Origin of the sequence: Gaoshiqia sediminis, assembly GCF_025907915.1 — a bacterium.
Lineage (GTDB): Bacteria > Bacteroidota > Bacteroidia > Bacteroidales > Prolixibacteraceae > Gaoshiqia > Gaoshiqia sediminis.
Window position 1 is genome coordinate 1 of the sequence record NZ_JAPAAF010000006.1, and the last position, 57,671, is coordinate 57,671.

A 57,671-nucleotide genomic window follows, 5' to 3' on the forward strand; every position below is an offset into this window, starting at 1 on the left:
ATTAATGGCCAAAGAGATTCCTCATTTCCTGCATTTTCTTCTTCACAGAAAACTCGCTGCAAAAAATGAATCCCGAATGTGGTTCAATCCATCTGCACTCGAGACTCCCGCACTTCAGAAAATCAAAAAATACAATACAAACAAGCTTGAAATGGAAATGGCGACCTATTGCCGTGATGTGATGGAGGGATTGCAAAAGGACAAAATGCGCTGTTGCCCGAAGGACCTGCTGGAAGTATTGCGGGAGTCAGGGCTCCGGGCCGACATTACTGTGATCCGGAACATACTCAAAGACAATTGGGAACTGACGTCTGAAAAGAACGGCGAATACAATTTTTATCATATCGGTACCGATGGGGAACTTGTTCCGGTGAAAAGAAAAGGACGTTACATGGAAGTTGCAATCGCCGATCTGAACAAAATCCTGTTGTAATGTTGAGTTTAGCTATTAAACAATTGAAAATAGGACAGATACACACCCCAACAATCACACAACAAATACACAACAAAATCCTGTTTGTTATGGCCGGACTACAACACCGCTTTCATTTGTTGTGCTTTTGTTGAGTCTGTATTAAGTTGAAATAATGCAGGTTAGCCATTATCCACAACACAACAACAAAAATTTGACACTTATGGCACTCACTGAAATAAAACAAATAAGTATCAAGGGTTATCTTCAGAATATGGGGGTTCTTCCCAAAAAAGAGTTCGCTTACTACGGAATGTACTTTAGTCCGTTCCGTGACGACCACAATGCAAGCTTCAAGGTGGATTACCGCCAAAACCTTTGGTATGACTTCGGCACCCAGGAAGGCGGTTCAATCATCGATCTGGTGATGAAACTGGAGAACTGCGCTTTTCATGAGGCTGCAGCCAAACTGGAGAAGGACGTTGTAGGTGTCGCCCTGAATTCTTTTTCTTTTCACCGGGATTCTATACCTGCTAAGCCAAAAAACAGGAAACCGGCAATGACCATTCGAAACATTTGCACCATTTCCCATCCCAAATTAGCAGCCTGGATAAGCACACGAAAAATTGACCTGTCCCTGGCAAACCTGTATTGCAGGGAAGTTCATTACCAGGTAAAGGACAACGTTTATTTCTCGCTTGGCTTCGGAAACGACAAGGGTGGATACGAACTGGCCAGTCCCTCAAATTTTAAAGGCTGCATTCCGCCAAAAGATATTACGACTGTAAAAAATGGTCATGGCAACTGTTTGGTATTTGAAGGCTTTTGGGACTTTCTTTCCTATTTAACACTACAAAAACTCGAAAAGACGCAGTACGATGTTGCAGTGCTCAACTCGGTGGCCAATGTTCAAAAGTCACTGGCTTTTCTGACAGACCACAGAAATATATTTGCTTATCTGGATAATGATGAAAGCGGACGAAAAGCTGTTCAGGTAATCAAAGCATCATGCTTTTCTGTCGATGACAGGTCGGTAAAGTATGCTGCATACAAAGACCTCAATGATTATTTATGCGGCAAAAAACAGGTCCGGCAAATGGAAAAAGGCAGGGGTTTTAGGCTGTAATAAAAGGCTGTTTTTTCAGGGGAAGCAAGTTTATGTTTTGGTAATACCAAAACCCCTTCATCATCCCGCTGGTCTTAACACAAAATTCAGAAAACAGATATGAGATACAAAAATGGCCGACCAGTCAAACGATTGGGTGAAAAAATGGCCTATCACATTAACGTAAAAATGGGAACGATCGACTATTACACGCTCAAGGCAAAAGCCAGGGAAGCTGATGTGAGTTTCAGCGAATGCATCCGTCAGCTCATCAGAAGAGCTTACGTGAAACAGCGGCTCTCGCCTGAGTTACATGATCATATCCGAAAACTGTCCGGAATGGCCAACAACTTAAACCAGATTGCCCGCAAAGCAAACGCTGCGGGATATTCCGATGCCCGGCTTGAATACCTATATCTGGCTGGCAAGATTGACAACCTATTGAATCAAATCCGTCATGATGGCTAAGATTGTAAAAGGACAGGGATTCCGGGGCGTTGTGAACTACGTCCTGGATCAATCCAAAGGCACCGAGATTTTGGACAGCCAGGGAGTGCGCCTTAAAAATGCCGGTTCGATCATTGACAGTTTTGTTTTTCAATCGGAAATGAACACCAGGATAAAAAAACCAGTTGGTCATATATCACTTGATTTCTCAGCGCAGGACCTGGGGGAATTGAGCAACAGCCTGATGGTGAAAATCTCACAGGAGTACATGAACTTGATGGGAATTTCCAATACGCAGTACATTCTTTGCCGTCACTTTGACAAGGAGCATCCACATGTGCACTTGGTTTTTAACCGCGTGGATAATGAGGGCAAAACAATCTCTGATCGAAACGACCGATACCGAAGCGGAAAAATCTGCAAAGAACTGACCGAAAAACATGGTTTATATTTTGCTTTGGGGAAAGAACATGTGAAGGTGCAACGGTTAAAAGAACCGGATAAAACCAGATATGAAATCTATGAATCATTGAAAGCAATCCTTCCAACATGCCATAACTGGGATCAAATTATTGCAGGGCTAAAACAATATGGCATTGGTGTGACCTTTAAGTTCAAAGGGAAAACCAGCGAAATACAGGGAGTTGTTTTCGATAAAAACGGCTATTCATTCAATGGCTCCAAAGTAGATCGACAATTCAGTTTTTCAAAAATTACCTTTCAGCTCAAACAGAATATTTCTGAGCAAGTTTACCAAAAAACGCAAATCCATTACCATATTCCGGATCACCTGGTCGCAGGAAATATTCTCAAAAGCTTATTCTATCAAATGGGGAAACACCCTGCTGTAAACGAAAACCGGACAAAACAAGATGCTGTGCCAAAACTCAAAAGAAGAAGAGGGATAAGGAGGTAAAAATGAGAAAGAATGTAAATGTTGTAGCGGTCCTGTTTGAAGAGATCAACACCCTACTGAAAACCATTGACCGGAAAATCGACAATCAGCACCAAAAGCTGGAAGATGCTGCCACCAAAGCAGACCTTCCAAGCGAAAAGATTGCCATTGAAAAGACTTTCCTGCTAACATCCCGTAATCTATCGGTCTTGGACCAAAAACTTAACCAGCTCTCAGTATCTGTTCAAGAGTCAGAAGATCAAATTCGTTCAGGGTTTGAAAGCGTTCTTTCAACTTTAAGAGACCAGGAAAACGAGCGAATCGCCCGCCACAAGCGCCAGCTTAAACTAAAATCAAGAAATGTGATCATGGCTTTCGTCTTTCTTTTCCTCTTGTTTACCGTCTCGCTGATCGGGAATATTTATCAAAGAAATGAACTAACGCGCATGAGCGATAATGATCTCAAGTACCGGTATATCAAAATGGTTGGTGGGATTAACGCGGAGGAGCTTTCCAAATTGGAAGATATGTTTCACATCAACAAGGACAAAGAGTTGATTAGGGAAATTCGGGCAGAGGTGAAGAAATTTGAAAGGGATAAGCAAGAGCAGATTAAAGATTTGGAACGAAAATAAATGGAATGAAATTGAAGAGATTAACTGCTCGTGGTCAACAAAAATCAAGTTGCGATCCTTAAACCTCTTTGCGTATCACACTTACATCGTTTCAATATTTCATATCATCTTGAGCACAAGAGACAGTGTCGATAAATAAGCAGCGAATTCTAAAATTTTACAAGTCAATGAACTTTGGCGGATTATCAAGAGAACTTCCTCAAGTTCACCAATCTATACCGGACACTTATATCACGTCATACCATCTTCTAAAAAAAAGTAGACTTTTCTTAAAAAAGCACCTGATCATTAATTAATTAAATTAATCTGGTATCGAAATAACAAATTGACCGTTTTGCAGTTGGCAATGGCTGAATCCTTTGTTATCCTTTTTCATCTTCTTAGCTCATCGATGTCGTTATTTTGCTTCAGGCCATTGATGTAAGCGATCACACACTCAAAAAGACCGTAAGCTGGACTACAACAATTTTGCCTGTGAAGTGGGTTTTGGCGCTTTGACGACCAGGATACGCGCAACTACATCCGACTGATTCGACAGGCAATGAACAATACCTTTCGGACTTTCGACCAGGCTGTCTTTTCGCACCGGGATGGTTTCATCTCCCACTCTCACATCCGGTTTGCCTTCTAAAATGTAAAAGAAAACGTCAACTGGAGTGATGTGCGGTTTTAATGATTCGCCAGGCTGCAGTGTAATGTGCATGGCCTGGGCACTTTCACTGTCGTATAGTTGACGTACATCCACTTTGTGCGGAGTTTCAACAATTGGAGTCTTTTGAACTTCTGCTATTTTCATTATTTTAAAATTATAAGTTTAACTGATTGAATTAATTTATTGCCTTCATCTTGCAGGTCAAATGTAAATCCCGAAATTTGCCACTTCTTTACGAATAAACGAAGAGCTCCCATAATGATGACGGCTAAATGAGCCGCATCAATATCGTTACGTAACTCATTGTTGTTTTGGCCTTCATTTAAAATGGTCAGCAGTATTTTGTTATTCTGCTCAATTAGCTCAGAAATTTTTTCGATGAGTACTTTCTCATTGCGAAACATTTCTTCAGAAAACACAACCGAAGCCAGTGAAGGCATTTCTGAGAATGATCTAAAATGTTTTTTAAATAGCTGTTCAATTTTTTGAGCAGCCGATTCTTCTGATTTTAACTCAGATGAAAATATGTCGTTGCTGTTTTGTTTCATCAAATCAAGAATGGAAACCAGGATCTGTATTTTGTTCTCAAAATGTCGATAGATGGCTGGTTCGGTAATCCCTAACTTTTTCGATAGGTTTTTTATTGTCAGGCTCTGAATGCCATTTTCATTGATTAGTCCGAGTGCGGTTTCAATAATTTCCTGTTGTCTTGCTGTCTGCATAGGCCTGTTATTTACTCTTTTTTAAATATCTCTTTCAAAGGTATAAAGTTAGTTAATAAACACTAACTTTCAAATAAAATTAAGGATGAATTTTCTCCAGACAGTTCACCGAAAGATTGCCAAACCCGTCATTCCCGTCTTCGGAATACTCCCAGCCACGATATTTTAAAATTTTTATCAACTCACGATTTACCATTCCATGAGCTACTACCAAGGCCCAACCATTTCTATGCGCAAAAGCTGTTAGTTCATCCGTGAAAGTATTCAGTTCATCGATCCGTTCCCTGTAGCCGGATTTCTCTCCCTTATTTATCCCGGCCATCCAGGCGACACGCGAAATAAAAAGCCACCCTTTTACCGGAAGCTGTATAACTGGCACCTGCACTACCTGGTAATCGAGTTCGGATAATGTGCTGTCAATTTTTAGTACAGCATTTCCACTTAATAGAATTTCTGCCGTTTCTTGTGCCCGTGGTTGCGGGCTACAAAACACAGTGTCCAGTTTTTCGTAATCGGCCACCTTCTGTAATACCCCTTCCGGATTGAATGCTTCCACACCGGCTACATTGTATGCTGCCTTGTACTTGGACGAATTTTTTGATGTTCCCCAACCGGGTTTTTCCAAAGCAACAGTAGCATGACGCACTAAATAAATCCGGGGATTTGTGTGGGCGATTATCCCGTTAAGTAGGATAGATGATATGATGCAAAATTTTAAAAGCATATCAAAACTGATAATTCACAGAAAAATTAAATAACCGGTCATCGGAACTAGTAGCAAAAGAGATGCTTACCACAGCCATGTCGAAGGGTGAAAACCAAAGACCAAGGCCGGTACCATTGTGCCATTTTTTCGAATCTTCACCTTCGAGCCAAACACGGCCGATATCGTTAAATGCCAACACACCCGCTGTTCCGTTGAGTAAGTAGGTTTGAAACTGCTTCATCCGGATACGTATTTCGGCATTTAGATAAAGCGATGCATCGCCATAAAAACGGGTTTGCCGGTATCCCCGCAGATTTTCCGTGCGTCCCAGTTTTGCTGCTTCGTGGAAAGCGTAATCACCAAACAATTTTTCGCCGCCGATCCGCAGGGCATACACTACACGTGGCCTTTGGGAGAAACTCAGATAAGCAACCCAGTCACCCGATACTTTAAAAAAATTCCTGGTATGGTCATTAAGTCCGACAAAGTAGCTAGCACGCGTATTTAGATGCATTCCATGGGTGGGAAACGTATTGCTCCCGACAAATTCTTCTTCTTCTTTTCGCTGTATTTCTGCAAGTGTATTGAATTCATATTTAAAATAACCACCGCCATAAGAGTGGGGCATGAGGTCAATATCAGTCAAACCGTTTCCAATCTGCGCAATATACCGGCCTGAAGTTTCTTCAGCATCGGCATAATTGTAAAGCAAACCAGGTCCTGCTTTATGAATTCTATCGGCATCAAGCCATTTAATAAAGTCTAGCTGTGCATGAAAACTGCTCATTCGTAGGCGGTAAAATTCTTTTTCAGATTTAGGAACTTCCCATTTGGTTTCGTTTCCCATACCGAAATAATTTCCGGCAAATTCTGGGGAATTATAACCTGTGCTAAAGTTGATGTCGACACGGCGCAATGGATAGCTGTTTTGGGCACCAGCGCGGAGGTTGAAGGCATTGGATGCAAAAGCATAATTCCCCAAAACTTCGTATCGTTGCTGTCGATACCTTGAGTATTTTGTAAAAACCGGACCACCTCCCAGAAATGTGCCGTCATCCGGATTGTATCCGGAGAATATTCCGAGGTAAATCACATCATATTGAAAGTGTTCCCTGTCGTATTCTAATGCATCCGGGTCATAGCGGGTTTTCAGCCTGTCGGAAAGTTCCGGTGAAATTTCTGTAGTCTTTTTGTCGTAAACCGATACTTTTTTTTGTTTTAACTTCTCACCTGAAATTATCTCATCTTTATTTTTCCCGCCAATAATCTTTAGATCAATTCTCAGACGATGATTCCCCTTCAGTTCGAACCGGTCTTCCCCTTGCCGTCCATACAAGTGTATTTTTTTAGTTTCTGCGGCATAAAACGTACGATGGTAAAATTGCAGTCCTTTTTGTCCCTTCTTTTTTAGTTCATATCCCGAAATCTGGAGCACCGTATCTGAAGACGCCATGATTTCGAAGAAATCAGACTCCTCCGTACCGGTAACGCTTACCTCTTTTGTCAGAGACAAATACAGTTTGCGTGCCATGGGTTCTAGGTTTTCGATGCGGGCTTTCAAAATGCGGGCTGTTTCCGGAGCACACAACGGGTAAACTTCTTTTGGAAAAGCATGCATAGCAGCATCTATCCGTTGACCCGTCAGTAAAATTTTGAGTGAATCGATTTGCCGGAGCCAGTCTTCCCAATCGGCTTGAACAAGAAAAGAGCGATCGAAGTACCGTGCGTTAAACGATTGCCCCTCCATATTCTCTGTATAGTCGGTATACCCTTGGAGTTTTGGAAGTAGCCATTTACGAGCGGCAATCCACGGTATAACGCCCTCGTTTAGAAAAAAGGCCTGATCGCGGTCGCGCGGAATGGGTTTGTAAATCGTTTGTCCGTTACGTTCAAAACCTGCCCATCTCCACTGGTCTTCGTGCCGGTCCCAGTCGTTTATCACAATATCGAACAGGCGGGCACGCAGCACAGCATCTTCGTCCACAACATGATTGGAAGAAGCGGTAGTTTTTTCTATCACTTTCGCGGTGGAAATAATGTTTCTCGAACGCCCAAAGCCGTCCACATCGCTGCGGTCGTCGTCGGGGCGCTCTTCGAAAAGGAACAACTTTTCCGCCACATCGCGCCGGTAAATCCCAAAGCGAGGGTCGTCCGGTACATAAACTAGCTCCGGATTGGTGTGAAAAACACCTGCATGTTCAGCCAGTGCCGCCACTACCGGGGCCGCGTAAGGATTGGATGCCGAAATCTGATCTTGTACCAAATCTACGGCAAACGTTTTGTGCAACTCTTCCGGCACAGCGCCTTCCACAAATTTGTCGATGGAACGAAGCACATACTGTTTTCCTATGTCATCCTCTAGGCGTAGGGACAAGGTTTGCTGTCCTCCACCTCGCTTTAATATTTTCAAACCTCCTTTCCTTATGCCAATGTCGAACACCTTTACTTTTACAGGGACTTTCCAGATATCCCGATAATTTTTTCCTAAGTATTTGTAGGTCGATTCATCGATGTTGTATCGAAAACTAGCAATCACCTCCGTACTATCAGGTAGTTGCATTAAGACTTTGGATATGGGGTTGTCATCCGAGAAGACTTTTCTGTAGAGTACTTTCCTGAAAACCGTCTCTTGGCTATTGAAAAATGCTATGTCGCATTGTCCCTCAGGAGCAAAGGAGAGTTGAGCAAAGCCTTTTTCTTCTGAGCCGAATTCTGGAGAATCTTTTCGCACGTATTCTCCGTCGTGCCAGGATCCTGAAATAACAAAATGATTATTGTTATACTGAAAATATTGCATGTTTTCCTCGCCGGAAGAAACATACAACACTTCTGGGTATTTTTTTAGAACAGAAAGTAAACCATTCCGAAAATCCTTAAAGTCGGGATGCTGGTTATCGTCCCGATTGCCCGGAAATTTGCGGTAAAAAGTATACGGCAATTGCATCAGCCATTGTTTGGTAGAAAAATAGCCGCTGGTGTTCCCGTAGCTTTTCAGGGAGTGATGACCGGCTACCACCACATGTTTTCCCGCATAATGCCGGCGGATGGCATCTTCGATCTGACTAAGCACGTCCCTCTGGCTTTCAATGTCGCATTTATTGAGACGGCGGTCGTATTTATGCACCCACCACCAGGAGTCAATCAAAATCACCACTAGGTGGTCGGAAAGTATTACCTCGGTTGGCCCGGGACAAGCTTCATTGGGAAAGAGAAAGGGGTTGTTGTATTGCTCTGGCAGATTCTCCGTTAGTTGTTTGATAAAACTTTTTCCTTTGCGGTTGCCGCCAGCCCATTCGGTTTTTCCGGGAGCAATCAGCACCGAATGTTTTTCATTGAGCAACAATTCACCGGGGAATTTTCCGGTTTGCGCATCAACAGCATTACCAGTCAATAAAACGGCAAAATTCTCCTGCATGCCGATCCGGTCTCTCCATTGGTTTAAAAGTGCAGTATCCGATTTCTCCCCGTAAACGTTCCCGCTTGAAAAAATTGTGAATGCAGTTTCTTCCTGAGCGAACATCAAATTCCCTTGGTATAGGAAAAACACAAAAGGCCAATATTTTACAATTTTCAGCATTCGGCTTCTTATATGAACACAAATAAAAATGCACCGACACTAATTACCAGGCCCGCCATAAAAACATTGTAGGCCCAGCGCAGCAACTGGTATTTTTTTGCCAGCACTTTGCCCAAAGAATACTGGTCTTTAGTGAGTGTGGAATAGAGATAAGGATCGTCATTTATCATTTCGGCAACGGCCCATTCATATTCTTCCAGATCCATATTATAAAAGTTTCCAAAAAATATTAGATTTACTTTCTGTTGTTTTATGTCTTCTCGCGTAAATTTGCCAGAAGATATGTTTGGGCGGGTGGACAGAATAGCCAGCACAATCGTAGACAGACTGAACAAGATGAAAATGATGGTGGGCCCAATTATAACTGGTTCCTGCTTGAATTTACTAACCAAGGTAGCCAGCGCCAGCGAAATGATGATGCCGTTCAGAGAAATGAGAATATTTGATTTATTGTCAGCAATGTGACTCAGGTTAATCTGGTTACGGGCAGTCAGTTTAAACATGGAGGCCACTCCGCGCGAGTAACTTTTCGACTTGGCTGCTTTCATTTTCGCTTTCGTGGCCCGTTTGGCAATGCGCTCCTTCAGTATTTCGATGTTTTTTTGTTTTGTCTCATCCAGGTTTTTATTACAAAATACCGTGTGCCAGTTGTGCTCCTCAAACAATTTGAGCGACTCCCTGTCGAATTCGATTCTTTCCAGCCTCCGGACACCTGCATTTTTTTGTTCCTGCCGGAGTTTTTCCGACTGTTCAAAATAATTGTCCTGGCCAAAGTGCATAAAATCGGCATCGCAAAGCACCTTCGCCACAAGGCTTCTGGCATTTTGGGGTAAAGTGGTTGCCATGATGCTCTCCTTTACCTCGGTGCGGATGTTTTCATCCACATCCTGGTGTTCAAGAAATTTGGCAGCCATTGCAGCGCTTTCTTTCTCATGCCCTTTGTAGGTTTTAATGTAACCCACGTCATGAAACCAGGCCGCTACCCTAAGGATGCTCATTTCATCTTCAGACAGATTCTCTTTGGTGCCGATAAAAACGGCATTTTTTACCACATCTATCGTATGATCCAGTGTGTGGTACGAATATTTTTCTGGAGTTTCATTCTTTATGAGACTGGTAACAAACTCTTCAGTCTCTCTGATAATTGTTTCATTGATCCTCATTGTTTCCGAATTTTTGATATTTCGATTTCTTCATTGAAAATATAAAGTAAAACCGGTCGGTTGATTCCCTTAATTTTTGCCGGTTTCTGAGGCACAAACATCGATTTAACATTCGCATCGATTTCATTGAAAACTTCTTGGGAAATGATGAGCTGTGAATGCCATAGCTTATTTAATTGTTCAATGCGCGAAGCAATTATCACCACATTTCCTGTAATGGAATACTGTTTGCGTACCGAAGAGCCAATATTTCCGATAACTGCTTCGCCATAATGCAGGCCAATACCAATTGTTGTTTTGGGAATATTTCCGGCAGTATTTGCCTGCCTTACCCTTTCGATGATTTCCACTGCAGCCAGTACTGCTTTTTTCGGGATATTCCCTTTGGAGACAGGGGCGCCGAATGTGGCCATAAACCCGTCGCCCAGAAATTGATTGATGACGCCATCATACCGTTGTACGCTGTCTATCATAAAAGAAAAAAGATTATTAAGATAGGTTACAACCTCTTCTGGCGTATGTTTCTCTACAAACGGCGTAAAATTTCGGATGTCAAGAAACATGACACAAACGTATTTGCGTGTACCAGTCAACTCATCTTTTTTTTCAAGAATACTATCGGCTATTTGAGGTGAAATCTGTTGTCCGAATAAGTCGATGACCTCATTTTTTTCATTAATACTTGCCAATGAAGTCAGCATTTTCTTTTTGATTAAATCAGCCACAAATCCTGCCGCAATCCCCGAAATCAATAGTATGACACCTTGCCCCAAGTACTGCATTCCGGTTAAATCGGGATGAAAGCGGTCAACTGGAATATCGCTGAAAACAGTAGAATAATAAATGGAAACGGCCACATACTCAACCGCCGCTAATCCACCTGAAAAAGCCGAAAGCCTGAAATTGAGCCGTAAAGTAGAGAGTACTATAAAAAGAAAATAAGTGAGGGGCGCAGGGGATTGGAGAATAACTGTTTGCTCCGAATATTCAACGATAAAAATAAATAAAATGGTAAGGAGCGTTATTTCTGAGAACGAGTTTAAATACCCAAAAGCACTCCGGTGGTGAGAGAACAATGCCATCTCTTTCCCAATGAAGTAATGCACCGATGATTCGTAAAGAATCATTATCAGTGTAAAAATGAGAATAGCATAAATAGCAATGTGCGTATTGAAAAGAGAAATATACTCAGTGCGATAAAAAAAGTAGATAATTATTAGGAGAACAGCCTCAAGTCCAAGTAAACTAATTAGAATAAGCGCTCTAAGTCGCTCACTACCCGCAATTTCAGCGTTAAATAGCATCCCCGTATTTTTTCGCTGTTTGCGAGATGTGTGTTTTCTGTTTGGCATCATTTGTAGCTTATTGTTTATAATTATTTTGGAGAAGTATTCATTCAATCTTTATAGGATCAATGGTTCCTACCAAATGAATTAGCCGAGCTCTCGATACCGATCGGTCGTATTTATTGAAAAATGTCATGACGATCGCTATCGTTTCAAGATGTCAAAATTAAAGGACGGCGTCAGGATACAGCTCTATCGAGATTGCAGACAACAAGTCAAACACCTAATGAGGGAGAAGGATTCCGATTCATTGTCCTATCTTCTGCTCTTCCTTGCATTTTTTTCTTGCGGATGAGCGTTGAGTTTGTTTGCTGGAGTCGTCTTTTTGGTTAATTCAACATTAAGCGTAGTACTGCTTATTGAGTCCAAAGAAATGACAACTTGTTCATGGCCTGGTGCCGAGAAAACCACGGTCCTGGCGGAATCATTGGTCCATAATTTGTAATTTCCATTGACATCTGAAATTGTTCCGATTGTTGTTGTTTCGAACAGAATACTGGCGGCTTCGATTGGTTGCTGAGTTCCCTTCTCAATAATAATTCCCGACAGGTTTATATCCTGTCCAGAAATAGAATTTGCTCCTGCTAAGAGAATTACTAACATTAAAATTTTATATCCGGGGACTTTCATGTCTTTTTCTGATTATAGATTCAATTTCCGTAACCTGTGTATAATTTTTCAACTACAATCTAGAGCATGCTAACCGACTTTTCCTGTTTTAGCAGGCTATGAACGATAAAGCTCGATATCAAATATTTTTGGTTTTCAAGGTTTGAATCAACGTCAGGTTGATTTTGAGAGTCTTGATAATAGAATTGGTTATTGATAATTGAGAATGCGGAAAGCGACAGTATGCTTGTGAAAAGATATTTCGGATCAATCGGATTGATCAATCCCTTATCTTCCGCAAGAATGATTTCTTTTTCAAATTTACTGATAAAAATTTCGCTTAGTTCACTGATGATGCTGGAGACCTGCTGATTCGTGTTTAATCCATTGAGTATGAAAGAAGGCAAATGTGGATGAATGGTAAACACGTTCAGTGTCTGAGAAACGAACTCGTCGATTAAGTCGAAAAGGTTCGTGTTGCCCTGCGATATAGCTTCTACGTTCTCAAAAATGATATCGATTATTTTATCCATTACAGTTTTAAATAAACTTTCCTTTGAGCGGTAATAATAATGTATGGATGACTTACTGACGTTGGCATGTTGTGCAATCTCACTTAGTGTCGCACCGGCAAATCCTTTTTGAAAAAAGATGACTATGGCTGAATCAAGGATTCTTTCATCCTTTTTAACTAATACTCTCATTTTGATTTATTTTTATGAATGATAGTTGTGTGATATGAAGTCATAGGATTTATGAATGCCTATTTGAAATAGATCATCTTAACCTGAATCGTGGTGTCTTCTGTCAACTTGAACGACGCTTTATCAAATGATGGTTTGTTGGTAGGACTAATCGACTGAAAGTTGGAAAATCCCAGTCCTTCTTTGGGCAAAAATAATCCCTTCTCAATTTCACCATCATTATTTTCATCATGGAAAATGCTTACGGCATATTCTCCTGGAACAAGTTGATGAAAGGTTGCAGTCGAGCTTCCTTCGGTAATTGCTCCCCGGTTTTTCTTGAAGTACTTATTTAATTCTTTGTCGGGAAGCGCGTCTTGAGTGTTGTACAAAACAAACATGACATGTCCTTCCGAGTTTCTGAGGCTCTCGACATTTACAGACAATGAATGGTTACCTTTTTTTGAAGGGATCCGAAAGGAGTAGCTAAATCCGATTAGGGTAAATAGTAAGCCGAAGGCGATGTTTCTCATTAACAATGATCTTTTCATAATTCTGAATTTTAATTTGAATTCAAATCTGGTGTTATTTGTCTGAATCCAACGAGTTCTCCATACTTATATTACAGACGTGCTCGTCGGCCTTGTAATTCCTTAGTTTACATCATATATGTAGGTATGTAGATGAATGAACTATATTGTTCGTTTTAATCGTTCCGCGGCTACTAATCTGCGGGTGATTTGTTCTTAATGGCCTGAGCTTCGCTGACCATTTTATTGAGGAGCTGTTCTTGGTTCATAAATAGACGGAAGCCACCCAAGATGTTAACAGCTAATGATTTGGCTGTTCGTTTGGACTTAAACACTTTTTCTTCTTTTCCATGGTTTATTATTTGCAATAAGTAGCGCTTAGCACTAATTTTTATTTTTTGTAATAGATTCTGTATCTCAGGACTTTTATTCAACAATTCAGCGGAGAAGATTATGGTGAGGTAATAAGGTTTGATGTTAAATAAGGAATAAAGGTTTTTAAAGAGATAGTTTAATTCTTTCTCTGGCGGGAATTTTTTTTGTTTGGCCGTAGTTACCAATTGATTCAGTTCACTTTCTAAACTTTCTAACATCGTGAGTAGAATCTCTTCTGTTGTTTCACAATGACAAGGAAGGGTCCGTTGGTCGATATTTAAATCACGGGCTAGTCTTTCCGGAGACAAGGATTCTATTCCGGATTCAATGATTATTTTTCCAACTTTAGCAATAATCTCTTCATCATGTTTTTCCATCGTTTTTATTTTAATAGTTAAAATTAACTAACTTTGTACATATAGCTTACTTTATTGAATACGATCTATATGTAATGTCTATTTAATAGTTGGTTCAGGTTACTAACCCGGCGTCTTTCATTTTGACCATGAGCAACCCAATAAATACTCATAAAGTGATTGGCTCAGTCGTGTCTACCTGCATCAACTATAATTTCAAACATGCGGTGCCCGCAGAAACCCACTTAGTGTTTGAAATAAATCCACTCCTTTAGACCTCAAATCAAAACTGTATCCCGTGTTTTTCCATTGGCGGACTAGAAACCGAACAGATCCAAAAAATACGATGACAAACATTTCGCTGTCAAATTCGGGTGCTATGACTTTTTTGCGTTTCATTTTCATTAATAATCCGAGCAGCAATTGCTCATTTAGACCCTGAATTTCACTTACTTTTGTCATTAATCGTTCTTCGTCCCTGAAGATCTCTTCTGAAAGAACAACCGATGTTAAGGCAGGATTATTAATAAAGTTCTCAAAAATTTGATCGAAATATTCGTGAAACAAATCCATTGGATTTGATGATTTTTGCACGGTCGAATGTTGGTATATTTCGATCTCTTGTCGGAATGTTTCCAATATTGTATACAAGATGTCAGACTTACTTTCAAAATGACGATAGATACCGGGCTCGGAAATACCAATCTCTTTTGATAGGTTCTTTATCGTAAATCCATGGACTCCTTTTGAATCTATCAGCAGAATGGATTCAACGATGATTTGCTTTTGCCTTTCAGATAACATTTTTTCTTTGTTAGTGAATATTTACTAACAAAGAAAGCGTATTTTTTTCTAGTTTCCAACTCTTCGGTAAATTATTTTGAGGATTTTGATTTGATGTTCAGACATTTCAGGAAAAAATCATCAGATGAAATTGCTATAAATACCATGCGCGTCCCATCAGATCATTGTTTTGAAACGTATTTCCCTGACCTCTTCTACCTCTGTACCTAAAAGACTCAATACCCACCACACGCCACGGTCTGTGCTTTAAAATTTTCAAGCTTTTCCACAGCCCACGCAGTAATATAATGACACGTCAACGTGTCATTGATTTTTCGATTGAAAGCGAACCTATTTATTACCTCGAAGTAATGCCAAGTTTTCTTTTTGTAAAACTCATCAATGTTCCAGTATCTCTCTGTTGAACTCATAATCCCCGAAGGGCACTTTGAAGAAAAGACGATAAAGAACGGGGACAAAAAGTAACGTAATGATTGTTGCAAAAAATAGTCCGAAGATAATGGCCAGGGTTAAAGGTTCCCACAGCAGTCCACCGCCGAAAAGAAGAGGTAGCATTCCGAGTGATGTCGTTAATGTTGTTAAAATGACCGGTCTGAAACGATTGTTTGCAGCCCTAAGGATGGCATCTCGCCGGTCTATTTCCGGATTTTCAGCTATTTCCACATCGATCCGGTCAATGAGAATGATGGCATTATTTACCACAATTCCGGCAAGCGCAATTACTCCCAGAATCCCAAAGAAACTCACAAACGAGCCGCCGACAAACCACCCGATGACTACTCCAATCATTCCGAGAGGAATTGCCAGAACAATAATCCCAGATTTCCTTATGGAGTTAAACTGAAGCACCAAAAGCAATAAAATGAGAGAAAACGCCAGAGGTAAATTTGAAAAAATTGCTCCAAGATTCTCATTCGTATCTTCATCTTCGCCACCAAACTCGTAATCGTAGCCAGGATCCCAAGATGCCTTTTGCTCTTTCATCCATGGACCAATAGCTTCAAAAATGTCAGAGGCGTTATACCCTGACTGCAAATAAGCACCTACCGTTCTGGTTTTCTTTAAATCTTTTCGGATCACTTTTGAAAATTCCCAATCCATCCTAACATCGGCTACCTGAGCCAGCGTAACATTTTGACGCATTGTCTCGGAATAAATACTAAAGGCTTTGACGGAACTTATATCGTGCTCCTTATTCTTGTCATTCTTCATGTAGATTGGGATACGTTCGCTGTCTTCCCGAAAGTCGTCTATCTTCATACCTGACAGTCCTGTATTTAAAGCCATGGCAATCTCCATATTGGTCAACCCCACCCGTTTGGCTTTATCAGGATGGATATCAACAATGAGCTTATTAATCTTTGGTCCCCAATCGTCGGTAATGTTTTTTGCCCCTTCTATTGTAACCAGCTTTTCTTTTACCTTTTCCGACAAAACAGCCAGTTGCTCCTGATCTTCTCCGGAAATGCGGATTTCAACCGGCGTTCCGGATGCACCGGCACCTGTCAGCCGGTTTACCCGAATATCGGCGTCGGGAATATGATTGAGGCAAAAACTATCAACTTTGGCAATGATGTAGTCGTTGTCGACATCACCCGTCGTATTTAGCAACATATGTGCGTAATTGGAATTGGCTTCATCTTTAAAATAGCCCAGATCGTAGGGTTCCGGACCTTCACCAATAAACGAGGAAAAATCAATAACTCCAGGCCTTTTTGATGTCCCGGGATCCACGAAAAGAGAACCCAGAATGTAATTCCCAATATCATTCACGGCTTTTTCTGTATACTCAATTTGCGTACCTGAAGGAAATTTAATGTCGACCGTTACCAGGTTCCGATCGCTGTCCGGCACCAGTTTAAAAGGCAATAGTGGTATCATCAGTAACGAGGTGATAAATAATGCCGCAATAAATCCTAAAAATAGAAATGGTTTTTTTAGGACACGAAACAGCAAGCTGTTATACCATAGATTAATTTTTTTCATGTTACGGTCAACTGCATTTTCTTTCTTGGTGTTGGTTGTCGAGTTGCCTTTTATAATAAGCATCGCCAACAAGGGAATAAATGTAAATGCAAGTAGCCACGAACTTAAAAGTGTTAGACTGACCACCCAGAATAAGGGGGACGAAATTTCTCCCATGGGTGTTTGGGCTAAGGCAAACGGCAAGAAGGCTGATGCAGTGGTTAGTGAAGAAATTAACAAAGGGATGATTAACACTTTACAGGAGTAGACACTTGCTTTAAAGGTGCTCATTCCATTTTCCATGTTTACCAGGATGGATTCTGCCATCACAATGCCGTTGTCGACCAATAAACCAAGCGAGATGATTAGCGCTGCCAGCGATACTTTATTTAATCCCAGGTTGAGCAATCCCAGGAATAAAAAAGTTGACAGAATAACCATGGGCAACAGTGCTGCCACCAGCGAGCCCGTTCTAAATCCTAAAAAGAAAAGCATCACTGCAAGAACGATTACCACGCTCTGCAGCAAGTTGATCAAAAAGTCATTAACCTGTCCACTCACCACCTGATCCTGAGACGCTGATCGAACAACCTCTACACCTATGGGCAGGGTACTGTTAATTCGTGTCAGGGCTCTGTCTACATCTTCCCCCAGCCGCACAATATTGGCCCCGTCCTTTAACGAGATGAAAAGGGCAATGGCAGGTTGTCCATTTATTTTCACAATCTTTTCACGTGGAGTTATATAGTCTTGGTAAATATTTGTCGTGATGTCTTCTAAAAATAAGGGAGCTCCATTTGCCGTTGGAATTAGAATTTTTTTCAGATCATCCAGGGTTTCAAAGCTACCCGAAGGTTCAAGAACAATGCGCTTACGCCCCATGTTAATTTCACCACCGGGATATAAAATGTTGGTTGCAGATACAATATTTCGAAGCTTGCTGGCATTTAACCCATAACGAGCCAATTGCTTGTCATCAAATTCAACAAAAACCCGTTCTTCCTGAACACCACCATATTTCACTTTCGCAGCATCGGGAAGATATAACAATTGTTCGCGGACTTCTTTTGCGTAGTCTTCCAATTGATTGTAAGGAACTCCGTCACCCGTTACTCCCAAGATAATTCCGAAAACGGTCCCAATATCTTCATTCTTTACAATTGGACCAAAAATACCTGAAGGAAGAGTGGGTTTTACATCATCGACCTTATTCCGGAGATTTTCCCAAACAGCTTGAAGTTGACCTTTGTTGACCTGCGAAATAAGCTCCACGGTGATCACCGAAAGTCCGTTCCGCGATTCACTTTCAATTGTTTTAACTTCAGCCATTTCGCGAATAGCTTCTTCCAATGGATCCGTCACCAGGGATTCAACTTCCTGCGGAGAGGCTCCCGGAAATTTTGTAACCACTGTCGCCATCCTGATCGTATAAGGCGGCATACTATCCCGCTCCAGTTGAAAATAGTTGGCAACGCCTATAAAGGCCACAATCAGAATGGCGATAATTGTGATCCGGTTATTATTTAAGGTTATTCGGGTAAGGTTCATATCTGCTGTGTCTAGGTTTATTATTTCGCCTGATCGATTAACTTCACTGTTCTTCCCTCGTACAGAAAGCGGATGCCGGCAGTAATAACAATCTCTCCGTCTTTCAATCCGTTTGTGACTTCATAACCCGAAGAAGTTAGATCACCAAGATTGACAACTCTTTTGGTGACAACATACAGGCCAGGTTCATTGCTTTTATCGGCGAGAAAAACAAAATCACCATCCTGATCATGACTAATTGCATCCGGTGCGACAATTATAGTTCCATGAGCCTTGTCTTCATGCAGTGGAATTTGAATGTTGCCAGTCATTCCGGGTAGTAAGCCCGTTGATGGCTCGGATATTTGAATGATTACCGGATACGAAGAAGCACCTTGGGTTCCCGGACTGATCTCATTTACCATTCCTTGGAAAGATTCTCCTGGCAAAGTAATGAAACTGACGGTAACCAACTGGCCTTTTTCAATTTGATTAATCATGTTCTCAGGAATGGAGGTCTTAACCTCAATATTACTGGTTGAAGAGAATACGACGATTGGGCGGCCTGCGCTGGTCATTTCGTTTTCATCAGCTAAAATAGCAGATATTGTTCCATCAAAAGGAGCGACCAGGCGAGTATAGTCTAGTTGGTTTTTGGCAGCTTTCACTTGTGATTGCGCTGTTTTTACCATCGCTTCAGCCGACTCGAACTGTGCTTTTGATTTTTCATAATCTGTTAATGACGCATTATTGCCAGCATAAAGTTTTTCAACTCTTTGAAAGCCTGAATGTGCTGCTGAATATTGCACTTCTGCATTTCGGAGCGAAAGAATTGCTTTGTTGTAGTTGATGAGGTAATCCGAAGTATCTAAACTGGCAATGACTGTGCCTTTTTTTACGACATCGCCTAACTCAACATTCAGCTGATCGATTGTTCCTCCTACCTTGAAACTCAGTTTTGCCTCTTTCGCAGCTTGTGAAACTCCGGAGAATGAGCGATTTTGAGAAGTTGTGGTTTTCTCAACTTTCTGATAAAATACAGGGCGTATAGTTTCATTTGCGTCCTTTTTTCCACTACAGCTCATCAGGAGCAGGGCGATTAAAACAACTTGATACACTTTCATTCTTCTTCGTTTAAATAGTTTAGCAATCGACTCGTATACATATCTCGCTCCATGTCAGCATCTAAAAACGAAAACTTTCCCTGCAGACGTTCGGTATGAATAAAGTCTAGAATATATTGATGGTATGCATTTGTTGCCATGTGCTTGGTTCTTGTCATTACATTTTGGGCATCAATTAATTGAATGACGTTGGCAGCTCCAAGAGAATAGGCATTCTGTATGAGCCTAAAATTATCTTCTGCGGCTTGCGCTGCTTTCTGCGACAAATCTAACTCCTTATAGGAAGCATTCATTAATTGAACATTTGAGCGGATGCCTTTCTCAATTTTGTTGAGCAGGTCCTCTTTCTGCCAGGCAATTTTATCTTGTTCAATTTCCGAACGTTGCAATTCTGTTTTCTTTCTTCCACCCTCGAAAATAGGAATACTCAGTCGTAAGCCCAGGTTCCAGGTAATGTCATCGGGGGGCGGCGGAACCGGCAGTTGTGGATTGGCGATTACACCTTCCCGGACAAATGCCTGGTCGGCATTCCCAATCAATGCGACTTCGGGCAGAAAAAGCTGCCTGATTTGCATGGACTTCTGACGATCAACAATTTTACTTGCAGTCTGAAGTTGCTGCAACTCGGGTGAATACTTATACATTTCGTCGATAAGAAAGTCGGCATACTTTTCAGTCAAGTTCGAGTTATTGAAATACCAGGCTAATACCTTTTGATTGAGTACAATGGTTTCCGTTAGGTCAACCGAGTCAGGTGTGGCAATAGAGCTGCTGATGGGTGCATTAAGCAATTCGTTCAGCTGGTACATCGCTGACTTGTATTTCGATTGCGCATCATTCAAATCAATTTTATTCAGGTTCAGTTCACTTGTCCACCGATTCACATCGGATACACTTCCTTCACCGGTTTCTTCCTTTGATTTTGCCATTTCCAGGTTTTGTAAAGTCGTATAAACATTCTCGTTTTTTATTTGAAGATTGCTTTTTGCAAAAAGTAAGGAAATATAGGCTGTGGAGACATCCAGAACGAGATCAAGTGTGACTTGCTTATTGTACTGCTCTACATTTTCGGCTGCAAGTTTCTTTATGGCAATGTTTGCAAAAGCCGCTTCCGAATAGATCACTTGTTTCAACGAAGCTGATCCGGTGACGGTAAATTCTCCCTTTTGGCCCATGGAGGCTTCAACCAGGTTCTGACTTAGCTGAGCTCCTGTTCCTGATAGCTCGATTTGCGGAAGAATGGTAGACTGGGCAATTCGGACGTCCTTTTGTGCAATCAATAAATCCTGATTGGTGATCTTTCCTTTTAGGTTGTTCTCCAATACTATGGCAATGGCGTGACGAAGGCTTAATTCCTCTCCAGGAATCTTTGCTACGTTCATCAAAATAGCATCTTCCAGCACTTCCCATCTCGGGAACTGATCAATTTTCCTTAGGAATTCCATATTGACAACAGGCGGGCGTATTTCTCTGTTTATGGCAATTGGAATTTGGGCAAGATTAGTCCCTCTTCTGACCTTTCCCACATGTAAGGCAACTTGTCGGGCCATTTGCTGCAAGGAGAACTGTGGAGTAAAGGTCAAGGTGGCACCATGTTCCAGATAACGAATTCCGCTTATGGCCAAAGAAGGGATTTGTTGGTTGTTCAATTCTGCAAAGAAGTCTTCAATTTCCGGTTGTGAATGTCGAATCAATGGAAATACATAGGCAGCATCGATGTTCGATGGCAGCTTTGATGACACTTGCTCTCCACCTTCAACTGGAACAAAGATGACATCAAACGCATCGGACTCCGATTGAAGCAACTGGCTTATCGGAGCAAACTGTTCATATATTGCCTGGGGAAGTATAATAGCCAGATGTTTGAAATTAAACACATTGTGAAAGTCCAACAGATCGCTTTTTAAGCGAATCCATGATTCGATGTAGGAAAAATTATCAATTCCGGATCCTTGATCTGTACCCACAGGCAATTTCTGAAGTTCCTGGTCCAAAATGGTAGACGCGATGACCGGCTTTGGATAAGAAGATAGATTTGCAGCTGCGTGAGAAGACAGGAATCCAAGGGTGACAATGACATCAATGTTTGGATCACTAAAAAAAGTTTGCAAGTGCTGTGTTGCCACTTCGTAATCCCACGCTGAAGTCACTTCTTTAAAAGTCACTCGGTCACCACTCTCGGTTAGTGCTTCTATCTCAAGCTTTAATTGGGTGCTGAGAAGTTCAAATTCATTGATATCTGCATCCTTAAGAATCCCAATATTGAGTGAAGACTGGGCTTGAATAGTTGTTGGTATGATCAGCAGTACGATGACTATTCTTAGAAATATTTTTGTGATACTCATGTGGATTGTAAATTAATTAATTCTGCCTATGTGAAAACAATACAATTTAGGTTAGTTTACATTCACTAACAAAGAAAAGGCAAAATATTTAATTCTGCAACATCTTGCTCGAATATTTTTGCAGACCGTTATTACTCTTGGGAAATTATTCAACGTGCATTTGATTGATTCAAACAGATAAATCAATTGCAGAACCTTAATCGCCGAGTGAAGCATGACAAGACAACAACATCCAGAGCTTAAAGGCAAAAGATATCACCTATCAGTTTAGTGAATAGTTATTTCTGAGATTTTAAGCATATGATTTATGCGAGTACACCCTTTGATCACTAGGATATTTAATACCTCTTGAAGTGCCACACAAAATCAATAATGAAATATCTGTGACAAAGAAATTAATAAATGAAAGGCTAACCACGAGCAAAGCAAATAAGACTATCTAAAAAGAAGGCAGAGTAATAAATATTACACTTCTTGAGTCTTTTTTTCATTAGCTTTAGATTCAAAAAATTGATACTTATGAATATAAAAGGGAATAGCTCCAGAGGCTTACTAGGAACAACACTCGGTTTCTTTTTTGGATTTGCAGCAGTGGCGCTCTATGGTCCAACAGCCATTAAGTTCAAAGAAGCCATGGATTTAAGCCCGGCAATGTTGGGTTTGTTAATTGCCATACCTGCACTGTCGGGCTCTTTACTGAGAATTCCGTTTGGTGCATGGGTTGATACCACAGGTGGTAAAAAACCATTTTTCATTTTAATGCTGTTAAGTCTGATCGGACTTGGCGGAGTGACCTTACTGCTGGTCACATCCTATCCCGATGGCATGAAAGGAATGTACGGACTCGTATTGTTTTTTGGATTTTTAAGTGGAAGTGGTATCGCCACTTTTTCTGTGGGGATTGGCCAAACATCGTATTGGTTTCCTCGAAAACAGCAGGGTTTTGCACTCGGTACTTTTGGCGGACTAGGTAACCTTGCACCCGGCCTGTTCTCCATTATCCTTCCAGTGTTTCTAACTTATTATGGCTTCATTTCCGCCTATTTTGCCTGGTTTTTGTTTTTGCTTCTTGGCACTATCCTTTATGGTATTATTGGGGTAAATGCTTATTATTTCCAATACCGTAAAGCCGGTCTTTCAGATCAGGAAGCCAAAGCAAAAGCCTCACAAAACGGACAAGAAATTTTTCCAACAGGCGGAGTAAAAGACAGCTTGGTCAATTCAGCAAAAATTAAAAATACATGGGCATTGGTCGTGCTGTATTTTACAACATTCGGTGGATTCATTGCACTTACAGCTTGGTTTCCCACTTATTGGAGCGAATTTCAGCAATTCGCCCCAATTAAAGCAGGATTATTTACTGCAATCTTTTCCATTCTCGCCTCACTCATGCGGGTATACGGAGGAAAATTGGCAGATACATTTGGTGGCGAAAAAGTAGCCTTACTTTCCATGTTTACGATTCTGTCTACTGCTGCTATCCTATCGTTTTCTTCTAATATCTTACTGAGCATATTGATTGTTGTTCTGCTTGCCGTGGGAATGGGTATTGCAAATGCTGCCATCTTTAAGCTGGTACCAGTATATGTTCCAAAAGCTGTTGGGGGTGCTGCAGGCTGGGTTGGTGGCTTGGGAGCTTTCGGTGGTTTTGCGTTACCTCCGATTATGGGAGCCATTGCCGGAAAACTCGGAACGGTTGGCTATGCCCGGGGCTTTATTGTTTTTGTAATACTTTCGCTTGTTAATCTTGCAATAATTTATGTGCTAATTAATAAAAAAAGAAATCAGCCAACAATCACTAATTAGAATTTTGTACTTTGTAGAAAAACCAAAAAACGGCAATCATGAGGCTTTTGAATAAATTCATTTACTTCAGTAAAAATGTAACAAAAAGTCAGGATAAACATTCTGTGCTTACCGATGAAAACCGCGACTGGGAACATTTTTACCGCAATCGCTGGCAGTTCGACAAGGTGGTACGTTCCACCCATGGCGTTAATTGTACAGGTTCCTGTTCATGGAAAATCTATGTAAAAAACGGACTAGTAACCTGGGAAATTCAGCAAACCGATTATCCTGAAACCCGTCCTGGGTTGCCCAATCATGAACCACGGGGTTGTCCACGTGGTGCCAGTTATTCTTGGTATCTTTATAGTGCCAACCGGGTAAAGTATCCCATGATTCGCGCTTCACTGGTAAAAGCATATCGTAATGCCAAAGCTCAACTGAACGATCCTGTTGAGGCCTGGGAAAGCCTCATGAACGATGCCGGAATTTCAAAAAAATACAAAGCCGAACGCGGATTAGGCGGCATGGTCCGCACCGATTGGAGTGAAGTAAACGAAATAATTGCTGCTGCAAATATTTATACTATTAAAAAATACGGGCCCGACCGTCTGGTTGGATTTACACCCATCCCGGCTATGTCAATGGTTTCATACGCTTCCGGCGCCAGGTACCTGAGCATGATTGGTGGAACCATGCTTAGCTTTTATGATTTTTACTGTGATCTGCCACCAGCATCGCCGCAAACCTGGGGAGAACAAACCGATGTTCCTGAAAGTGCCGACTGGTACAACTCTTCCTTTCTGATGCTCTGGGGATCTAATGTTCCCCTTACCCGAACACCCGATTCTCCGTTTTATACACAGGTAAGATACAAGGGCACCAAAACCATCAACATTTCGCCCGATTATAACGATGCGGCTAAATTTGCCGACCTTTGGATTAAACCCAAACAGGGCACCGATGCAGCCCTGGGAATGGCCATGGGACATGTAATCCTGAAAGAATTCTACCTTGAAAAGCAGGTACCCTATTTTGAGGAATATGCCGGCCAATACACCGACTTGCCTTTTCTGGTGAAAATTGAAAAGGAAAACGGACGTTATGTGGCCGGCAGGGTGCTTCGTGCCAGTGATTTGAAAAACAAACTTTCGGAAGAGAAATGTGCCGACTGGAAACCGGTACTCCTTGATGAAAAATCAGACACCTTTGTCATTCCAAACGGAACCATTGGTTCACGCTGGGATCAAAGTCAAAAATGGAATCTGGAACTAAAAGATGTAGTTAGCGGAGAAAAAATTCAGCCCCGCTTGTCGGTAATCGAACAGCACGACGAGGTATTCGATGTTTCATTTCCTTTCTTTGGAGGAAACACATACAAACACGAACATTTTAATGCCAGTGAACATGCTGATATTATTACCCGCAAAGTTCCGGTTAAAAAATCGACCGATGGCGCGTTTCACTATTGCACTGTTTTCGATCTGATGGTAGCTAACTATGGTATTTCACGTGGTTTCGACGATGAGAATTCAGCAGCCAGCTATGAGCAAAATTTACCATACACACCTGCCTGGCAAGAGCAAATTACCGGAGTACCTGCATCACAAATTATTTCAACTGCACGTCAGTTTGCCGAAAATGCGGCGAAAACCAAAGGTAAATCAATGATTATTATTGGTGCAGGTGTCAACCACTGGTTCCATACCGATATGATTTACCGTAGCGCCATCAACATGCTCATGTTTTGCGGTTGTGTGGGACAATCGGGTGGTGGCTGGGCACACTATGTGGGTCAGGAAAAACTTCGGCCACAAACAGGTTGGCTGCCGTTGGCTTTTGGCCTCGACTGGAACCGCCCGCCCCGGCAAATGAATACAACTTCGTTTTTTTATATGCACACCGACCAATGGCGCTACGAAAAAGTAGGCTTGTCGGAGTTGATTTCACCTTTGGCCAACAAGGAGGAATGGAAGACCAAATCGATGATTGACTGTAATGTAAAAGCCGAACGGATGGGCTGGCTTCCTTCGAGTCCTCAATTGAGCGAGAATCCTCTTGATCTGGCACGACAGGCGGAAAGAGAAGGTAAAGATGCTGAAACATTTATAACTGAAAAACTCAAGAGTGGTAATCTAAATATTGCATCTGAAGACCCGGATAATCCAAAGAATTTCCCACGCAACCTGTTTGTTTGGCGATCGAATTTATTAGGATCCAGTGCAAAGGGAATGGAGTATTTCATGAAGCATTTACTGGGAACACAAAACAGTGTTTTTGGTGATGATCTGAAAACCAACGGACAACAAGTTCCTCAGGAAGTGAAATGGCACGACCAGGCCCCCGAAGGAAAGCTCGACCTGTTGGTGACCATCGATTACCGCATGTCAACCACAACCCTGCATTCCGATATTATTCTGCCTGCTGCCACCTGGTACGAAAAGAACGACCTGAGCACTTCCGACATGCATCCTTTTATTCATCCCTTTTCAAAAGCGGTTGATCCGGTATGGGAAGCCCGTTCCGACTGGGAAATTTTCAAAAATCTGGCCAAAAGGTTCTCCGAATTAACCGTAAATCACCTGGGTAAAGAAAAAGACATTGTGTTGCTTCCATTACAGCACGATTCGCCCATGGAACTTTCGGAAACTACTCATGGTGAAGACTGGAAAGAAACGGGGGGAGAACTGAAACCGGGAAAAAATATGTCGAAAATCATCGAAGTGATTCGCGATTATCCCGAAACCTACCACCGTTTTACAACCCTGGGACCACTCATGTCGAAGTTAGGAAACGGGGCAAAAGGAATTAACTGGAACACTGACAAAGAAGTAGATTTTCTTAAACTTCTCAATAAAACATCCGAAAACGAAGGCGAAACAAAGGGCCTGGCTCGTATCGAAACCGACATACAGGCAGCAGAAACTATCCTTTCTTTGGCTCCTGAAACCAACGGCGAGGTAGCAGTAAAAGCCTGGGAAGCCTTGTCAAAAGCCACCGGCCGAAATCACCGGCATCTGGCCGAAACGCGCGAAGAAGAAAAAATAAGGTACAAGGATTTGCTCTCGCAGCCTCGTAAGATCATTACCTCCCCCATCTGGAGTGGAATCGATTCGGAGGAAGTCTCTTACAATGCAGGTTACACCAATGTACATGAACTCATACCGTGGCGTACACTCACCGGACGACAAACAACATACCAGGATCATCCGTGGATGATTGCCTTTGGTGAGAACATGGTTTGTTACAAACCACCTATTAACACCAAATCGGTGCAAGAGGTGTTAAGAAAACTCGATAAATCAGACGAGTACCTGGTTATTAATATGATGACACCACACAACAAATGGACCATCCACTCCTCGTGGTCAGACAACTTATTGATGCTTACCTTGGGACGGGGAGGACCTGTTGTTTGGATGAGCGAAAAGGACGCTGCCAAAATCAATCTGAAAGACAACAATTGGGTAGAAGTCTTTAATAGCAACGGTGCTTCTGTTGCACGTCTAGTCGTTTCACAACGAGTGCCTGAAAATGCCTTGATTATGTACCACAATCAGGAACGTACGGTGAACATGCCCGTAAACCAGGTCAATGGCAACCGGGGTGGAGTGCATAATTCCGTGGAACGCATCAGTATCAAACCCACCCACATGATTGGCGGTTATGCCCAGTTAAGTTACGGATTTAACTACTATGGAACCATCGGTTCGAACCGCGATGAATTTGTGATTATTCGTAAATTAAGCAAAGTAGAATGGAAGGACGAAGCGTCCGATGAAAACTAAAAAAACAGAATTATGCAAATACGTGCGCAAATAGCCATGGTACTTAATCTGGACAAATGTATCGGTTGCCATACCTGTTCGGTAACCTGTAAAAATGTCTGGACTTCACGCAAAGGGGTAGAATATGCCTGGTTTAATAATGTAGAAACCAAACCCGGCATCGGATACCCCGATGATTGGGAAAACCAGGAAAAATGGAAAGGTGGCTGGAAACTGGATAAAGAGAAACTGAAACCCCGCATGGGCAATAAAACCGGTATAATGAAACACATTTTTGCCAATCCCAACATGCCTTTTATTGATGATTACTACGAGCCTTTTACTTTTAATTATTCAATTTTGCACAAAGGCTCTAAATTCAAAACGCCACCATCGGCCAGACCCTATTCCATTCTTACCGGGAAGCCCATGGAAAAAATCGAAAAGTCAGCCAACTGGGAAGACAACCTGGGAGGAAGCTTTGAAAAACGAAGTCGTGAAAAAAATTTCGATGAAGTACAAAAGGAAATTTATGGCGAATTTGAAAATTCCTTCATGATGTACCTGCCGCGCCTTTGTGAACATTGCCTGAATCCCACCTGTGTGGCTGCCTGCCCCTCGGGTGCCATTTACAAGCGCGAAGAAGACGGAATTGTACTCATCGACCAAAGTCGTTGCCGGGGTTGGAGGATGTGTGTAAGCGCCTGCCCATACAAGAAAATATACTTTAACTGGGAAACACAGAAATCGGAAAAATGCACATTTTGCTATCCGAAAATAGAAGTGGGCGAACCCACCATTTGTAGCGAATCGTGTGTAGGCCGGATACGTTACATTGGAGTGCTCCTGTACGATGCAGATAAAATTCTGGAAGCTGCCTCCAGTAAAAATGAAACCGATCTTTATAACGAACATCTGAAGCTGTTTTTAGACCCCAACGACCCCGAAATAATTAAAGAAGCTGAAAAACAGGGCATTGCACATAACGTACTTGAAGCAGCTAAAAATTCACCCGTGTATAAAATGGCCATCGATTGGAAAGTGGCTTTCCCGCTTCACCCAGAGTACCGCACCTTACCAATGGTATGGTACGTTCCACCGTTATCTCCGGTGGTGAATGCAGCCGAAAGCGGTAAAATTGGCATAAACGGGATTCTGCCCGATGTTGATGATTTGCGCATTCCAAACAAGTACCTGGCCAACATGTTTACTGCAGGCGATGAGGCTCCTGTGAAAGATGCGCTGAAACGTATGCTGGCCATGCGGGCATACATGCGCAGTAAAACTGTTGATAAGGAAGTCAATACTTCTGTTTTGGAAAATACCGGACTCACACCCGAAGAAACTGAGAAAATGTATGAACTGATGGCCATTGCCAACTACAACGATCGTTATGTTATACCAACGTCACATCGCGAGTATGCCAAAGATGCATTCGGGTACAAAGCTTCCTGCGGGTTTTCCGACAATGGTGGATGTGGTAACGATAAATTAAAAAACCTGTTTGGAGGATTGTAACATGTTAAAAACCTACAAAATACTCTCTTTGCTGCTTTCGTATCCTGATGCTCAGTTACAGAACTTTCTTCGAGAATGCGAAATTGAGCTTAAAGATGAAGCCTTGCTGTCGTCAGAGAAAATTGATGGTATAAATCACTTTGTAAACCATTTTACTAAAATGGATTTAACCGACTGGCAGGCAGAATATGTTCAGCTTTTTGACTATTCCCGCAGTGCATCGCTTCACCTGTTTGAACACATCAAAGGTGACTCCAAAGACCGGGGGCAAGCCATGGTCGACATGCTCGAATTTTATCATGAAAACGAAATGCAGCTATCAAGCAACGAGTTGCCCGACTATATCCCGGCATTTCTGGAATTTTTATCAACCCAGCAGACCGAAAAAGCTTCTGAGTTTCTGTCTGAACCTGTTCATATCATCCAACGGATTTTTATGGCACTGAAAGAAAAGAACCATCCATATCAATACATTTTAGCTGCCATTGTTTCGCTATCAGCGCATCAGCCCGACGCGAAAATCACCGAATCGCTTATCAAAAATGAGAAGCCACTTGATTTGGATGCAGAATATGAGGAAGAACCTGTCGAATTCGGAGGAGACAATTCATGTTTAAACTGTAAAAAGGAAGGCTATGGAAAACTATATCAATAACCTGTTATTTACTTACTTTCCCCACATTGCGTTCGCTGTGTTTTGGTTTGGGCTTATTACCCGTTTTATCGTTGCCAATAAAAGTATCCAGGCAAAATCAACCCAGATTTTGGCTAAAGATGGCGTTCGCAAAGGCAACAACCTTTTTCATTACGGAATTATCATTGTTTTTTTTGGACATTTTACATTGTTTTTACCTGAGGAAGTTTACCACATTGTAATGTCTACTGAAACTAAACGGATGATAGCTCTCATTTTTGGAACTAGCTTCGGGATTGTCACCTTCATCGGGATGCTGATGTTGTTCAGACGAAGACTATCCAACGAGCGAGTCCGGTTTGCCAGTAGCTTTCACGATTATTTCATTTTAATTTTGCTCATTGTAGAAGCCGGACTCGGTTTGGCTTCAGTAGTAACAACCGCAAATGGAACCGTCAGCGAATACGCTGCTTTGGGAGAGTGGGCACAGAAAATTATCACGTTTCAACCTAACGCAGGTGATGTAATTGAAGGGCATAGTATTCTGTACAAGATTCATTTTACCATAGGACTTGTCATTTTTATGATTTTTCCCTACACCAAACTTATGCATATCCTTGTTTTACCAATTGCTTATTTCTTGCGGTCCAGTTATCAGTTAATACGCCGGAGAGTATAGTCTTTAGGAGTTTTTTAACTCATTCGATGTCGCTCATCCGAAGAGGCGAATTAATATGTTCAAATCAACAAAATAGGATGCATTAACCGAGTCTATTTGTCTGAATAATCACGTTAAGAAATGATGTTTTTTGCACCCAAGAAGACAAAAAGGTCTATTTGTGTTCTATATTTGTATGGGAATTTCAGGTTTTTGTGGCAAGGAATATGCCGCCGTTCGTTCGGCTTTTAGCCGAAAATGGAACAAATCAAAACGAATTATACTGACATGAGCATTAAAAAATGAAGACAATTGGAATATTAGGTGGATTAGGGCCAGAGGCAACGATTGATTACTACAAGGAGATCATTGATGAGTTCAACCAAGGTAGTACAAATCTGAATTATCCTGAAATCCTGATTTATAGCGTTAATATGGCTAAATTTATCGGTATGCTCGAACAAGCCGATTACCACGGAGCAAGTCGGTATTTGGCGGGTTGCATCAACAAACTGGCCGAAGCCGGTGCCGATTTTGCAGCCATGAGTGCCAATACCCCGCATTTGCTGTTTTCTGAGATACAAGACCAAACCACCATCCCACTTATCAGCATTGTGGAAACATGCAAAAACAGGGCAAAAGAATTGGGATTGAAGCGATGTGGCCTGTTCGGTACTAAATTTACCATGAAGTCATCGTTTTTTTCCGAGAGTTTTGCCCACGAGCACATTGAGATTTTCACGCCCGAACCAAGGATGATTGAACGAATACACCTGTTGTTGTTTTCGGAACTCGAACTGGGGATATTTAAAGAAGAAACCAGGGCGGAATTGCTCAGTATCGTTTGTAAAATGATAAATGACTTCGAAATTGACTCTCTGATACTCGGTTGTACTGAGTTTCCCATCATGTTTCCCGAGGAATATTATTTAAACATTCCTTTCCTGAATACTACCAGGATCCATGTACGCGAAATAGTAAAACAATCTTTTGACAATTAATTTACATGGAGAATACAGAACTTATCATTGTACCCAAAGTATCTGGCGGTGTTTACGGAGTAAGTTGTATCCTACACACACTGCAGGATGTTATCGATTACGAAGAAAAACGTAGGGTTCCCGAACAAGGCTATCCGCGCTTCATTCCGCACCCTTTTGTTGCAAAAATCCAACAACAACATAAGCGACCGGGCTTTGATGCGTTTGCTGTACAAAACCAACATGCTGCAAATCATGTGGTGAATCATTTTGTTTCTCCAGCTCTAGCCAGTACTTGCCAAATTGAGGCCTTCAAAAGAAAAGGTAACTCGTATGCCATTCTTCATGTGCCCGTTAGGTATGCGCAGCAACTTTCGGAGGATATCACAAACTCAGGTATTGTTCTGAATGCCCGTAAAGCACACCGAATTTTGAGCCAAGTGCCAGTGCCGGAGCCCTCAGGTTTGTTGGAAACTTCTCTATCCCAGCTCGAGAAAGGTTCGAACCCAGCGAAGACCTGGTGCTTCAACAGCGGGATGGCAGCGATCTACTGCACTGTTTTATCGCTGCTTAAGCCTGGCAAACGGGCAGTCGTAATAGGTAGTTGTTATACCGACAGCCACAAAATTTTCCGTAAACTTTCCGAACGTCATGCTTACGAACAAACACTGTTCCTGGAACATTTTCGAAATGATGCTTTCCCCGTAGACACTGGGCTGGTGTTCCTCGAAATTCCAACCAATCCATTACTTCAGGTAGAAGATTTAAGACAGATTGTTACGCGTGCTCATGCTGTTGGTGCAGAAGTGCTCGTTGACAGCACCATTGCCAGTCCCTGGCATTATTCACCGTTCGAGTTTGGTGCCGATTGGATTGTTCACAGCAGTACAAAATCACTCAGCGGAAAGAACAACCATTTGGGCGGAGTTTTGTTCGCCAATCCCGGAAGTCCAAATGCTGAGCAAAAAATCCAGGCTGAAGCCTTTGCAATGAATCCGGAAGAAAGTTCGGTGTTGGAACATAACCTCAACGACTTTCCCGAGCGGATTGCGCGTATGGCTGAAAATGCGGCTGTCGTAACCCAGTTTCTGCAAAACCACCCTCAAATTGCCCGTGTTTTTTCTCCTCAAGGCTTGAAAAACGGGAACGGACATGTTGTTAGTTTCAGATTGAAGAACGAATCAGAGCAACGGGCAACTGCCTTTTACGACCATTGTACTATCACAATCAAAGGACCAAGTATGGGCTTCGAAAAAAGCATGTTGATGCCTTATGCCCTCATTACCCGCTATTTCGACAGTGACAGCACGCTAGAATCTTTGGGACTATCTCGGTACCTGATGAGACTTTCGGTAGGAGCAGAAAATGTGAAAAATACTCTTGCTCATCTGGTGGATGGCCTAAACAAACTATAATACAACACAATTAATATTAGAAAGCCATGGAAATCAATAATTTCATTGAAGAGTTCCGAAATGACCACGTCTTTATGCGGAACCTCCTTTTGCAAATGACAGAGGCCTGCCTTAAAAAAGACAAGAAGAAAGCAACTGCAAGTTTGAACCAGTTGAATGCATTCGCGGGTCCACATTACCGATTCGAGGAAGAAGTCCTCTTCAAGGAATTGTTACCAGTGTTAGGCTCGGAATACATTCATAAGCTTTTTACCGACCATGATTTTGTTATCGCCCGAATCCATCGGTTAATAGAGATATTTACTTCTGATTATTTGGCAGAACCCGATTTTGAAGAAGGCATCGTACTACTTCAATCTCTTCAATTGCAATTAATCGAATGCGAAAGCATTTGTCCTAAAATGAAAAGCTTCGGCATGAAAAAAAGTCTTCGTTTATTGGAAGTCATGAATGAAATACGCATGAAAAGTAAAGATCTGACCTCATGGGCCGAAAGCGAGAGAAACAGAGAAAAATTAAAAATCTAAAAATTATAAATAAATGGAAAACATTACGAACGAACTGTCAAAAGAGCATCAATACATTCTGAAAGTCATTGATGCAGTAATGCTTGAATGCGATCGTCTTGTACAAGGTAAAGATGTGGATGAAAATTTCTTTCAAAGGGTTATTTCTTTCATTCAGAATTATGCCGATGGGTATCACCATGTAAAAGAAGAAGATATTCTGTTTAAAGCTATGCTCCGAAATATGGTAAACACGCACTGTAATCCCATTCCCGTGATGCTTCACGAACACGATGCCGGAAGGGAGTTTGTTACTGGAATGAAAAGTGCCCTAGTTCTGTATGACAAGGAGGCGCTTATTGAGAATGCGCGCAGGTATGGCAATCTGCTTCGCGATCATATATTCAAAGAAGATAATGTATTGTACGAGATGGCAGAAGAGGCTTTGAACGATTCGGAGAAAAAGACGGTAAACGAAGCTTATGCAGCTGTTAAATTGGAGAACTTCATAAAACAGGATTTGGACGAGTTTGTAAAAAGTCTGTCTGTAACGATTTGATGAGTGCCTTGAATTGCTTTTGATTCATTTGTCGTTTGATACGAAATAAACAAACTGGGGCAGGACAGACTTACAGGTGTTTGCCCCGGTCTTTTATTCGAAGGATGTTTGATTTGCCTACTTAACATCTACGATGAATAATTGCGAAAACATAAGAGTAACAGAAAGACCCCATCGGCAGCGCAGAGCTTTGTTTTAGAAAAAATCTAGATCAAAATTGGTTGGTCACAATCTCTTCTCCCGAAAAATATCCAGAACGGATTCAGCTTGTTTCAGTGCTTCTGGTGTATTGATACTGAGAAATGACATATTTTGAAACGAAGGATGCCATTCCATAAACTGGATAACTCGGGGATGCGTCTCCCGGATGGCCGTGATAATCTTGAGTTCATTACGAGATAAGGCTTCATATAAGGCCGGTAAGACATCTTTTCGGTAGACAGCACATAACGGTTGCCAATAACCGTACTTATCGACAGGCAATGTAATGGGTGCCGGATGCCTGCGTGCCTCCTCTGCAAGGAAAGAAAGAAACGACGATGAAACAAGAGGCATATCACAGGATAAGACTAAGTTCAAATTGGTCTTGGATGATTTTAAAGCTGAGCAAATTCCGCCCAAAGGGCCAAACCCAGGATGAAGATCGGGTACTACCTGTAAGTTTTTATACTCGAAAAACTCTGAACCGGTACTCAGTATCAACGACTGTGTAATCTTTCTCAAATTATCCACAACAAATTCAATCAAAGGCTTCCCGTCAAGCATAGCCAACGCTTTGTTGAAGCCCATACGGTGGCTTTGCCCTCCGGCAAGAATAATACCGGTAATATCTGAATCATTCTGCGTCATGGAGTACAAATATCACGATAAATATGCATAGTTCGTTGCGTTTTGAGACAGTTCAATTCGTTTTATCCAATTGCCTTTAACCCGTGTCAGCCACTCGTTGATAAGCATCTTATAGAATTGTTATTCTAAAAACTAACGTTTGGGACGGATTGTGTAATGAACTTTCAATTACGGCAATTAATATATTTCATATGCTCTACGAATAGTTTTTATAGCTGTGAATCAGCATGCAGTTCTGAAAAATATTAACTAATATTGACAAAAGGACAAAATCATCCTTTTGTATGAGAAGCGAATCATTAAATTGAAAGATATGAAACATGGAAGGATATTGGGATTACTTGTTATCCTGGTTTTTGGGGGAATGAAAACCCAGGGACAATCTTCCGGAGAGAACTTGTTTCAATCCACTTGTGCTGCCTGTCATACCATCAACAAAGGAAAATTGGTCGGCCCTGATCTTAGCCGGATTTATGACAAGCGTGATCAAACTTGGTTGGTCGATTTTATCCGCTCCTCGCAAAAGATGATTGCAAATGGTGATTCTTTGGCGGTAGCACTTTTCCAGGAGTACAACCAGATTCCAATGCCCGATAACCAATTGACTGATTCCGACATATTGGCAATTATCAGTTATATCCGCACTGTTGACTCATCTGAGCCTGCAATAGTTCAGCCCCAAGAAACGGATGCCGGTTTGGCCAGCGCAGTACCTCCTCCTGACTATCAGCAGCAATTGGTGGAACGGGGTCGCAGGCTTTTTTACGGATACGAAGCATTTGGCAATGGCGCCTCGTCGTGTATGTCCTGCCATTTTTTACAAGATGCTTCTTTGATTGGCGGAGGGAAACTGAGTCTCGACCTGACCAGTTCTTACGGAAGATTGGGTGAAGCCGGTGTACGGGCCATCTTGGCCAATCCACCATTTCCGGCGATGAATGTGGCCTTGCGCAACAAAAATTTAACAGAAGACGAGTTGGAAGCTATTACTGCAATGCTGTGGCAGATAAATGAAGAGAACACCGGAAAGCCCAAACAATCAGGAGATGGATTTATATTTTTAGTATTGAGTCTGATTCTCGCAATGTTTTTCATGATTCATCTGTATCTGTTTTACGATCACCGTAAGCTTCCCGCTTGAAAATGTTAGGCTTTAAATAGATTTTTCCGCTATAAAAAACAATTGCTATGAGCTGGATTAAAGATATGATTTCTCCCAAAGCTAGGCAATGGGAAGAGTTTTACCGCAACCGCTGGCAACATGACAAAACCGTACGCAGCACCCACGGAGTGAATTGTACCGGTGGTTGTAGCTGGAACATCCATGTAAAAGACGGGATTGTGGTTTGGGAGTCGCAGGCGCTCGATTATCCTTTACTGGAAAGCAGTTTACCCCATTACGAACCGCGGGGTTGCCAACGGGGTATTTCTTTTTCGTGGTATTTGTACAGCCCTGTGCGCGTGAAATATCCCATGATTCGCGGCGCGTTAATCGACCTGTTCAGGGCTGAAAAAGAGAAAACTGGCGATGCACTGCTTGCCTGGCAAAACATTCAGCAAGACCCTGAAAAGCGCAAACGTTACCAAAAAGCCCGGGGTAAAGGCGGATTGCGCCGGATTTCCTGGGATGAGGCTTTAGAGATTATCAGTGCAGCCAATATTTACACGGCTAAAAAATACGGTCCAGACCGCGTAGTTGGTTTCTCTCCAATCCCAGCTATGTCGATGATGAGTTTTGCAGCAGGATCGCGGTTTTTGCAGTTGTTTGGTGGGGTGAACCTCAGCTTTTACGACTGGTACTGCGATTTACCCAACTCGTTTCCTGAAATATGGGGAGAACAAACCGATGTGGGAGAAAGCGCTGACTGGTACAATTCCAAGTTTGTAGCCGTAATGGGCGCTAACCTGGGAATGACCCGAACTCCCGATGTGCATTTCTTTTCCGAATCGCGGCACAACGGAACAAAAACAGTTGTATTCTCGCCCGATTTCAGCATGGTAGCCAAGTACGCCGACCAGTGGGTACCGGTTCATGCAGGGCAGGATGGCGCTTTCTGGATGGCGGTAACCCACGTTATTTTGAAAGAAGCACACGCAGAACAGCAAGTTCCTTATTTTATCGATTATACAAAAAAATACACTGATTCACCTTTTTTGGTGCAGCTCGATAAAGAAGGTGACAGGTATGTTCCGGGAAGGTTGCTGAGGGCGAATCTTCTGAAAAAGTACAAAGACATTGAAAACAGCGACTGGAAGTTCCTTAACATCGATGAAAACAGCGGTGAATTTGTTTGTCCCCGGGGTAGTTCCGGACACCGCTGGCAGGAAAAGAAAGGAAACTGGAACTTGCAATACAAAGATGGTGAAACTGGCGAAAAGTACAGTCCGCTGCTCAGTCTTCTCAGTAAAAATGATGAAGTTTTACAGGTTGAATTTAACCGTTTTGATAAGAAACAAACCATCAATCGCGGAGTTCCGGTGCGTTACCTTCAAACCGAAAACGGCAAAATAGCTTATACCACTGTTTACGATTTAATGATGGCGCAGTACGGCATCGACCGCGGACTGGACGGTGATTTTCCAAACGGATTTAACGATGCTGATGGCGTTTATACCCCTGCCTGGCAGGAAATTTACACCGGTATCAGTGCCGACACGGTCGTCCGGTTTGCCCGCGAATGGTACAATACAGCCAAAGCTACTAACGGAAAGTGCATGGTCATTATTGGTGCCGGAATAAATCACTGGTACCACAGCAACCTGATTTACCGCGCAGCTACTATGTCGCTAATGCTTACTGGCTGTATCGGTGTAAACGGAGGAGGTATGAACCATTATGTGGGTCAGGAAAAACTGGCCCCGCAGGATTCCTGGGGAACCATCATGTCGGGCAAAGACTGGAAAATCCCACCGCGTTTTCAGCAAACACCCATCTGGCATTACATTCATTCCGACCAGTGGCGCTACGACGGAAACCAAGCCGATTACAACACTGTACCTAAAAACGACTTTTCTTCGCAACACTCTGCCGACCTGATAGCCAAATCGGTGCGAAATGGCTGGATGCCGTTTTTTCCACAATACAATAAAAATTCATTCGAAATTGCAGAAGAAGCCAAAAAAGCAGGTGCAATCGAAACAAAAGAAATTCAGGATTACATTATCAGTCAGTTAAAATCAGGAGAATTAAAATATTCGGTGAATCAACCTGATGAGGAAGAAAATTTTCCGCGAGTCTGGTACATCTGGCGGGGCAATGCATTGATGGCGAGCGCCAAAGGGCACGAATATTTTCTGAAGCATTATCTGGGAACGCATCACAATGAAATTTCCGATGAGGTGGCAAAAGAATTTGTGAAGGAAATTGAATGGAAGGAAAATGCACCGCAGGGGAAAATGGATCTAGTGGTGGACCTCAATTTCAGGATGGACACTTCAGCTTTGTATTCCGACATTGTTCTGCCGGCTGCTTCGTGGTATGAAAAGGCTGATTTGAACAGCACCGACATGCATTCTTTTATTCATCCACTGTCGGCTGCCATTCCACCAGTTTGGGAATCGAAAACCGACTGGGAAATTTTCCGTGAAATTGCCCGCGTAACCAGTGAAGTGGCTAAAGTACACTTACCTGGCCCGCAATCTGATATTGTAAATGTTCCCATCGCACACGACTCAAAAGGGGAAATTTCTCAAACGGAAATCAACGACTGGTTTGCCGGCGAATGTGAACCTATTCCGGGGAAAACCATGCACAATATTGTTCCGGTGGAACGGAATTACACACAACTGTACAACCATTTTATCAGCCTGGGCGATAACGTGAAAAACGGTGTGGGAGCACATGGTACCTCGTATCAGGTTGATGATTACTACGAAAAATTACTGAATAGTGAGAAACGGGTAAATACCATCGAAGGCAAAACCTATCCATCCATTAAAGAGGATGTGGAAGCCATCGATGCAGTGCTCCTGCTTTCATCATTAACCAACGGAAGGCTGAGTGAACGGGCTTACCAGGCTGCCGAAAAAAATACGGGACTCGATTTAAGTAAACTTCGACCAACGAACAATGACACTTCCTATACTTATAAAGATTTGCAGGCACAACCAAATCGTTTGCTCAATTCGCCCATCTGGTCGGGATTAACAGAAAACGGCAGGGCCTATTCAGCTTTTTCATATAACATAGAATACCTGGTCCCCTGGCGAACGCTTACCGGACGGCAACATTTTTACCTCGACCACCAGGGATATATTCTTTTTGGTGAGAACCTACCGACCTACAAACCATCTCCGCGACCTGAGCTTTACGGCGAATTGCGCAAAACTGTAAACGATGGATCGGCTAAATTGCTGAATGTGCTGACACCCCACGGGAAATGGCATATCCATTCCACATACGGTGATACATTGAGGATGCTTACCCTTTCGCGGGGAATGGAACCTTGCTGGCTGAGCGAAAAAGATGCGGAAGACATGGGAGTAAAAGACAACGACTGGGTGGAAGTGCTGAACGACAACGGGGTATATTGCACACGCGCCTGTGTGAGTTCCCGTATTCCCAAGGGAATTTGTTTTGTTTACCACTCACCCGAACGTACTTACTCTGTTCCCAAATCGCCCAGCCGCGGAAACCGCAGGGCCGGTGGGCACAACAGCCTTACCCGTGTGCACCTGAAGCCCAATCTTTTGGTTGGCGGTTATGGTCAGTTTACCTATCACATCAACTACTGGGGGCCGGTAGGTGTAAACCGCGATACTTTTGTGTATGTAAAAAAGATGGAACAGGTGAATTTTTAATCAGCAAAAAAAGGAGTTATGAATATACGATCACAAGTTTCAATGGTTTTCCACCTCGATAAGTGCATTGGCTGCCATACATGTTCCATTGCCTGTAAAAACACATGGACCGACCGGAAAGGTGCGGAATACATGTGGTGGAACAACGTGGAAACCAAACCGGGCACCGGGTATCCCAAAAAATGGGAAGACCAGGAAATGTATAGAGGCGGCTGGGAGAAAAACAGCCAATCCATTGAACTGAAAGGCGTAGGGAAAACCAAAGGGTTGAAAAAGCTTTTCCACAATACCCACATGCCAACCATGGATGATTATTACGAACCGTGGAATTACCAGTACGAAAAACTGCTCGATTCGCCCGAAGGCGATGACCAGCCCACTGCCGAACCGGTTTCTATGATTACCGGTGAAAAAATGACACCGAAGTCGGGCCCCAACTGGGACGACGATTTGGGAGGCTCGCCCGAGTATGCCCGGAACGACGTAAACATGAAAGATTTATCGCCTGCAGAACGGGAAGCCATGTTTCAGTTGGAACAAATGGTGATGTTTTACCTTCCACGTATTTGCAACCACTGCCTCAATGCAGCCTGTGTGGCGGCCTGTCCATCGGGTGCTATATATAAACGTGGCGAAGACGGAATTGTGCTAGTGAACCAGGACCGCTGCCGGGCGTGGAGAATGTGTATCACAGCCTGCCCGTACAAAAAAGTGTATTACAACTGGCATACCGGCAAATCGGAAAAGTGTATTCTTTGTTACCCGAGGCTCGAAACCGGCCAGGCTCCTGCATGTTAGCACTCATGCGTGGGCCGGATTCGCTACCTGGGTGTCATGTTGTACGATGCCGACCGTATTCACGAGGTGGCTTCCTGCGATGAAAAAGATTTGATAAACAGGCAGCTCGATATGTACCTCGACCCGAATGACCCGGAAGTAATTGCGGAGGCAAAAAAATGTGGTATTCCCGATTCTACCATCCAGGCGGCCCAAAAATCGCCGGTATGGAAATATGTAAAAGAATGGGGACTGGCGCTGCCGCTTCATCCGGAGTTCAGGACACTACCCAGCCTGTTTTATGTAATGCCGCTGCTACCGGCCATGGCACAAATGAACGACGACAATAAATACAATTCCGTGGGCGCTTCACTTTGGGATGATATGGGTAACCCGAGGCTTCCGATGAAATACCTGGCCAGTATGTTCAGTGCCGGAAATACAAATGTTATCGCCAATATTCTGAAAAAGCTGATGAGCGTGCGTACGCACAGACGCCAGGTGACCGTTGGAGACATTAGCCGCGAGGAGGTAGAAAAAGCATTTCTGGAAACAGGTTTAACAGCCGAAATGGCCAATGATATTTACCGGCTTACTTCACTGGCCAAACTGGAAGACCGGTTTGTCATTCCACCGGCACACCGCGAAGAAGCCATTGAAATGATGGAGGAAACCCACGTACACAAAGGAAGCACAGGCTTCGGATTTATGAAAAAACCAAAACGTGGATTGTAAAATGACAGATTTAACACATTACAGCGCACTGGGCGAAATTTTCAGGTATCCCTCTCCTGAAAGGGAAAACTTTTCAGGGGAATGGCGGAAAATTGTCTGGAACCGTTTGCCCGAACTGGGGCATAAACTGGAATTGTTTGTTGCGCATGTGCAGGAAAAAACGCTTGCCGAACAGCAGGAATACTACATCGGCACATTCGATGTGCAGGCGCTCTGTTTTTTGGATATTGGCTACGTGTTGTACGGCGAAGATTACAACCGGGGAGTGTTTCTGGCCAATATGAAAACGGAACAGGAACATGCAAACAACAACTGTGGCAGCGAACTTCCGGACCACCTGCCCAATATGCTTGCGCTTTTACCCAAAATGAAGGACAAATCACTGGCCGAAGAGCTGATTGTGTCCATGATGATACCTGCGCTGGAAAAAATGATTGAGGCCTTTCGTCAGGATGAAAACGTGTATAAAGGGTTGCTCGAAATTCTGCTGAGAATCATGCAAAGTGATTTTCCTGAATCTGAATTCGAAAAATTCAGTTTCAGTGCGCAGGAAAAAGCAAAAACGTTTGAATGTTTTTCCCTGTGTCAAAAAATTAAATAATAACCGGAATAAAAAGGAATGATATGAATGGAATGTTTTTGTTTGTGGTTTTACCCTATCTGGCTCTTTTGACACTGTTGCTCGGAAGCATTTACCGGTATCGCTATTCCGGGTTTCAGGTTTCGTCCCTTTCCAGCCAGTTTCTCGAAAGCAAACAGTTGTATTTTGGGAACAGGCCGTTTCACTGGGGATTGATTTTCCTGTTTTTCGGACATCTCACCGCTTTTCTGGTGCCGCGTTCAATGCTCGCATGGAACCAGGTGCCGATACGCCTGCAAATACTTGAATTTACTGCTCTTGCTTTCGGCTTTATTGTTCTTACTGGTTTAATTCTGCTTATTATCCGACGCATAAAAACGAAGAGGCTGCATGTGGTTACAACCCGGATGGATATTTTCGTTTACCTTTTGCTTTTGGTACAGGTCGTTTCTGGTTTGTGGACCGCCTACTTCTTCCGTTGGGGTTCTTCGTGGTTCGCTATGGTTTTAACGCCTTATTTATATTCTATTTTAAAATTTAACCCCGATGTGGCGGCAGTTACCCAGCTTCCTTTTATGGTCCGGGTACATATTGTTTCAGCTTTTATACTGGTGGGTATGATTCCGTTTACCCGGTTTATGCATTTTCTGGTATATCCGTTTGCATATCTTTGGAGGCCATATCAACTGGTGGTTTGGAATTATAAAAAAACATAACGATTAAATAAAAAAATGCCCCATGCTAATTGACCGTTTTGGCAGAATTCATGACTACTTACGCATATCAATAACTGATAACTGCAATTTCAGATGCAGCTACTGTATGCCCAATGGCAAAGTATCTTGTTTGCCAAATGAGAGGGTAATGCAGGTTAATGAAATAGAGGAGATTTCAAAAGTCTTTGTTGGGCTTGGAGTAAAAAAAATCAGATTGACCGGAGGAGAACCGCTGGTACGAGAAGGTGTGGAAGACATTATCAGGCGCCTTTCAGCTTTGCCCGTGGAACTGACACTTACAACCAACGGCGCCAGATTGCGAAAGTTTATCGGGTTGTTTAAAGAATCGGGAATTCAATCTGTAAATGTGAGCCTTGATTCTCTGAATCCTGAAGTTTTCAGTTCCATCACACAACGAGATACTTTCAGACAGGTGTGGGAGAATATTCTGCTCCTGGTTGAAAACAATATCCGGGTAAAACTGAATACAGTTGCCATTGCAGGTATTATTGAGAATGAATTGTATGATTTTATAGAATTAACCCGGATACTTCCGTTGCACGTGAGATTTATCGAATTTATGCCTTTCCCTGGGAACCACTGGCAAAACAGCAAAGTAATAACCGCAATGCAGATGCTTAATATGGCTGCAAGCCGCTACGACATGGTAAAACTTAAGGACGAACCTCATGCTACCGCTAAAAAATATAAGGTTATTGGCCATGAAGGTACTATTGCTTTTATTACCACTATGAGCGACCATTTTTGCGGGGAATGTAACCGCATCAGGCTGACAGCCGACGGCAAAATAAAAAATTGTATTTTTGGAAAAGGCGAAGTCGATATCCTGGGCGCATACAGGAAAGGGGAATCGGTTGAAACGTTAATCAAAAAATCGATTGCCGGTAAACAGGAAGTAATGGGGGGCCAGTTTGTAAACGGATACAGAAAAACAGACCCCCAAAAGATTGAAAACAGAAGTATGATTCAAATTGGAGGATAAAACAATTATGATTTCGGTAAATGAAGCACGAAAAATATTGGCGGAGAATTTAACAAGAGGGGGAAGCGTTGAAATTCAGGTTTCCGAAGCAGCAGGTTATGTAGTTTACAGAGATATTGTTTCTCCTGCTGATGTGCCGGCTTTTGATAATTCTGCCATGGACGGCTATGCACTTGCCTGGGGTAAAAATCGAGAAAGCTGGACTGTTGTTGTGGAAATTCCTGCCGGTTCAGCTAAAAATTTTCGTCTCAGTGAAGGGGAAGCCGCCCGCATTTTCACCGGCTCGCCTATGCCGGAAGGTGCCGACACCGTAATCCCGCAGGAACAAATTGAGCGAACCGGAAATATCATTCAATACACGCTTCCCGGATTTGGAACGGGTGCGAATGTACGGTACAAAGGAACACAGATTAGAACCGGTGAGTTGATGATGCAACGGGGAACGCTTCTCTCTGCGGGAGGTGTTGGGCTTCTTGCATCTGTTGGTTTTGCAACTGTTGAAGTATTTGCGCCGCCGGTGCTATCGGTTATTGTTACGGGTAGTGAACTGCGCACGCCGGGTGAACCACTAACTCATGGAGCGATTTTCGACAGCAACAGCCCGATGCTGAAAGCAGCGCTCAACCGGTTAGGTGTCCGTAAAATATATACCAGCCGTGTAGCCGACAATGAACCCGAACTTCGAAAAAATATTGAAAAGGAACTGAATAAAAGCGATGTGGTTATTATTAGCGGTGGAATATCTGTTGGCGACTACGATTTTGTAAAAACAAGTTTGGCCGGTTTGGGAGTAAAAGAGTTGTTTTATAAAGTGAAGCAGCGTCCGGGAAAACCTATCTTTGCGGGCAAACTGGAAAATAAATGGGTGTTTGCATTACCGGGAAATCCTGCTTCGGTGCTGAGCTGTTTCAGCCACTATGTAAAACCATGCATTCGTTATTTCATGGGGCACAACAACGTATGGAATCCCGATATAACACTCCCTTTGGCGGAGGATAGTATTAAAAAGAAAGGATTGACTTTTTTTATGAAAGCTTATACTGAAAACGGAAAAGTACACCTTGCAGAGGGACAACAGTCGTTTAACCTCATTGCTTTTTCCAAAGCCGATTGTTTTGCCGAACTCCCGGAAGATGTGGATTTTGTAGAAGCCGGCACATCTGTTAACATTTATTTTCTTTAAGAATGGTACTGAACGACTCAGCCTGGATGTTGCTTTTTTTGTTGTTGCCCATTGCTGCTTTTTTTTATGCATCAGTCGGGCATGGCGGAGCAAGCAGTTATCTGATGCTGCTGGCTCTTTTTCAGGTGGACCCGTTGCAGATTCGACCAACCGCACTCCTTCTTAATATGTTTGTTTCAGGATTTGCCTTTTTATCTTACCGTAAAACCTGCCGGTTTCAGCACCGGTTATTCTGGCCGCTGGTACTCTTTTCCGTTCCGGCAGCATTTATTGGAGGCTCCTTAGTTGTTGATGCTGACCTGTATCGGAAGATATTGGGAGTATTATTGCTTTTCCCCATTGCACGATTTTTAAATCTTTTTCCTGAAAACAAAGAATTTAAAACAGACAGAAAGTTCTGGATGGCCCCCCTGATTGGACTTCTTATTGGGTTTGTATCGGGACTGATTGGTATTGGCGGAGGAATTCTTCTTTCGCCGGTTTTACTGTTAACCGGCTGGGCTTCCATGCGGGAAACCGCCGCCATGAGCGCCCTGTTTATTTTTTTGAACTCAGCTTCGGGATTTTTGGGGGCTGGCGCTTTTCATCCGGCTATCACCACTGAATTGTGGCTTCTGATGCCCGGAACTGTAGCAGCGGGGATGTTAGGCGCATGGTATGGGGCTTTCCGGTTCAATCTGAAAACGCTAAAGTACCTTTTAACTTCAGTATTGCTGTTTGCATCTGTTAAACTGTTGCTCACATAAAAATGATGAGAAATAAATTACTTAAAATAAAAATGTTCGGGATTGTTGCCGAAAAAACCGGAACAGGGAATTTAACTATTCCTTTTGTGGACGACACGGATAAACTTTATTTATTGTTGCTGGAGAAACACCCCCAATTGGACGGTATAAAATTCGCAATTGCTGTAAACAGGCAAATTGTGCATCAAAACACATCGCTTGCCCAAAATGATGAAATAGCTTTATTACCACCTTTTTCCGGGGGATAAATTAATAAAAATGGAACGTTTTGAACGCCAGATAATATTGCCTGAACTGGGACGCGAAGGTCAGCAGAAACTGAAGATGGCAAAAGTGTTGGTTGCCGGCGCCGGTGGCTTGGGGTGCCCGGCCATCCTTTACCTGGCTGCAGCTGGTGTGGGAACCATCGGTATTGCCGACGGCGACCAGGTTGAAGCGTCAAACCTGAACAGGCAGGTATTGTTTGGGTTTAATAATATTGGTAGCTCCAAGGCAGCAGCTGCTGCTAAGTTTATTTCAGAAAGGTATCCTGATACTCAGGTAAATGTATATGACCGGTTTCTTACGGTCGAAAATATTCCGAAGATTCTGCCTTTTTATGATATTGTAATCGATGGAACCGACAGTTTTGCCACCCGGTACATGCTGAACGATGCGTCTGTTTTATTTGGCAAGCCGTTGGTTTACGGTGCAATATACCGCTACGAGGGACAGATTGCTCTTTTTAACACCGGTAAAGGTAGTGCCAATTACCGCGACTTGTTTCCCAAAATACCGGATTCCGGAGAAATTGCCAATTGCTCAGAGGCCGGAGTGCTGGGTGTCTTGCCGGGCATTTTCGGAACTTTGCAGGCAACCGAAGCCATCAAGTGGATTACCGGAATCGGAGAGTTGCTTATCAATAAAGTGCTTTTCTGCAATTTGAAAAACCATTCTTTTTATGAAATTGATTTGGTGCCCAGTAACGAAGCACAAAAAAACCGGCCGGCCACGCTTGAAGTTTTTCTGAAAACTGATTATTCGGTGAATTGCCAGACTGTTTCAGACATCGGATGGAATGAAGCTCTTGAAAGTTCAAACCCAAAATCGTCAGTTTTTATTGACATTCGTGAACCCGATGAAATTCCACGCTGGTCAAATTCCCAATGCCTTGAAATACCTTATGGGGAATTGGAAGAAAAGGCTGAATTATTTTCAGAGGAAACATCAATATTCCTGTTTTGTCAGCATGGAATCCGCAGTAGGCCGGCGGCAGTGGAGTTGAGAAAAACCTTAAAAAGAAACAATATTTATTCGGTTACAGGCGGAGTGGAACATCCTGATTCACCTGTTAAACAATTGATTTAAAATGAATAGAGAACCTAAAAATATTTTCATCAGGGGTGCAATTCCGGCAGCCAAAATAAGCGAGTCGGTTCAAAAACATGCCACTCAGACCGAAATTGGCGCTCATGCCATTTTTTTGGGACAGGTGAGGGCCGATGAGAAAAAAGAAGGAACAGTTACTGCCATTGAATACAGTGCTTACGAAGATATGGCCATTGAAAAGGCACATGAAATCAGGGAAGCAGCTTTTGCAAAGTATCCGGTCACCTGCATGCATATTTACCACAGCCTTGGTCAGGTGAATGTAGGCGAAATTTGCTTTTTTGTGTTTACCTCGGCTCCACACCGCAGGGAAGCCATAGATGCCTGTAACGAAATTGTTGAACGCATAAAGGCCGAACTGCCAGTGTGGGGATGCGAATTACTTGGAAAAGATAAACACGTGTGGAAAAAAAATACCTGAACGATGAAGATTATTACGCTTTTAACAGGAAAAATTGAACAATTGGGGCAGGAAGGCGTGTCAAGCGGTATTAAAAAAATGGCGACGCTTGAAAGAGAAAAGGTGTTGGAAACGGGTTTGGTTAATGATAATCAGGCCGATAAAAAACACCACGGTGGCCCAGATAAAGCCATTCATCATTATGCTTTTGAGCATTATGAATATTGGAAAAATGAGCCAGGTGTCTTAAACCCAGAAGTATTTTGCGAAGGAGGATTTGGAGAAAACATATCCACTGTGGGCATGGACGAATCATCGGTTTGTATCGGTGATAAATACCGCGTTGGTTCGGTTGTTTTGGAAGTTAGTCAGGCCAGACAACCCTGTTGGAAGCTCAATATCAGGTTCGGTCACCCCGGTATGTCACGAATGGTACAGGATAGCTTTCGGACCGGATGGTATTATCGGGTATTGCATGAAGGCGAAATACAGGCCAACGATCATTTTGAGCTATTGGAACGCCCCCTGGCTCAATGGCCGCTAAGAAAATTACTTGATGTCCTCTACCGTGATGTACTGAACTACGCTCTACTTGAAGAAATGACAACACTCGTCCCTCTGGCCGAAAGCTGGAAAAGAACTGCTCAAAACCGCCTTCAAACAGGTGCAGTTGAAGACTGGAACAAAAGATTATATAACCGATAAATACAAAATCATGATTAATATTACTCCCAAAAACAGCACCCTGCGAACAGCCATCGCTCAAGCCGTAGTTCATGTTAGTCTCAAGGAAACCATCCGTGCCCTTAAAGAAAAACGCGTACCCAAAGGTGATGTCTTGGAAGTGGCCCGTACGGCAGGTCTTTTTGCAGCCAAACGTACCAGCGATATGATTCCCGATTGTCATCCCCTCCCGGTTGAGTTTACAGAAATCAGGTTTCATCTGGAGGAGTTGAGCATTCACATTGAAGCAGAAATCCACACTATTTATAAAACAGGGGTTGAAGTGGAAGCCATGCACACAGCCTCGGTGGTGGCCCTCACCATTTACGATATGCTCAAACCTATCGACTCGCATATTAGTATTGAGAAAATTAGTCTAGCAGAAAAAGAGGGAGGGAAAAGTCAACTGGGAAAAACCAAAGAAAAAACCGAATTCCGGGCAGCTGTCGTGGTATGTTCCGATACCATCAGCGCAGGCGAAAAGGAAGACCGCTCGGGGAAAGCCATTGTCCAAAAATTGGAAAATTGTGACGTGACAGTGAAGGATTATGTTATCATATCCGATGAAGTAGATCTAATCCGACAACAGGTACTTGGCTATTCGGAAGAAGGATTACACCTTGTTATTATTACCGGAGGCACAGGTCTTTCTCCACGCGATGTGACCCCGGAAGCCCTGGAGCCAATCATCGAACGGCGCATACCTGGCATAGAGGAAACGATTAGGGCTTATGGCCAGTTACGTACGCCGTTCTCCATGTTGTCACGGTCCATGGCAGGTCTTATTGGAAATACCCTTGTGCTGGCGCTGCCTGGTTCAACCCGTGGCGCCGAAGAATCAATGGATGCCATCTTCCCGGCTGTTTTACACCTGTTTAAAATGATGCAGGGAGGGAACCATCATTAATTGCTTACAGTCAATTATTGTACACTGAACCTATTCAAAAGAAACAGTACTACTGAATAGCTAGGGAGTATGACTTAAAAACTGTAGCATCTTACTTTTGATAGTGTTTTTTGGGTGTCTCCGGTCCGCCTGCATCGCGAAACAGAAGGCGCTCCTTACACCGGATTAAAACCAGCAGGGACTACCAAGCAATTATTTAAATGACAGATAAAGCTCTTGAAGATGGAGATATATTTGATTTTTGGTAAAACTAAATCGCCATATCAATAAGGTAGTTCAAGGAAAATATGAAAAAGTAGCTGAATTCGATAAAGTAAAGGGTGATTCACAAGAGCCAGACAGGGCATTTGTGAAAGCTATATTGACTATACCATACGGTTGAAGCGCATCATGACATTTTGGAATACGGGGATGAACATTCTGGGCTATAAGTATGTTAATATAAGAAAAAGGATATCATGAAAAACGAAAATTTATATCCACAGGTAACCATGGAACTGGCTGATAAAAGGGAAGCTTTAGCTCCCGAAATTATGGAGATTTGGAACAATTTCAGCAAAACAGTTTTTAAAGAGGGGGCGTTACCCGAAAAAACCAAACAGTTAATAGCAGTGGCTGTGGCACACGTAACGCAGTGTCCATATTGCATCCGTTCACATACAAAACAGGCCATACGTAAAGGAGCAAGCAAAGAAGAAATCATGGAAGCGATATGTGTAGCTGCCGAAATGCGCGCCGGTGGCGCATATGCCCATGCAAACATTGCATTGGATGAGATGGAAAAATAGCGGTACTACGATAACGAAATGATGGGAGAATTTAAAATTAAACGGATTTATGAGAACCCCTCAGAAGACGATGGCTACCGTGTTTTGGTGGATCGGCTTTGGCCGCGCGGTGTTTTTAAAAAAGCAGCAAACCTTGATGAATGGAACAAAGAGGTTGCGCCATCTCCTGAACTAAGAAAATGGTTTAACCACAAAGAGGAGCGATTTAAGGAGTTTGAATCGAAGTATAGGGAAGAATTAAAAGATTAAAAGGAGGAATTAGATAAATTGAGAGGAGCAGCAAAAAACGGAGCGGTTAGTTTGTTGTACGCCGCAAAAAGTCCAGAGATAAATCATGTTATTGTGCTAATGGATTTGTTGTTAAAGGGTGATTGAGAGGTGCATCCTTCAAAAGAAGAGAAAAATAGATGATAGCAAAACAAAAAATAATAATTGTTGGTGGCGGTTTTGCAGGGATTAAACTAGCCATGAAGTTAGACAAAAAATTATTTGATGTATTGCTAATAGACAAAATTAATCATCACCAGTTTCAACCTCTATTTTATCAGGTGGCCACTTCTCAAATTGAACCTGCAAATATTTCCTTTCCTTTCCGTTATGTTTTCAGAAAAAGGAGCAACATACTCATCAGATTGGCTGAAGTAACCCGGGTACATCCGGACCAAAACAAAATTAGCACAACAATAGGCGTTTTCGAGTACGATTTTCTGGTAATTGCCATTGGATGTAAAACTAATTTTTTTGGTAAAACCAAAATTTGTGAACATTCCTTTACTTTAAAAACAACGTACGATGCTATAAAAATACGCAACCATATATTGCAAACTTTCGAAAATATAATTTCAGCTAAAGAATATGAGAAAGAAGCCCTGCGGAATTTGGTAATAGTTGGCGCTGGCCCAACAGGCGTGGAATTGGCGGGTGCTTTTGCAGAAATCAAAAAGAATATTCTGCCCAAAGATTATCCCCGGATTGATTTTAAAAAATTTAAGATTACACTGGTTGAAGGAGCAAAGAATACACTGAATAATATGAGTCACAACGCCCGTTTGGCATCGCGGAAGTACTTGGAGAATATGGGGGTCCAACTGCTTACAGAAACCTTTGTTACAGATTATGATGGCCATACCCTTACGTTAAATAACGGTAAACAAATAAAGACAAAAACGGTGATTTGGGCTGCCGGGGTAACTGCAAACCAAATCGATGGTTTTCCATCCAATTGTATTACAAATGGAAACCGTATTCTGGTGGATCGCCAAAATAAAGTAGCCGGGAGTGATAATATTTATGCAATTGGCGATATTGCTTCCATGAAAACAAACAAATATTCCCAGGGGCATCCTCAGGTCGCCAATGTGGCTATTAACCAGGCAAAATGTTTAGCCAGAAATTTAAAACGGATTATTGATGGGAAACCTCTGCTGGAGTACGAATACAAAGACTTTGGCTCAATGGCTACTATTGGCCGGCATAAAGCAGTAGTTGACTTTCCGTTTATTCAGTTTAGGGGATATATTGCATGGATTATTTGGATGTTTCTGCACCTGATGCTGATTTTGAGTGTTCGCAATAAATTAATCATTTTCATCAACTGGACTTGGGTTTATTTCACAAAAGATTCCTCGCTTCGTTTAATACTCAATCAGTCAAACGAAAACTGTTTTTCTGAGGAAAAATAAAATGCTATTACCTGTTATATCTTGCTTAGGGTAAGTTCCATTCTTTCTCTATAAAAGATACAGAGGTCTTTTTATTGAATTTATTTTATATATTTGCGACAAGATAAAAGTTAAATTTTAAAATTTTTTAATTATCGAAAAATTAGATGGAACGAATATTGAACCGAGATACAAACATTCCACTATTTTTGAGAAATATGAAAATCTTGCTATTGATGAATCTTTTATTCTTCATAACGACCGCGTGCAAAACCACATTATTATCAGGTTACAGCGGAGAAAGATGAAGAATTTGGTTAGAAATTTTTGCAGGAAGCTCCGATGTACGGGAAGTAGAAATCAGTAAACTGGAAGTAAAATGAAAGAGAGCGTAGGGTAGAGTAGAGGGGTGGGATGAGCAGGTTATCCATATTTCCAAATTACAGGTTTATTGTAAGAATTTAAAAAGCATGCTAGCATAATATTGTCAGGCCGAATGGAATGCAAACAGGTTCCCGGCTGGGATCGATTTTTACCAGATACGGGCAGGATGTTTTAAAAAGCAGGAAAATCTGATTTGCACGAATAGAATTCATTAAATAAAATTGTATCATTTTGAAAGAAAACTGGAATAAAATAAGTTTGGCATTCTTATTTATCGTTGCAATTATCGGAACACTTCTTCGCTCTCCGTATGTTTCGACTCTTCCCTTGGAATATACAAACCTCGTTCATGCGCATTCACACACCGCGTTTCAGGGGTGGATATATACCATTATATTCCTCATTTTAACAAGCACTTTCATTGGTAAAGATAAAATCGAAAAAGGGCACTATCGTCTTCAATTTAAACTGACCGTACTGATCGTGCTGGGAGTGCTGATTTCATTTACTCTTCAGGGTTATGGTTTGTATTCTATTGTCTTTTCAACGCTGTTCCAGGTGTTAAATTATTGGTTCATTTACCGTTTTTTAAAAGACTCCTGTACAGCTAAACCCAATTCAGCAAACTACATCGTTTTACGTTTTATAAAAGCCGGTCTATGGCTGGGCGTATTGTCAACCATCATGCCCTTTGGTATTGGTTTTCTTTCTGCCAACGGGCAAAGTGGCACTGAACTCTATCATGCGTTTGTTTATACGTTCATGCATCTTCAATACAACGGCTGGTTTCTGTTTGTAGCGTTGGGACTTTTCTATAAACTTCTCGAAAGAAACAATATCGATTTCAGTAGTATTCAAGCCAACCGGTTTTTCTGGTTTTTTACTGTTAGCATTATTCCGGCCATCACGCTTTCATTACTTGGTATGAGTTTTTCGAAGTATTTGATGCTACCAGCATACTTTTCCGTCTTTCTACAGCTTTTGGGCTTGTTTTTTTTCCTGCTATCGTTACCCCGAAAAACTGCAAGTTTATTGAGATACAAATCCGAATGGCTGAGACTTTATCTCCTTGTTTTTCTTGCTTCAATTTTCTTAAAGAACATCCTGCAAATCCTGTCTGTCTTCACAACCTTTCAGGCCTATGCTTTTAACAACAAGCTAATTATACTTGCTTATTTGCATTTAACGCTTATCGGCGTCATTTCATTTTTGTTCTTTGCCTTGATGATTGACATGAAGTGGATTGTTGTAGACGCATTTGTCAAGCTTGGAAACTCCCTTCTGTTTTTGGGATTTGCTACCACCGAGCTGATCTTGACATTAGGCGGCTTGGGACTTTATTACAGCCATCAGATTTTACTGACTGGAAGTATTTCAATGACTTTGGGGATTTTAATACTGGTAATTAGCAGAAAAAATAGAATAGCTCATAATTCATACATACAACTATAATATGAAAAATAGAATAGAACACCCTGTACTGAACCCTTGGCATCATAGTCAGAGAAAGAAAGTACGAGAATTTGCAGAGCAAGTAATTAAACCGATCGCTGCAGAACTGGATTTAAAAGCACAATTCTCTAAATCCCTTTTTAAAAAAATGGGGGAGTTTGGCCTGTTAGGGATGACTCTTCCCAAGGAATATGGTGGAAACGATCTTGACTTTTTATCCTATATCATTTCGATTGAAGAATTAGCACGGATCGACAGTAGTCAGGCCGCAACATTGGCTGCACACAATTCACTGGGAATAGAACCTATTTATAAGTGGGGAACAACAGAACAAAAAAACACCCATTTACCTCGACTTACATCAGGTGATCATTTGTGGGCATTTGGTCTTACTGAACCTAATGCTGGTTCTGATGCGATGGGGGTGGGAACCTATGCTGTATTAAAAAATGAGTTCTGGCTTTTGAATGGTGTTAAGCAGTTTATAACCAATGCCACTTCCGAAATATCTTTAGGTGTAACCGTTCTGGCAGTTACTGATGAGATTAATGGTAAAAAGAAGTTCTCTACTTTTATTGTTGATCGTGCAGAAAGCCAATACAGAACCGAAGAACTCAAAAATAAATTGGTATGGCATGCGGTCGATAATGGGAAATTATATTTTGAAGATACGAAGGTTTCTGTCAGAAATATGCTGGGAAATCAAAACGAAGGAGCCAAGATTACACTCAAAACATTGGATAGTGGTCGATTATCTATTGCCGCAGTTGGTTTAGGGCTTGCTCAAGGTGCTTTTGAAATGGCATCAGATTATGCCCGAAAAAGAGTTCAATTTGGTCAACCTATTATAAAGAACCAGGCCATTGCATTTAAATTGGCTGACATGGCTACAAAGATAGATCTTGCACGCAATATGCTTTACAACGTCTGCTGGCAAAAGCAAAATAATTTGACTTATACAAAGGAAGCAGCAATGATCAAGCTATATTGTTCTGAGGTCGCCAAAGAAGTAGCAGATGAGGCTGTCCAAATACATGGTGCTTACGGCTTGTATCATGAATATGGCGTGGAGCGTTTCTACCGCGATCAGCGGATTTTACAAATTGGTGAAGGTACTTCAGAAATCTTACGCTTATTGATATCAAAAAAACTTTAGCCCAAAATAATTCAGAATTTGATGAATTTTCTCTCCTGCTGGGAAGTAGTATAGGTATAAGAACACTCAAGCTATAACTTGGGTCAAATCAACAAATCAATAGTTTCTTAAAAGGAAATGCCGAGTTTACTGGATGCATTGCAGAGTCCTGACATAAACCACATCGCTGCTCTCAAAAATGTGTCATCAAAGGGAGCGAGGAACATAGCAAAAAACGGTATTAAAGGTTATGCCAATAATTAAAATCTATAAAAAGATATAGACATCTTTTTATAGATTTATTTTGCTATATTTGCAGCACAGCAAAAGTTCAACAATTTAAATTTAAAAATTATGGAAGTATTAGATGCAACGAAAATCGAACCAAGATTTAAACACCCAACGATATTTCAAAAATACGAAAATCTGGCTGTTGGTGAATCTTTCATTCTTCAAAACGATCATGACCCTAAGCCTCTTTACTACCAGTTCACGGCTGAAAAAGGAAAAGAATTTGGATGGGAGTATCTTCAGGAAGGCCCAGATGTGTGGGAGGTAAAAATCAGTAAATTGAAAGTGGCCTAAAAAGGGGGAGATGGGATGAGCAAGCTAACCGCCAATTTAAATATTTGAAGGGAAGCTGCTCTTCTCATTAGTTTTGCTAGATAATTCGATAATCCCCACGAAAGAGGCTTAAATAACTGACACAATGAAAATTACCTATAAAACGAAAATATCAGCGTTAATCAATGAAAATCCGGAAACCATTGAAGTACTAATTTCTGTAAATCCTCATTTCAGTAAATTGAAAAATCCGGTGCTTCGTGGGATTTTAGCCTCGAGGACCAGCCTGTCAGACGCGGCACACATAGCAAAATGCGATATTGAATCACTATTTAATTCGCTTGCAAAAATTGGCTTTGAGCCTGAATACGAATCCTCTATAATGAAAGAAGCCATAATCAAAAGCCGTACAAATCCCAAGATTTCAGAGGCCATTCACCAGTCAAAAATAAACGCGTTGGACGTAAGGCCAACATTGGAACGAGGAGAAGATCCGTTTAGTGAGATAATGGGAGAACTGGCAAAACTTCAGGATGGATATGTATTGGAGGTAATTAACTCGTTCGAACCCACACCGTTGATTAAAATTGCCCAAACGAAAGGGTTCGATAGTTTGGTTGAAGTAAAAAGTGATACCGTTTACACTTATTTCATGAAAGCTGGCGAGCCCAAAAAAGAACAACGTTCCGATGATTTGGTGTTTAAAATTTCGGTAGCCGAACATGAAATGCGCAGGGCCAGTTGCAATAGGGAAATTCAGGAAATTGACGTTCGTGAATTGGAAATGCCACTACCGATGGTTACCATTTTAGGGGAGTTGGAAAAATTACAAGAAAATGGCGCACTCTATGTTCACCATAAAAAAGTGCCCCAATATCTGCTGCCCGAATTGGCCGAACGGAATTTTAAAACCTGGATTGCAGAGGTGGATGATCAAAATGTAGAACTTCTTATCCACAAATAAATGAACCAGATTGCCAGCCAAAATGCACCATCGCCAAAGGTTGTTGTTCCGCATTTTATTTTCGGGGCGCTGACCTGGCTCATGGTCACAATTTTGATCATTTTTCATCCTGAAGCTTTTACGCAACATTATTTCAATGCAGAATTGCTTGCCATCACCCACCTGTTGGTGCTGGGTTGGATTACGATGATCATTTTCGGGGCTTTATATCAGCTGCTACCGGTCATAATGGAAGTGAAACTCTACAGCGAGACACTTGCTAAAATTTCATTTCTACTAATGGCAATTGGTACAATTCTGCTTTCCTTAGCATTTTGGCATTTTTCCTTTGGTCCATTGATGTTTATAGCCGGCATTTCTATTGTGATTTCTGTCAGCTTGTTTGTAGCCAATGCCTTGCTTACAGCACATTCCTCCAACAAAAATGTGATAGAACGTACTTTCATTGTCAGTTCGGTGATATGGCTGTTGTTCACGGTACTGGCCGGTTTGACCCTGGCAATTAACCTGTCGCATCCCTTTCTGAAAGTTTCGCATGTCGAACTTCTGAAATTGCACGCACATGCAGGCCTTGTGGGGTGGTTTGTTCAACTAATAATAGGCGTCAGCAGTAAACTATTGCCCATGTTCATGGTTTCTCACCATGTGAATACCAAAAAGCTAAACTTCTCCTTTTATACAATCAATATTGGCTTGCCAATAGGTATTATTGCTTTGTACCTGCAATACAAAATCGGGGTCGTTTTCAGCGCAATAATGGTTGTGGCGGGAATTGTTGGTTACTTATCATTTCTCCTGGCAAGCTATAAAAAGCGGGTGAAAAAGCAACTGGATATTGGAATGAAACAATCCGCCCTTTCGTTTGTATTCCTGGTGATCCCCTTATTCCTGATTTTTACACTCCTGCTTAATATCGACTTTCTCAATAGGCTCACCCTACCTTTGTCGGTGGCTTATGGAAGTGCAATTGTCATCGGGTTTATCACTTCGCTTGTAATGGGACAAACCTACAAGACTTTGCCTTTTATTGTCTGGCTGAAAGTATATCAAGGAAAGGTTGGCAAAGTGATACTGCCACTGCCCAAAGACCTTTATTCCGAAAAACTAGCCATTGCACAAGTCTGGCTTTTTGCCATTGGTTTTGGCTTTCTTTTGATCGGAATTTCCACAACAAACACGACTTTAGTGATGGTAAGTGGGATTTTGCTCTTGCTATCGGTTGCATTTTACAACCTCAATATTTTAAAAATAGTTCTACATAAACCAACAAATAAATAATTGCGTGATGGATACTGAAGAAATGAAAATACTTGAAATGCTAAAAAAGGTTATCGATCCTGAGTTGATGGTGAATATTATTGATCTGGGTTTGGTATATGGTGCGACTTTTGATGCAGCGGGCAGACAGATTGATGTTGCGCTGACGCTCACTTCTCCCGGGTGTCCCATGGGCGGCATCATAATTGAAGATGCGCAACAGACACTCGAAAGCAATTACCCTGGCTTCAATGTCAATATCAATCTTGTTTGGGAGCCTGCCTGGTCAATAGAAAGGCTCTCAGCGAAAGGGAAAGCAGAGTTGGGTTTCTCCTAAAAGAAGAATAGTTTGCTCAATTGTTCTCCCTTTTTTATTTGGCGATAGCAAAAAAAAGCAAATGCCAGGGTGACACAAATTCTGAAAACCATCGCTCCGATGGTTTTGGTTTCATGCAAACCGCCTCGGCTAATATGGACAAGCAGGCCGGCAAAGGCGATGAATAAAACCGCGACGGCAACAATTAAGATTTGATACGGCCATTTTTTCAGGCTAACAAGGCCATACGCTGCTGCCAGATAAAGCAGACTACTGATGAAGTTTGCCCAAACTACAAACAATACATAATTTCCCTCCTTAGCCCTGATGCCAAACAAATCAAAAATGACTGAACCACTCAGAAAAAGTGTCAACAGCGCAAATGCTACAAGTAGGGCGGCCAATATACGTGGGGCAGCTTTTCTCATTATTCACCGTTTATTTGATTGAAAGAATATAGTCAACCATCGCCTCTAACTCTTCTGCAGGCAATGCTTTCGTAATAGCTATTTGTGGTTGCATCAAGCTAGCCTGAGACGGATCAACGATGGCCTTACTTTCTC

53 protein-coding genes and 2 pseudogenes (1 of these 55 running past the window's edge) are annotated in these 57,671 nt (G+C 42.1%); 38 read left to right on the forward strand and 17 right to left on the reverse strand.

Going from position 1 to position 57,671, the window contains the following annotated elements; translation table 11 throughout:
* The 5 genes from N2K84_RS05980 to N2K84_RS06000 all read left to right on the forward strand — a co-directional run.
* Positions 1 to 433 (forward strand): hypothetical protein (locus N2K84_RS05980; RefSeq protein WP_428221981.1); only part of this gene is annotated, 433 nt, incomplete at its 5' end.
* Positions 434 to 635: 202 nt separating this feature from the next.
* Entirely contained in the window at positions 636 to 1,538 is a 903-nt protein-coding gene (locus tag N2K84_RS05985; RefSeq protein ID WP_282590880.1) for a toprim domain-containing protein, read from the forward strand.
* A gap of 99 nt (positions 1,539 to 1,637) precedes the next feature.
* On the forward strand, positions 1,638 to 1,985 hold the full coding sequence (locus tag N2K84_RS05990) for a MobC family plasmid mobilization relaxosome protein (RefSeq protein ID WP_282590881.1): 348 nt from the start codon (positions 1,638 to 1,640) through the stop codon (positions 1,983 to 1,985).
* Positions 1,975 to 2,880, forward strand: coding sequence for a relaxase/mobilization nuclease domain-containing protein (locus N2K84_RS05995; RefSeq protein WP_282590882.1), 906 nt, complete (start codon positions 1,975 to 1,977; stop codon positions 2,878 to 2,880). The genes N2K84_RS05990 and N2K84_RS05995 overlap by 11 nt, the downstream gene beginning before the upstream one ends.
* Before the next feature lie 2 nt (positions 2,881 to 2,882).
* Complete coding sequence (locus N2K84_RS06000) at positions 2,883 to 3,494, forward strand: hypothetical protein (protein WP_282590883.1); 612 nt, start codon at positions 2,883 to 2,885, stop codon at positions 3,492 to 3,494.
* A gap of 457 nt (positions 3,495 to 3,951) precedes the next feature.
* Here the strand turns inward: N2K84_RS06000 and N2K84_RS06005 are convergent, their stop codons facing one another.
* The 14 genes from N2K84_RS06005 to N2K84_RS06070 all read right to left on the reverse strand — a co-directional run bounded on the left by N2K84_RS06005 (position 3,952) and on the right by N2K84_RS06070 (position 21,978).
* Complete coding sequence (locus N2K84_RS06005; RefSeq protein ID WP_282590884.1) at positions 3,952 to 4,290, reverse strand: cupin domain-containing protein; 339 nt, start codon at positions 4,288 to 4,290, stop codon at positions 3,952 to 3,954.
* Positions 4,290 to 4,868, reverse strand: coding sequence for a TetR/AcrR family transcriptional regulator (locus tag N2K84_RS06010; RefSeq protein WP_282590885.1), 579 nt, complete (start codon positions 4,866 to 4,868; stop codon positions 4,290 to 4,292). Before N2K84_RS06010 ends, N2K84_RS06005 begins: the two co-directional genes overlap by 1 nt.
* Before the next feature lie 79 nt (positions 4,869 to 4,947).
* On the reverse strand, positions 4,948 to 5,592 hold the full coding sequence (locus tag N2K84_RS06015) for a histidine phosphatase family protein (RefSeq protein WP_282590886.1): 645 nt from the start codon (positions 5,590 to 5,592) through the stop codon (positions 4,948 to 4,950).
* A 1-nt stretch (position 5,593) separates the two neighbouring features.
* Complete coding sequence (locus N2K84_RS06020) at positions 5,594 to 9,151, reverse strand: BamA/TamA family outer membrane protein (protein WP_282590887.1); 3,558 nt, start codon at positions 9,149 to 9,151, stop codon at positions 5,594 to 5,596.
* Between the two features lie 8 nt (positions 9,152 to 9,159).
* A complete protein-coding gene (locus N2K84_RS06025) occupies positions 9,160 to 10,314 on the reverse strand; it encodes a Pycsar system effector family protein (protein ID WP_282590888.1) in 1,155 nt (384 codons plus the stop codon).
* The gene (locus N2K84_RS06030) at positions 10,311 to 11,669 is read right to left on the reverse strand and encodes an adenylate/guanylate cyclase domain-containing protein (RefSeq protein WP_282590889.1); all 1,359 of its coding nucleotides are present in this window, start codon (positions 11,667 to 11,669) and stop codon (positions 10,311 to 10,313) included. Before N2K84_RS06030 ends, N2K84_RS06025 begins: the two co-directional genes overlap by 4 nt.
* A 246-nt stretch (positions 11,670 to 11,915) precedes the next feature.
* Positions 11,916 to 12,290 carry a carboxypeptidase-like regulatory domain-containing protein gene (locus N2K84_RS06035; protein WP_282590890.1) on the reverse strand — a complete coding sequence of 125 codons (375 nt, stop codon included), beginning with the start codon at positions 12,288 to 12,290 and terminating at the stop codon, positions 11,916 to 11,918.
* Positions 12,291 to 12,349: 59 nt separating this feature from the next.
* On the reverse strand, positions 12,350 to 12,973 hold the full coding sequence (locus N2K84_RS06040) for a TetR/AcrR family transcriptional regulator (RefSeq protein WP_282590891.1): 624 nt from the start codon (positions 12,971 to 12,973) through the stop codon (positions 12,350 to 12,352).
* 59 nt (positions 12,974 to 13,032) lie between these two features.
* Positions 13,033 to 13,503 (reverse strand): DUF2141 domain-containing protein, encoded by a 471-nt coding sequence (locus N2K84_RS06045; protein ID WP_282590892.1) that lies wholly within the window; start codon positions 13,501 to 13,503, stop codon positions 13,033 to 13,035.
* Between the two features lie 173 nt (positions 13,504 to 13,676).
* On the reverse strand, positions 13,677 to 14,234 hold the full coding sequence (locus tag N2K84_RS06050) for a hypothetical protein (RefSeq protein WP_282590893.1): 558 nt from the start codon (positions 14,232 to 14,234) through the stop codon (positions 13,677 to 13,679).
* A gap of 195 nt (positions 14,235 to 14,429) precedes the next feature.
* Positions 14,430 to 15,017, reverse strand: coding sequence for a TetR/AcrR family transcriptional regulator (locus N2K84_RS06055; RefSeq protein WP_282590894.1), 588 nt, complete (start codon positions 15,015 to 15,017; stop codon positions 14,430 to 14,432).
* 378 nt (positions 15,018 to 15,395) lie between these two features.
* Entirely contained in the window at positions 15,396 to 18,530 is a 3,135-nt protein-coding gene (locus N2K84_RS06060; RefSeq protein WP_282590895.1) for an efflux RND transporter permease subunit, read from the reverse strand.
* 20 nt (positions 18,531 to 18,550) lie between these two features.
* A complete protein-coding gene (locus N2K84_RS06065; RefSeq protein WP_282590896.1) occupies positions 18,551 to 19,633 on the reverse strand; it encodes an efflux RND transporter periplasmic adaptor subunit in 1,083 nt (360 codons plus the stop codon).
* Complete coding sequence (locus N2K84_RS06070; RefSeq protein ID WP_282590897.1) at positions 19,630 to 21,978, reverse strand: TolC family protein; 2,349 nt, start codon at positions 21,976 to 21,978, stop codon at positions 19,630 to 19,632. Before N2K84_RS06070 ends, N2K84_RS06065 begins: the two co-directional genes overlap by 4 nt.
* A 519-nt stretch (positions 21,979 to 22,497) precedes the next feature.
* Between N2K84_RS06070 and N2K84_RS06075 the strand changes: the two genes are divergently transcribed.
* The 9 genes from N2K84_RS06075 (at position 22,498) to N2K84_RS06115 (ending at position 33,800) form a co-directional block, all read left to right on the forward strand.
* Complete coding sequence (locus N2K84_RS06075) at positions 22,498 to 23,784, forward strand: MFS transporter (protein ID WP_282590898.1); 1,287 nt, start codon at positions 22,498 to 22,500, stop codon at positions 23,782 to 23,784.
* A 38-nt stretch (positions 23,785 to 23,822) separates the two neighbouring features.
* Complete coding sequence (locus N2K84_RS06080) at positions 23,823 to 27,551, forward strand: nitrate reductase subunit alpha (protein WP_282590899.1); 3,729 nt, start codon at positions 23,823 to 23,825, stop codon at positions 27,549 to 27,551.
* A gap of 12 nt (positions 27,552 to 27,563) precedes the next feature.
* Complete coding sequence (gene narH / locus N2K84_RS06085; RefSeq protein WP_282590900.1) at positions 27,564 to 29,048, forward strand: nitrate reductase subunit beta; 1,485 nt, start codon at positions 27,564 to 27,566, stop codon at positions 29,046 to 29,048.
* 1 nt (position 29,049) lies between these two features.
* Positions 29,050 to 29,703, forward strand: a complete 654-nt coding sequence (gene narJ / locus N2K84_RS06090; protein WP_282590901.1) for a nitrate reductase molybdenum cofactor assembly chaperone — start codon at positions 29,050 to 29,052, stop codon at positions 29,701 to 29,703.
* On the forward strand, positions 29,684 to 30,361 hold the full coding sequence (gene narI / locus N2K84_RS06095; RefSeq protein ID WP_282590902.1) for a respiratory nitrate reductase subunit gamma: 678 nt from the start codon (positions 29,684 to 29,686) through the stop codon (positions 30,359 to 30,361). Before narJ ends, narI (N2K84_RS06095) begins: the two co-directional genes overlap by 20 nt.
* A gap of 281 nt (positions 30,362 to 30,642) precedes the next feature.
* A complete protein-coding gene (locus tag N2K84_RS06100) occupies positions 30,643 to 31,341 on the forward strand; it encodes an aspartate/glutamate racemase family protein (RefSeq protein ID WP_282590903.1) in 699 nt (232 codons plus the stop codon).
* A 5-nt stretch (positions 31,342 to 31,346) separates the two neighbouring features.
* On the forward strand, positions 31,347 to 32,735 hold the full coding sequence (locus N2K84_RS06105; RefSeq protein WP_282590904.1) for a PLP-dependent transferase: 1,389 nt from the start codon (positions 31,347 to 31,349) through the stop codon (positions 32,733 to 32,735).
* A 26-nt stretch (positions 32,736 to 32,761) separates the two neighbouring features.
* Entirely contained in the window at positions 32,762 to 33,262 is a 501-nt protein-coding gene (locus tag N2K84_RS06110) for a hemerythrin domain-containing protein (protein WP_282590905.1), read from the forward strand.
* Positions 33,263 to 33,275: 13 nt separating this feature from the next.
* Positions 33,276 to 33,800, forward strand: coding sequence for a hemerythrin domain-containing protein (locus N2K84_RS06115; protein ID WP_282590906.1), 525 nt, complete (start codon positions 33,276 to 33,278; stop codon positions 33,798 to 33,800).
* 225 nt (positions 33,801 to 34,025) lie between these two features.
* Here N2K84_RS06115 and mobA read toward each other — a convergent pair whose 3' ends face one another.
* Positions 34,026 to 34,649 carry a molybdenum cofactor guanylyltransferase gene (mobA, locus tag N2K84_RS06120; protein ID WP_282590907.1) on the reverse strand — a complete coding sequence of 208 codons (624 nt, stop codon included), beginning with the start codon at positions 34,647 to 34,649 and terminating at the stop codon, positions 34,026 to 34,028.
* Positions 34,650 to 34,962: 313 nt separating this feature from the next.
* Here mobA and N2K84_RS06125 point away from each other — a divergent pair, with 313 nt between their 5' ends.
* The 24 genes and pseudogenes from N2K84_RS06125 to N2K84_RS06235 all read left to right on the forward strand — a co-directional run bounded on the left by N2K84_RS06125 (position 34,963) and on the right by N2K84_RS06235 (position 57,129).
* Positions 34,963 to 35,790, forward strand: a complete 828-nt coding sequence (locus N2K84_RS06125) for a cytochrome c (RefSeq protein WP_282591055.1) — start codon at positions 34,963 to 34,965, stop codon at positions 35,788 to 35,790.
* A gap of 47 nt (positions 35,791 to 35,837) precedes the next feature.
* Positions 35,838 to 39,449, forward strand: a complete 3,612-nt coding sequence (locus N2K84_RS06130; RefSeq protein WP_282590908.1) for a nitrate reductase subunit alpha — start codon at positions 35,838 to 35,840, stop codon at positions 39,447 to 39,449.
* Positions 39,450 to 39,467: 18 nt separating this feature from the next.
* The gene (locus tag N2K84_RS06135) at positions 39,468 to 40,247 is read left to right on the forward strand and encodes a 4Fe-4S dicluster domain-containing protein (protein ID WP_282590909.1); all 780 of its coding nucleotides are present in this window, start codon (positions 39,468 to 39,470) and stop codon (positions 40,245 to 40,247) included.
* A gap of 9 nt (positions 40,248 to 40,256) precedes the next feature.
* The gene (locus tag N2K84_RS06140; protein ID WP_282590910.1) at positions 40,257 to 40,961 is read left to right on the forward strand and encodes a nitrate reductase subunit beta; all 705 of its coding nucleotides are present in this window, start codon (positions 40,257 to 40,259) and stop codon (positions 40,959 to 40,961) included.
* A 1-nt stretch (position 40,962) separates the two neighbouring features.
* A complete protein-coding gene (locus N2K84_RS06145; RefSeq protein ID WP_282590911.1) occupies positions 40,963 to 41,562 on the forward strand; it encodes a hypothetical protein in 600 nt (199 codons plus the stop codon).
* 23 nt (positions 41,563 to 41,585) lie between these two features.
* Complete coding sequence (gene narI, locus N2K84_RS06150) at positions 41,586 to 42,257, forward strand: respiratory nitrate reductase subunit gamma (RefSeq protein WP_282590912.1); 672 nt, start codon at positions 41,586 to 41,588, stop codon at positions 42,255 to 42,257.
* 22 nt (positions 42,258 to 42,279) lie between these two features.
* Complete coding sequence (gene moaA, locus N2K84_RS06155) at positions 42,280 to 43,260, forward strand: GTP 3',8-cyclase MoaA (protein ID WP_282590913.1); 981 nt, start codon at positions 42,280 to 42,282, stop codon at positions 43,258 to 43,260.
* 7 nt (positions 43,261 to 43,267) lie between these two features.
* Positions 43,268 to 44,443, forward strand: coding sequence for a molybdopterin molybdotransferase MoeA (locus N2K84_RS06160; protein ID WP_282590914.1), 1,176 nt, complete (start codon positions 43,268 to 43,270; stop codon positions 44,441 to 44,443).
* Positions 44,444 to 44,445: 2 nt separating this feature from the next.
* Positions 44,446 to 45,189 carry a sulfite exporter TauE/SafE family protein gene (locus tag N2K84_RS06165; protein WP_282590915.1) on the forward strand — a complete coding sequence of 248 codons (744 nt, stop codon included), beginning with the start codon at positions 44,446 to 44,448 and terminating at the stop codon, positions 45,187 to 45,189.
* A gap of 2 nt (positions 45,190 to 45,191) precedes the next feature.
* Entirely contained in the window at positions 45,192 to 45,437 is a 246-nt protein-coding gene (locus N2K84_RS06170) for a MoaD/ThiS family protein (protein ID WP_282590916.1), read from the forward strand.
* A gap of 10 nt (positions 45,438 to 45,447) precedes the next feature.
* The gene (locus N2K84_RS06175) at positions 45,448 to 46,536 is read left to right on the forward strand and encodes a HesA/MoeB/ThiF family protein (RefSeq protein ID WP_282590917.1); all 1,089 of its coding nucleotides are present in this window, start codon (positions 45,448 to 45,450) and stop codon (positions 46,534 to 46,536) included.
* Between the two features lies 1 nt (position 46,537).
* A complete protein-coding gene (locus N2K84_RS06180; protein WP_282590918.1) occupies positions 46,538 to 46,978 on the forward strand; it encodes a molybdenum cofactor biosynthesis protein MoaE in 441 nt (146 codons plus the stop codon).
* 3 nt (positions 46,979 to 46,981) lie between these two features.
* Positions 46,982 to 47,662: an MOSC domain-containing protein gene (locus tag N2K84_RS06185; RefSeq protein ID WP_282590919.1), complete on the forward strand. Its 681-nt coding sequence runs from the start codon at positions 46,982 to 46,984 to the stop codon at positions 47,660 to 47,662.
* Between the two features lie 10 nt (positions 47,663 to 47,672).
* Positions 47,673 to 48,587, forward strand: coding sequence for a bifunctional molybdenum cofactor biosynthesis protein MoaC/MoaB (gene moaCB / locus N2K84_RS06190; protein WP_282590920.1), 915 nt, complete (start codon positions 47,673 to 47,675; stop codon positions 48,585 to 48,587).
* 111 nt (positions 48,588 to 48,698) lie between these two features.
* Positions 48,699 to 48,791, forward strand: a pseudogene (locus N2K84_RS20515) (DUF6448 family protein); the annotation flags it as partial.
* Between the two features lie 254 nt (positions 48,792 to 49,045).
* Positions 49,046 to 49,375 carry a carboxymuconolactone decarboxylase family protein gene (locus tag N2K84_RS06195; RefSeq protein ID WP_282590921.1) on the forward strand — a complete coding sequence of 110 codons (330 nt, stop codon included), beginning with the start codon at positions 49,046 to 49,048 and terminating at the stop codon, positions 49,373 to 49,375.
* Positions 49,376 to 49,396: 21 nt separating this feature from the next.
* Positions 49,397 to 49,750, forward strand: a pseudogene (locus tag N2K84_RS06200) (DUF488 domain-containing protein).
* Positions 49,751 to 49,782: 32 nt separating this feature from the next.
* Positions 49,783 to 51,057: an NAD(P)/FAD-dependent oxidoreductase gene (locus N2K84_RS06205; protein ID WP_282590922.1), complete on the forward strand. Its 1,275-nt coding sequence runs from the start codon at positions 49,783 to 49,785 to the stop codon at positions 51,055 to 51,057.
* Between the two features lie 594 nt (positions 51,058 to 51,651).
* On the forward strand, positions 51,652 to 52,872 hold the full coding sequence (locus N2K84_RS06210) for a hypothetical protein (RefSeq protein ID WP_282590923.1): 1,221 nt from the start codon (positions 51,652 to 51,654) through the stop codon (positions 52,870 to 52,872).
* A 1-nt stretch (position 52,873) separates the two neighbouring features.
* A complete protein-coding gene (locus N2K84_RS06215) occupies positions 52,874 to 54,028 on the forward strand; it encodes an acyl-CoA dehydrogenase family protein (RefSeq protein WP_282590924.1) in 1,155 nt (384 codons plus the stop codon).
* Between the two features lie 333 nt (positions 54,029 to 54,361).
* Entirely contained in the window at positions 54,362 to 54,592 is a 231-nt protein-coding gene (locus N2K84_RS06220; RefSeq protein WP_282590925.1) for a DUF2249 domain-containing protein, read from the forward strand.
* A 124-nt stretch (positions 54,593 to 54,716) separates the two neighbouring features.
* Positions 54,717 to 55,535, forward strand: coding sequence for a DUF2249 domain-containing protein (locus N2K84_RS06225; protein ID WP_282590926.1), 819 nt, complete (start codon positions 54,717 to 54,719; stop codon positions 55,533 to 55,535).
* A gap of 228 nt (positions 55,536 to 55,763) precedes the next feature.
* Complete coding sequence (locus N2K84_RS06230; RefSeq protein WP_282590927.1) at positions 55,764 to 56,813, forward strand: hypothetical protein; 1,050 nt, start codon at positions 55,764 to 55,766, stop codon at positions 56,811 to 56,813.
* A 7-nt stretch (positions 56,814 to 56,820) separates the two neighbouring features.
* Positions 56,821 to 57,129 carry a metal-sulfur cluster assembly factor gene (locus tag N2K84_RS06235; protein WP_053186426.1) on the forward strand — a complete coding sequence of 103 codons (309 nt, stop codon included), beginning with the start codon at positions 56,821 to 56,823 and terminating at the stop codon, positions 57,127 to 57,129.
* Here N2K84_RS06235 and N2K84_RS06240 read toward each other — a convergent pair.
* Both N2K84_RS06240 and N2K84_RS06245 read right to left on the reverse strand, forming a co-directional pair.
* On the reverse strand, positions 57,126 to 57,536 hold the full coding sequence (locus N2K84_RS06240; protein ID WP_282590928.1) for a hypothetical protein: 411 nt from the start codon (positions 57,534 to 57,536) through the stop codon (positions 57,126 to 57,128). The genes N2K84_RS06235 and N2K84_RS06240 overlap by 4 nt on opposite strands.
* Before the next feature lie 10 nt (positions 57,537 to 57,546).
* On the reverse strand, positions 57,547 to 57,671 hold the 3' end of the coding sequence (locus N2K84_RS06245) for a c-type cytochrome (RefSeq protein WP_204375036.1). Its footprint extends 322 nt past the window's final position; the window shows 125 of its 447 coding nt (coding positions 323–447); its start codon lies off the right edge, out of view; its stop codon occupies positions 57,547 to 57,549.

What these genes read in the sequence shown, in the direction of transcription:
- N2K84_RS05985 (WP_282590880.1), top strand. Translation starts at nt 636, where the DNA reads ATGGCACTCACTGAAATAAAACAAATAAGTATCAAGGGTTATCTTCAG.
- N2K84_RS05990 (WP_282590881.1), top strand. Translation starts at nt 1,638, where the DNA reads ATGAGATACAAAAATGGCCGACCAGTCAAACGATTGGGTGAAAAAATG.
- N2K84_RS05995 (WP_282590882.1), top strand. Translation starts at nt 1,975, where the DNA reads ATGATGGCTAAGATTGTAAAAGGACAGGGATTCCGGGGCGTTGTGAAC.
- N2K84_RS06000 (WP_282590883.1), top strand. Translation starts at nt 2,883, where the DNA reads ATGAGAAAGAATGTAAATGTTGTAGCGGTCCTGTTTGAAGAGATCAAC.
- N2K84_RS06005 (WP_282590884.1), bottom strand. Translation starts at nt 4,290, where the DNA reads ATGAAAATAGCAGAAGTTCAAAAGACTCCAATTGTTGAAACTCCGCAC.
- N2K84_RS06010 (WP_282590885.1), bottom strand. Translation starts at nt 4,868, where the DNA reads ATGCAGACAGCAAGACAACAGGAAATTATTGAAACCGCACTCGGACTA.
- N2K84_RS06015 (WP_282590886.1), bottom strand. Translation starts at nt 5,592, where the DNA reads ATGCTTTTAAAATTTTGCATCATATCATCTATCCTACTTAACGGGATA.
- N2K84_RS06020 (WP_282590887.1), bottom strand. Translation starts at nt 9,151, where the DNA reads ATGCTGAAAATTGTAAAATATTGGCCTTTTGTGTTTTTCCTATACCAA.
- N2K84_RS06025 (WP_282590888.1), bottom strand. Translation starts at nt 10,314, where the DNA reads ATGAGGATCAATGAAACAATTATCAGAGAGACTGAAGAGTTTGTTACC.
- N2K84_RS06030 (WP_282590889.1), bottom strand. Translation starts at nt 11,669, where the DNA reads ATGATGCCAAACAGAAAACACACATCTCGCAAACAGCGAAAAAATACG.
- N2K84_RS06035 (WP_282590890.1), bottom strand. Translation starts at nt 12,290, where the DNA reads ATGAAAGTCCCCGGATATAAAATTTTAATGTTAGTAATTCTCTTAGCA.
- N2K84_RS06040 (WP_282590891.1), bottom strand. Translation starts at nt 12,973, where the DNA reads ATGAGAGTATTAGTTAAAAAGGATGAAAGAATCCTTGATTCAGCCATA.
- N2K84_RS06045 (WP_282590892.1), bottom strand. Translation starts at nt 13,503, where the DNA reads ATGAAAAGATCATTGTTAATGAGAAACATCGCCTTCGGCTTACTATTT.
- N2K84_RS06050 (WP_282590893.1), bottom strand. Translation starts at nt 14,234, where the DNA reads ATGGAAAAACATGATGAAGAGATTATTGCTAAAGTTGGAAAAATAATC.
- N2K84_RS06055 (WP_282590894.1), bottom strand. Translation starts at nt 15,017, where the DNA reads ATGTTATCTGAAAGGCAAAAGCAAATCATCGTTGAATCCATTCTGCTG.
- N2K84_RS06060 (WP_282590895.1), bottom strand. Translation starts at nt 18,530, where the DNA reads ATGAACCTTACCCGAATAACCTTAAATAATAACCGGATCACAATTATC.
- N2K84_RS06065 (WP_282590896.1), bottom strand. Translation starts at nt 19,633, where the DNA reads ATGAAAGTGTATCAAGTTGTTTTAATCGCCCTGCTCCTGATGAGCTGT.
- N2K84_RS06070 (WP_282590897.1), bottom strand. Translation starts at nt 21,978, where the DNA reads ATGAGTATCACAAAAATATTTCTAAGAATAGTCATCGTACTGCTGATC.
- N2K84_RS06075 (WP_282590898.1), top strand. Translation starts at nt 22,498, where the DNA reads ATGAATATAAAAGGGAATAGCTCCAGAGGCTTACTAGGAACAACACTC.
- N2K84_RS06080 (WP_282590899.1), top strand. Translation starts at nt 23,823, where the DNA reads ATGAGGCTTTTGAATAAATTCATTTACTTCAGTAAAAATGTAACAAAA.
- narH (WP_282590900.1), top strand. Translation starts at nt 27,564, where the DNA reads ATGCAAATACGTGCGCAAATAGCCATGGTACTTAATCTGGACAAATGT.
- narJ (WP_282590901.1), top strand. Translation starts at nt 29,050, where the DNA reads ATGTTAAAAACCTACAAAATACTCTCTTTGCTGCTTTCGTATCCTGAT.
- narI (WP_282590902.1), top strand. Translation starts at nt 29,684, where the DNA reads ATGGAAAACTATATCAATAACCTGTTATTTACTTACTTTCCCCACATT.
- N2K84_RS06100 (WP_282590903.1), top strand. Translation starts at nt 30,643, where the DNA reads ATGAAGACAATTGGAATATTAGGTGGATTAGGGCCAGAGGCAACGATT.
- N2K84_RS06105 (WP_282590904.1), top strand. Translation starts at nt 31,347, where the DNA reads ATGGAGAATACAGAACTTATCATTGTACCCAAAGTATCTGGCGGTGTT.
- N2K84_RS06110 (WP_282590905.1), top strand. Translation starts at nt 32,762, where the DNA reads ATGGAAATCAATAATTTCATTGAAGAGTTCCGAAATGACCACGTCTTT.
- N2K84_RS06115 (WP_282590906.1), top strand. Translation starts at nt 33,276, where the DNA reads ATGGAAAACATTACGAACGAACTGTCAAAAGAGCATCAATACATTCTG.
- mobA (WP_282590907.1), bottom strand. Translation starts at nt 34,649, where the DNA reads ATGACGCAGAATGATTCAGATATTACCGGTATTATTCTTGCCGGAGGG.
- N2K84_RS06125 (WP_282591055.1), top strand. Translation starts at nt 34,963, where the DNA reads ATGAAACATGGAAGGATATTGGGATTACTTGTTATCCTGGTTTTTGGG.
- N2K84_RS06130 (WP_282590908.1), top strand. Translation starts at nt 35,838, where the DNA reads ATGAGCTGGATTAAAGATATGATTTCTCCCAAAGCTAGGCAATGGGAA.
- N2K84_RS06135 (WP_282590909.1), top strand. Translation starts at nt 39,468, where the DNA reads ATGAATATACGATCACAAGTTTCAATGGTTTTCCACCTCGATAAGTGC.
- N2K84_RS06145 (WP_282590911.1), top strand. Translation starts at nt 40,963, where the DNA reads ATGACAGATTTAACACATTACAGCGCACTGGGCGAAATTTTCAGGTAT.
- narI (WP_282590912.1), top strand. Translation starts at nt 41,586, where the DNA reads ATGAATGGAATGTTTTTGTTTGTGGTTTTACCCTATCTGGCTCTTTTG.
- moaA (WP_282590913.1), top strand. Translation starts at nt 42,280, where the DNA reads ATGCTAATTGACCGTTTTGGCAGAATTCATGACTACTTACGCATATCA.
- N2K84_RS06160 (WP_282590914.1), top strand. Translation starts at nt 43,268, where the DNA reads ATGATTTCGGTAAATGAAGCACGAAAAATATTGGCGGAGAATTTAACA.
- N2K84_RS06165 (WP_282590915.1), top strand. Translation starts at nt 44,446, where the DNA reads ATGGTACTGAACGACTCAGCCTGGATGTTGCTTTTTTTGTTGTTGCCC.
- N2K84_RS06170 (WP_282590916.1), top strand. Translation starts at nt 45,192, where the DNA reads ATGATGAGAAATAAATTACTTAAAATAAAAATGTTCGGGATTGTTGCC.
- N2K84_RS06175 (WP_282590917.1), top strand. Translation starts at nt 45,448, where the DNA reads ATGGAACGTTTTGAACGCCAGATAATATTGCCTGAACTGGGACGCGAA.
- N2K84_RS06180 (WP_282590918.1), top strand. Translation starts at nt 46,538, where the DNA reads ATGAATAGAGAACCTAAAAATATTTTCATCAGGGGTGCAATTCCGGCA.
- N2K84_RS06185 (WP_282590919.1), top strand. Translation starts at nt 46,982, where the DNA reads ATGAAGATTATTACGCTTTTAACAGGAAAAATTGAACAATTGGGGCAG.
- moaCB (WP_282590920.1), top strand. Translation starts at nt 47,673, where the DNA reads ATGATTAATATTACTCCCAAAAACAGCACCCTGCGAACAGCCATCGCT.
- N2K84_RS06195 (WP_282590921.1), top strand. Translation starts at nt 49,046, where the DNA reads ATGAAAAACGAAAATTTATATCCACAGGTAACCATGGAACTGGCTGAT.
- N2K84_RS06205 (WP_282590922.1), top strand. Translation starts at nt 49,783, where the DNA reads ATGATAGCAAAACAAAAAATAATAATTGTTGGTGGCGGTTTTGCAGGG.
- N2K84_RS06215 (WP_282590924.1), top strand. Translation starts at nt 52,874, where the DNA reads ATGAAAAATAGAATAGAACACCCTGTACTGAACCCTTGGCATCATAGT.
- N2K84_RS06220 (WP_282590925.1), top strand. Translation starts at nt 54,362, where the DNA reads ATGGAAGTATTAGATGCAACGAAAATCGAACCAAGATTTAAACACCCA.
- N2K84_RS06225 (WP_282590926.1), top strand. Translation starts at nt 54,717, where the DNA reads ATGAAAATTACCTATAAAACGAAAATATCAGCGTTAATCAATGAAAAT.
- N2K84_RS06230 (WP_282590927.1), top strand. Translation starts at nt 55,764, where the DNA reads ATGGAAGTGAAACTCTACAGCGAGACACTTGCTAAAATTTCATTTCTA.
- N2K84_RS06235 (WP_053186426.1), top strand. Translation starts at nt 56,821, where the DNA reads ATGGATACTGAAGAAATGAAAATACTTGAAATGCTAAAAAAGGTTATC.
- N2K84_RS06240 (WP_282590928.1), bottom strand. Translation starts at nt 57,536, where the DNA reads ATGAGAAAAGCTGCCCCACGTATATTGGCCGCCCTACTTGTAGCATTT.